This window comes from Actinoplanes sp. NPDC051513 (assembly GCF_044454685.1).
In the GTDB taxonomy this organism is placed as follows: domain Bacteria; phylum Actinomycetota; class Actinomycetes; order Mycobacteriales; family Micromonosporaceae; genus Actinoplanes.
Genome location: NZ_JBITDW010000003.1, coordinates 803913 through 858478, shown reverse-complemented (window position 1 = coordinate 858478; position 54566 = coordinate 803913). Strand labels below are relative to the sequence as shown.

At 70.9% G+C, this 54566-nt stretch carries 58 protein-coding genes, 1 tRNA gene and 1 riboswitch (1 of these 60 only partly in view); of the genes, 35 read left to right on the top strand and 24 right to left on the bottom strand.

The annotated features are described in order from the left end of the window. From ACIA5D_RS14135 to ssb, 6 genes are all read right to left on the bottom strand, one after another. Positions 1 to 1025: the 5' portion of a M48 family metallopeptidase gene (locus ACIA5D_RS14135; protein ID WP_396030283.1), read on the bottom strand. The gene continues 31 nt to the left of window position 1, outside the view; the window shows 1025 of its 1056 coding nt (coding positions 1-1025); the start codon lies at positions 1023 to 1025; its stop codon lies off the left edge, out of view. Further along, positions 1022 to 1630: a uridine kinase gene (locus ACIA5D_RS14130; protein WP_396030282.1), complete on the bottom strand. Its 609-nt coding sequence runs from the start codon at positions 1628 to 1630 to the stop codon at positions 1022 to 1024. Before ACIA5D_RS14130 ends, ACIA5D_RS14135 begins: the two co-directional genes overlap by 4 nt. Next, the gene (locus tag ACIA5D_RS14125; RefSeq protein ID WP_396030281.1) at positions 1627 to 3156 is read right to left on the bottom strand and encodes a cobyric acid synthase; all 1530 of its coding nucleotides are present in this window, start codon (positions 3154 to 3156) and stop codon (positions 1627 to 1629) included. The genes ACIA5D_RS14130 and ACIA5D_RS14125 overlap by 4 nt, the downstream gene beginning before the upstream one ends. A 96-nt stretch (positions 3157 to 3252) precedes the next feature. Continuing rightward, on the bottom strand, positions 3253 to 4194 hold the full coding sequence (locus ACIA5D_RS14120) for a cobalamin biosynthesis protein (RefSeq protein ID WP_396030280.1): 942 nt from the start codon (positions 4192 to 4194) through the stop codon (positions 3253 to 3255). Between the two features lie 31 nt (positions 4195 to 4225). After that, the gene (locus ACIA5D_RS14115; protein WP_396030279.1) at positions 4226 to 4675 is read right to left on the bottom strand and encodes a hypothetical protein; all 450 of its coding nucleotides are present in this window, start codon (positions 4673 to 4675) and stop codon (positions 4226 to 4228) included. Between the two features lie 93 nt (positions 4676 to 4768). Further along, positions 4769 to 5464, bottom strand: coding sequence for a single-stranded DNA-binding protein (gene ssb / locus ACIA5D_RS14110; RefSeq protein WP_396030278.1), 696 nt, complete (start codon positions 5462 to 5464; stop codon positions 4769 to 4771). Between the two features lie 147 nt (positions 5465 to 5611). On the opposite strand from ssb, the gene ACIA5D_RS14105 reads away from it, so the two are divergent. The 3 genes from ACIA5D_RS14105 (at position 5612) to ACIA5D_RS14095 (ending at position 7893) form a co-directional block, all read left to right on the top strand. Beyond that, positions 5612 to 6631 carry an alpha/beta hydrolase gene (locus ACIA5D_RS14105; protein ID WP_396030277.1) on the top strand — a complete coding sequence of 340 codons (1020 nt, stop codon included), beginning with the start codon at positions 5612 to 5614 and terminating at the stop codon, positions 6629 to 6631. 17 nt (positions 6632 to 6648) lie between these two features. After that, a tRNA-Arg gene (locus ACIA5D_RS14100) sits at positions 6649 to 6724 on the top strand. 77 nt (positions 6725 to 6801) lie between these two features. Next, positions 6802 to 7893 (top strand): hypothetical protein, encoded by a 1092-nt coding sequence (locus tag ACIA5D_RS14095; RefSeq protein ID WP_396030276.1) that lies wholly within the window; start codon positions 6802 to 6804, stop codon positions 7891 to 7893. 4 nt (positions 7894 to 7897) lie between these two features. Here the strand turns inward: ACIA5D_RS14095 and ACIA5D_RS14090 are convergent, their stop codons facing one another. Next, positions 7898 to 8734: a PIG-L deacetylase family protein gene (locus ACIA5D_RS14090; RefSeq protein WP_396030275.1), complete on the bottom strand. Its 837-nt coding sequence runs from the start codon at positions 8732 to 8734 to the stop codon at positions 7898 to 7900. 200 nt (positions 8735 to 8934) lie between these two features. Here ACIA5D_RS14090 and ACIA5D_RS14085 point away from each other — a divergent pair, with 200 nt between their 5' ends. The 7 genes from ACIA5D_RS14085 to ACIA5D_RS14055 all read left to right on the top strand — a co-directional run bounded on the left by ACIA5D_RS14085 (position 8935) and on the right by ACIA5D_RS14055 (position 16428). Further along, on the top strand, positions 8935 to 10122 hold the full coding sequence (locus ACIA5D_RS14085) for a glycosyl transferase family 1 (protein WP_396030274.1): 1188 nt from the start codon (positions 8935 to 8937) through the stop codon (positions 10120 to 10122). A gap of 40 nt (positions 10123 to 10162) precedes the next feature. Then, the gene (locus tag ACIA5D_RS14080) at positions 10163 to 11608 is read left to right on the top strand and encodes an O-antigen ligase family protein (RefSeq protein WP_396030273.1); all 1446 of its coding nucleotides are present in this window, start codon (positions 10163 to 10165) and stop codon (positions 11606 to 11608) included. Continuing rightward, positions 11535 to 12605 (top strand): glycosyltransferase, encoded by a 1071-nt coding sequence (locus tag ACIA5D_RS14075; protein ID WP_396030272.1) that lies wholly within the window; start codon positions 11535 to 11537, stop codon positions 12603 to 12605. Before ACIA5D_RS14080 ends, ACIA5D_RS14075 begins: the two co-directional genes overlap by 74 nt. After that, complete coding sequence (gene murJ, locus ACIA5D_RS14070; protein WP_396030271.1) at positions 12598 to 14205, top strand: murein biosynthesis integral membrane protein MurJ; 1608 nt, start codon at positions 12598 to 12600, stop codon at positions 14203 to 14205. Before ACIA5D_RS14075 ends, murJ begins: the two co-directional genes overlap by 8 nt. 69 nt (positions 14206 to 14274) lie before the next feature. Further along, on the top strand, positions 14275 to 15087 hold the full coding sequence (locus tag ACIA5D_RS14065) for a class I SAM-dependent methyltransferase (protein ID WP_396030270.1): 813 nt from the start codon (positions 14275 to 14277) through the stop codon (positions 15085 to 15087). Positions 15088 to 15094: 7 nt separating this feature from the next. Continuing rightward, entirely contained in the window at positions 15095 to 16231 is a 1137-nt protein-coding gene (locus tag ACIA5D_RS14060; RefSeq protein ID WP_396030269.1) for a winged helix DNA-binding domain-containing protein, read from the top strand. 62 nt (positions 16232 to 16293) lie between these two features. Beyond that, positions 16294 to 16428 (top strand): hypothetical protein, encoded by a 135-nt coding sequence (locus ACIA5D_RS14055; RefSeq protein WP_396030268.1) that lies wholly within the window; start codon positions 16294 to 16296, stop codon positions 16426 to 16428. Between the two features lie 86 nt (positions 16429 to 16514). Here ACIA5D_RS14055 and ACIA5D_RS14050 read toward each other — a convergent pair whose 3' ends face one another. Further along, a complete protein-coding gene (locus ACIA5D_RS14050; protein WP_396030267.1) occupies positions 16515 to 17585 on the bottom strand; it encodes an ROK family transcriptional regulator in 1071 nt (356 codons plus the stop codon). Between the two features lie 87 nt (positions 17586 to 17672). On the opposite strand from ACIA5D_RS14050, the gene ACIA5D_RS14045 reads away from it, so the two are divergent. After that, positions 17673 to 18932, top strand: coding sequence for a DUF1479 domain-containing protein (locus ACIA5D_RS14045; protein ID WP_396030266.1), 1260 nt, complete (start codon positions 17673 to 17675; stop codon positions 18930 to 18932). Positions 18933 to 18985: 53 nt separating this feature from the next. Here ACIA5D_RS14045 and ACIA5D_RS14040 read toward each other — a convergent pair whose 3' ends face one another. Both ACIA5D_RS14040 and ACIA5D_RS14035 read right to left on the bottom strand, forming a co-directional pair. Next, positions 18986 to 20116 (bottom strand): sensor histidine kinase, encoded by a 1131-nt coding sequence (locus tag ACIA5D_RS14040; RefSeq protein ID WP_396030265.1) that lies wholly within the window; start codon positions 20114 to 20116, stop codon positions 18986 to 18988. Continuing rightward, a complete protein-coding gene (locus ACIA5D_RS14035) occupies positions 20113 to 20769 on the bottom strand; it encodes a response regulator transcription factor (RefSeq protein WP_396030264.1) in 657 nt (218 codons plus the stop codon). Before ACIA5D_RS14035 ends, ACIA5D_RS14040 begins: the two co-directional genes overlap by 4 nt. A gap of 121 nt (positions 20770 to 20890) precedes the next feature. Here ACIA5D_RS14035 and ACIA5D_RS14030 point away from each other — a divergent pair, with 121 nt between their 5' ends. The 5 genes from ACIA5D_RS14030 to ACIA5D_RS14010 all read left to right on the top strand — a co-directional run bounded on the left by ACIA5D_RS14030 (position 20891) and on the right by ACIA5D_RS14010 (position 24933). Continuing rightward, entirely contained in the window at positions 20891 to 21496 is a 606-nt protein-coding gene (locus tag ACIA5D_RS14030; protein ID WP_396030263.1) for a hypothetical protein, read from the top strand. Then, a complete protein-coding gene (locus ACIA5D_RS14025; protein ID WP_396030262.1) occupies positions 21493 to 22548 on the top strand; it encodes an efflux RND transporter periplasmic adaptor subunit in 1056 nt (351 codons plus the stop codon). The genes ACIA5D_RS14030 and ACIA5D_RS14025 overlap by 4 nt, the downstream gene beginning before the upstream one ends. Continuing rightward, the gene (locus ACIA5D_RS14020; RefSeq protein WP_396030261.1) at positions 22545 to 23255 is read left to right on the top strand and encodes an ABC transporter ATP-binding protein; all 711 of its coding nucleotides are present in this window, start codon (positions 22545 to 22547) and stop codon (positions 23253 to 23255) included. Before ACIA5D_RS14025 ends, ACIA5D_RS14020 begins: the two co-directional genes overlap by 4 nt. Beyond that, positions 23239 to 24426, top strand: coding sequence for an ABC transporter permease (locus ACIA5D_RS14015; protein ID WP_396030260.1), 1188 nt, complete (start codon positions 23239 to 23241; stop codon positions 24424 to 24426). The genes ACIA5D_RS14020 and ACIA5D_RS14015 overlap by 17 nt, the downstream gene beginning before the upstream one ends. 90 nt (positions 24427 to 24516) lie before the next feature. Next, complete coding sequence (locus ACIA5D_RS14010; RefSeq protein ID WP_396030259.1) at positions 24517 to 24933, top strand: DUF3224 domain-containing protein; 417 nt, start codon at positions 24517 to 24519, stop codon at positions 24931 to 24933. On the opposite strand, the gene ACIA5D_RS14005 is transcribed toward ACIA5D_RS14010, so the two are convergent. Then, the gene (locus tag ACIA5D_RS14005) at positions 24930 to 25817 is read right to left on the bottom strand and encodes a DMT family transporter (protein ID WP_396030258.1); all 888 of its coding nucleotides are present in this window, start codon (positions 25815 to 25817) and stop codon (positions 24930 to 24932) included. The two genes, ACIA5D_RS14010 and ACIA5D_RS14005, sit on opposite strands and share 4 nt — an antisense overlap. Before the next feature lie 180 nt (positions 25818 to 25997). Between ACIA5D_RS14005 and ACIA5D_RS14000 the strand changes: the two genes are divergently transcribed. Beyond that, entirely contained in the window at positions 25998 to 26912 is a 915-nt protein-coding gene (locus ACIA5D_RS14000; protein ID WP_396030257.1) for an aminoglycoside phosphotransferase family protein, read from the top strand. A 168-nt stretch (positions 26913 to 27080) separates the two neighbouring features. Then, positions 27081 to 28298 carry a phosphoglycerate dehydrogenase gene (gene serA, locus ACIA5D_RS13995; protein ID WP_396030256.1) on the top strand — a complete coding sequence of 406 codons (1218 nt, stop codon included), beginning with the start codon at positions 27081 to 27083 and terminating at the stop codon, positions 28296 to 28298. A 6-nt stretch (positions 28299 to 28304) separates the two neighbouring features. On the opposite strand, the gene ACIA5D_RS13990 is transcribed toward serA, so the two are convergent. Together ACIA5D_RS13990 and ACIA5D_RS13985 are read right to left on the bottom strand one after the other, a co-directional pair. Further along, on the bottom strand, positions 28305 to 29534 hold the full coding sequence (locus ACIA5D_RS13990) for a hypothetical protein (protein ID WP_396030255.1): 1230 nt from the start codon (positions 29532 to 29534) through the stop codon (positions 28305 to 28307). Positions 29535 to 29630: 96 nt separating this feature from the next. Continuing rightward, positions 29631 to 30287, bottom strand: coding sequence for a response regulator (locus tag ACIA5D_RS13985; protein ID WP_396030254.1), 657 nt, complete (start codon positions 30285 to 30287; stop codon positions 29631 to 29633). 220 nt (positions 30288 to 30507) lie between these two features. Between ACIA5D_RS13985 and ACIA5D_RS13980 the strand changes: the two genes are divergently transcribed. The 5 genes from ACIA5D_RS13980 to ACIA5D_RS13960 all read left to right on the top strand — a co-directional run bounded on the left by ACIA5D_RS13980 (position 30508) and on the right by ACIA5D_RS13960 (position 34290). After that, the gene (locus tag ACIA5D_RS13980) at positions 30508 to 31002 is read left to right on the top strand and encodes a hypothetical protein (RefSeq protein ID WP_396030253.1); all 495 of its coding nucleotides are present in this window, start codon (positions 30508 to 30510) and stop codon (positions 31000 to 31002) included. Positions 31003 to 31038: 36 nt separating this feature from the next. Then, positions 31039 to 31629, top strand: a complete 591-nt coding sequence (locus ACIA5D_RS13975) for a class I SAM-dependent methyltransferase (protein ID WP_396030252.1) — start codon at positions 31039 to 31041, stop codon at positions 31627 to 31629. A 92-nt stretch (positions 31630 to 31721) separates the two neighbouring features. Next, entirely contained in the window at positions 31722 to 32195 is a 474-nt protein-coding gene (locus ACIA5D_RS13970) for a MarR family winged helix-turn-helix transcriptional regulator (protein ID WP_396030251.1), read from the top strand. After that, positions 32192 to 33895 carry an MDR family MFS transporter gene (locus ACIA5D_RS13965; RefSeq protein ID WP_396030250.1) on the top strand — a complete coding sequence of 568 codons (1704 nt, stop codon included), beginning with the start codon at positions 32192 to 32194 and terminating at the stop codon, positions 33893 to 33895. The genes ACIA5D_RS13970 and ACIA5D_RS13965 overlap by 4 nt, the downstream gene beginning before the upstream one ends. A gap of 89 nt (positions 33896 to 33984) precedes the next feature. Next, the gene (locus tag ACIA5D_RS13960; protein ID WP_396030249.1) at positions 33985 to 34290 is read left to right on the top strand and encodes an antibiotic biosynthesis monooxygenase family protein; all 306 of its coding nucleotides are present in this window, start codon (positions 33985 to 33987) and stop codon (positions 34288 to 34290) included. 3 nt (positions 34291 to 34293) lie between these two features. Here the strand turns inward: ACIA5D_RS13960 and ACIA5D_RS13955 are convergent, their stop codons facing one another. The 4 genes from ACIA5D_RS13955 to ACIA5D_RS13940 all read right to left on the bottom strand — a co-directional run bounded on the left by ACIA5D_RS13955 (position 34294) and on the right by ACIA5D_RS13940 (position 36341). After that, positions 34294 to 35016, bottom strand: coding sequence for an ANTAR domain-containing protein (locus ACIA5D_RS13955; protein WP_396030248.1), 723 nt, complete (start codon positions 35014 to 35016; stop codon positions 34294 to 34296). Between the two features lie 99 nt (positions 35017 to 35115). Continuing rightward, positions 35116 to 35301, bottom strand: coding sequence for a hypothetical protein (locus ACIA5D_RS13950; RefSeq protein ID WP_396030247.1), 186 nt, complete (start codon positions 35299 to 35301; stop codon positions 35116 to 35118). Positions 35302 to 35552: 251 nt separating this feature from the next. Beyond that, the gene (locus ACIA5D_RS13945; RefSeq protein ID WP_396030246.1) at positions 35553 to 36077 is read right to left on the bottom strand and encodes a DUF1360 domain-containing protein; all 525 of its coding nucleotides are present in this window, start codon (positions 36075 to 36077) and stop codon (positions 35553 to 35555) included. A 36-nt stretch (positions 36078 to 36113) separates the two neighbouring features. Further along, positions 36114 to 36341: a DUF6158 family protein gene (locus tag ACIA5D_RS13940; RefSeq protein WP_396030245.1), complete on the bottom strand. Its 228-nt coding sequence runs from the start codon at positions 36339 to 36341 to the stop codon at positions 36114 to 36116. A gap of 85 nt (positions 36342 to 36426) precedes the next feature. Between ACIA5D_RS13940 and ACIA5D_RS13935 the strand changes: the two genes are divergently transcribed. The 3 genes from ACIA5D_RS13935 to ACIA5D_RS13925 all read left to right on the top strand — a co-directional run bounded on the left by ACIA5D_RS13935 (position 36427) and on the right by ACIA5D_RS13925 (position 38506). Then, positions 36427 to 36843, top strand: coding sequence for a hypothetical protein (locus tag ACIA5D_RS13935; RefSeq protein ID WP_396030244.1), 417 nt, complete (start codon positions 36427 to 36429; stop codon positions 36841 to 36843). Between the two features lie 10 nt (positions 36844 to 36853). Next, entirely contained in the window at positions 36854 to 37171 is a 318-nt protein-coding gene (locus ACIA5D_RS13930) for a DUF3817 domain-containing protein (RefSeq protein WP_396030243.1), read from the top strand. 214 nt (positions 37172 to 37385) lie between these two features. Beyond that, positions 37386 to 37524: riboswitch (cyclic di-AMP (ydaO/yuaA leader) on the top strand. A 55-nt stretch (positions 37525 to 37579) separates the two neighbouring features. Then, on the top strand, positions 37580 to 38506 hold the full coding sequence (locus ACIA5D_RS13925) for an NlpC/P60 family protein (RefSeq protein WP_396030242.1): 927 nt from the start codon (positions 37580 to 37582) through the stop codon (positions 38504 to 38506). 78 nt (positions 38507 to 38584) lie between these two features. Here the strand turns inward: ACIA5D_RS13925 and ACIA5D_RS13920 are convergent, their stop codons facing one another. Further along, a complete protein-coding gene (locus ACIA5D_RS13920) occupies positions 38585 to 39589 on the bottom strand; it encodes an RNA polymerase sigma factor RpoD/SigA (RefSeq protein ID WP_396030241.1) in 1005 nt (334 codons plus the stop codon). A gap of 573 nt (positions 39590 to 40162) precedes the next feature. On the opposite strand from ACIA5D_RS13920, the gene ACIA5D_RS13915 reads away from it, so the two are divergent. After that, positions 40163 to 40849, top strand: coding sequence for an SDR family NAD(P)-dependent oxidoreductase (locus ACIA5D_RS13915; protein WP_396030240.1), 687 nt, complete (start codon positions 40163 to 40165; stop codon positions 40847 to 40849). 62 nt (positions 40850 to 40911) lie between these two features. On the opposite strand, the gene ACIA5D_RS13910 is transcribed toward ACIA5D_RS13915, so the two are convergent. Then, positions 40912 to 41622 carry a dTMP kinase gene (locus tag ACIA5D_RS13910; protein WP_396030239.1) on the bottom strand — a complete coding sequence of 237 codons (711 nt, stop codon included), beginning with the start codon at positions 41620 to 41622 and terminating at the stop codon, positions 40912 to 40914. Positions 41623 to 41783: 161 nt separating this feature from the next. On the opposite strand from ACIA5D_RS13910, the gene ACIA5D_RS13905 reads away from it, so the two are divergent. From ACIA5D_RS13905 to ACIA5D_RS13875, 7 genes are all read left to right on the top strand, one after another. Continuing rightward, a complete protein-coding gene (locus tag ACIA5D_RS13905; RefSeq protein WP_396030238.1) occupies positions 41784 to 42368 on the top strand; it encodes a nucleotidyltransferase in 585 nt (194 codons plus the stop codon). 1 nt (position 42369) lies between these two features. Continuing rightward, positions 42370 to 42621, top strand: coding sequence for a hypothetical protein (locus tag ACIA5D_RS13900; RefSeq protein WP_396030237.1), 252 nt, complete (start codon positions 42370 to 42372; stop codon positions 42619 to 42621). Then, positions 42618 to 43361 (top strand): metallophosphoesterase, encoded by a 744-nt coding sequence (locus ACIA5D_RS13895; protein WP_396030236.1) that lies wholly within the window; start codon positions 42618 to 42620, stop codon positions 43359 to 43361. Before ACIA5D_RS13900 ends, ACIA5D_RS13895 begins: the two co-directional genes overlap by 4 nt. A gap of 39 nt (positions 43362 to 43400) precedes the next feature. Continuing rightward, entirely contained in the window at positions 43401 to 43544 is a 144-nt protein-coding gene (locus tag ACIA5D_RS13890) for a GPGG-motif small membrane protein (protein WP_396030235.1), read from the top strand. 122 nt (positions 43545 to 43666) lie between these two features. Beyond that, positions 43667 to 44542, top strand: coding sequence for an MHYT domain-containing protein (locus ACIA5D_RS13885; RefSeq protein WP_396030234.1), 876 nt, complete (start codon positions 43667 to 43669; stop codon positions 44540 to 44542). A 16-nt stretch (positions 44543 to 44558) separates the two neighbouring features. Beyond that, entirely contained in the window at positions 44559 to 45275 is a 717-nt protein-coding gene (locus tag ACIA5D_RS13880; RefSeq protein WP_396030233.1) for an HD domain-containing protein, read from the top strand. A gap of 20 nt (positions 45276 to 45295) precedes the next feature. Continuing rightward, positions 45296 to 46915 (top strand): glycoside hydrolase family 13 protein, encoded by a 1620-nt coding sequence (locus tag ACIA5D_RS13875; RefSeq protein ID WP_396030232.1) that lies wholly within the window; start codon positions 45296 to 45298, stop codon positions 46913 to 46915. Here ACIA5D_RS13875 and ACIA5D_RS13870 read toward each other — a convergent pair. The 3 genes from ACIA5D_RS13870 to xylA are packed head-to-tail and all read right to left on the bottom strand — an operon-like array spanning position 46844 to position 50903. Further along, positions 46844 to 48283 carry an MFS transporter gene (locus ACIA5D_RS13870; RefSeq protein WP_396030231.1) on the bottom strand — a complete coding sequence of 480 codons (1440 nt, stop codon included), beginning with the start codon at positions 48281 to 48283 and terminating at the stop codon, positions 46844 to 46846. The two genes, ACIA5D_RS13875 and ACIA5D_RS13870, sit on opposite strands and share 72 nt — an antisense overlap. Positions 48284 to 48293: 10 nt before the next feature. Next, positions 48294 to 49694, bottom strand: a complete 1401-nt coding sequence (xylB, locus tag ACIA5D_RS13865) for a xylulokinase (RefSeq protein ID WP_396030230.1) — start codon at positions 49692 to 49694, stop codon at positions 48294 to 48296. A gap of 21 nt (positions 49695 to 49715) precedes the next feature. Next, positions 49716 to 50903 (bottom strand): xylose isomerase, encoded by a 1188-nt coding sequence (gene xylA / locus ACIA5D_RS13860; RefSeq protein WP_396030229.1) that lies wholly within the window; start codon positions 50901 to 50903, stop codon positions 49716 to 49718. A 74-nt stretch (positions 50904 to 50977) separates the two neighbouring features. Between xylA and ACIA5D_RS13855 the strand changes: the two genes are divergently transcribed. Further along, positions 50978 to 52087: an ROK family protein gene (locus tag ACIA5D_RS13855; protein ID WP_396030228.1), complete on the top strand. Its 1110-nt coding sequence runs from the start codon at positions 50978 to 50980 to the stop codon at positions 52085 to 52087. A gap of 23 nt (positions 52088 to 52110) precedes the next feature. On the opposite strand, the gene ACIA5D_RS13850 is transcribed toward ACIA5D_RS13855, so the two are convergent. Both ACIA5D_RS13850 and ACIA5D_RS13845 read right to left on the bottom strand, forming a co-directional pair. After that, positions 52111 to 52584, bottom strand: a complete 474-nt coding sequence (locus ACIA5D_RS13850) for a MarR family winged helix-turn-helix transcriptional regulator (protein WP_396030227.1) — start codon at positions 52582 to 52584, stop codon at positions 52111 to 52113. Between the two features lie 139 nt (positions 52585 to 52723). After that, positions 52724 to 54430, bottom strand: a complete 1707-nt coding sequence (locus ACIA5D_RS13845) for a VWA domain-containing protein (RefSeq protein ID WP_396030226.1) — start codon at positions 54428 to 54430, stop codon at positions 52724 to 52726. Positions 54431 to 54566 lie beyond the last annotated feature (136 nt).

The window sequence follows — 54566 nt, the reverse complement described above, 5'->3', positions numbered from 1 at the left end:
CGGCCGGAGGCCCAACCGCGGGCGCCGCGCACGGCGGACCCGGTCAGGTCGCCGGCGCCGTCGCCGACCTTGCGCAGCAGGTTGACCAGCGGGTCCTGGGAGGTGGTGAAGGTTTCCCGGTACGACGAGGCGGCGGCCTTCACATCGTCGGCGACCGACGCGTCGCCGTCCGAGTCGCGACGCGGGTAGTCGCCGCCCAGGATCCGCGCGTACTCCCCCGAGTCGATCCACTTGCGCAGCTCGGCGGCGCGCGCGACCGGGACCGGGTGGGTGTTCCAGAGGGTCAGCCCGATCTTGTGGAGGCTGTCGCGGAGGTCGCCGCCGCTCTCGTACTCGGCGGCCTGCTCGAGGAACGCGGCCGTGTCGATCTGGGAGAGGTCGCCGCCGCCGGCCAGCTTCATCAGCAGGCGGGTGGAGGCCGCCGGATCTTGCCCCGCCAGCAGGCCGGCGCGGTCGGCGGAGAGCTCCGCCTTGCGCCACCACTCGAGCATCGCCGCGATGATGCCGCGCAGCGCGATCGCCCCGATCGGCAGCCAGGCCAGCGAGATCGTCCACCGGGTGAGGATCATCATGATCGTGCGGTAGACCGAGTGGCCACTGCGCACATGGCCCAGCTCGTGCCCGAGCACGGCGCGCAGCTCGTCGTCGTCGAGCCTCTCCACCGCACCCGTGGTGATCACGATGAACGGCTTGTCGAGGCCGATTGCCTGGCCGTTGATGATGGGGTCCTGCGTCACGTACAGCTCGGGGAGCTCGGCCACGTCGAGGGTCGTGGCGGCCTCGGTGAAGCGCTGGTAGACGCGCGGGTACTGCCGGTGGTCGACGCGGATCGCGCTGGACAGGAACGCCAGGCGGAAGCCGCGCTCGTTCCACATCCCGAAGAATGCCTTGATCATGTCGTCGAAGCCGCGCAGTTCGCGCAGGGCGGTCAGCGCGCCCCGGTCGGCGGGGTGCTCCCAGGCGCGGGAGCTGATTCCGGTCAGCGTGACCCGCCGGCGTACCGGGCGGTTCTCCTCGTCGGTCATGATCCAACCCCGTCTCCCCGGTCGCGCAGCAGCGCGAACCGGTCGTCGCCGGTCGTCGCTTCGCCGTCGACGATCAGGTCGGCGGCAGCGGCGGTCTCGTCCTGGGCGAAGTGCCGGTCCTCGGCAGCACGCCACCGCTCAAGGTACGCCCGGAAAGCAACGCTGTCGTCGCCGTCGCGGGCCACGGCCCGGCGCCAGCGCAGGTCGGGCGGGGCCACGACGAAAACGGAAAGGCTCAGCTCGGGCCGAATCTCACGCCTCGCGGCGCTCACTCCTTCCAGGAGTACGGCGGGAGCAGGGCCGACGCGGACCGGTGGGCCCGCGAACGCGCCGAGGTGCCACTGGTAGCGCTGGTAGGTGGCGGTCTCGCCGCGCCGCAGCGGGCCGAGCACCTGGCGTTCGAGCCGCCGCCAGAAGGTGAACTGGTCGTTCCAGCCGTCGAGCAGATCGTCGGTGTGCACGACCGGGGCGTCGAGCTGCTTGGCCAGCCGCAGCGCGAAGGTCGTCTTGCCCGCGCCGCTCGGGCCGTCGACCGCGATCAGCCTGGTGCCGCCGAGCTTCGGAGCGATATGCCGGATTTGTTCGGCCAGATCGGCGTATCTCATCGCGGCGCTCCGGGCGGCACGAACGGCAGGTTTCCCGGCGGGCCGTCGAAGATCAACCGCCACAGCGCGGACGTGTCGAGATGCTCCTCGACGAGGTCGCCCAGCACGTCGAGCGCCTTCTCGCGAACCGCCGCGAACCGGGTGTCGGGCGCGACCGTGAAGCCGTGCCGCCCGGCCTGCGACGCCACCGCGGTGAGGAAGCGCCGCCGGAACTCGTCGTTCTCGAAGGCGCCGTGCCAGTGGGTGCCGTAGACGTTCCCCAGCGCCGCGCCCTCCGGCCGCCCGTCGTCGTACCGCAGCAGCGGTGGCGGCGCGCCCCGGGACACGACCCCGTGATGGATCTCGTAGCCGCGCACGGGCGCGCCGAGACCCTCCCCCGCGGGCCGGGCCAGGGTCTTGCGCGCCGCGAAGGTGATGCCGACCGGCAGCAGGCCGAGCCCTTCGACCTCGCCGCGCCCGCTTTCCACCTCGTCATGAATGCTCTCGGCGAGCATCTGGAAACCTCCGCAGATGCCCAGCAGTGGCTTGCCCTGCGCCACGTGCCGCCGGACCGCCTCGTCGAGCCCTGTTTCGCGCAGCCAGTGGAGGTCGCTGACCGTGGCCTTGGAGCCCGGCAGCACGACCAGGTCGGCGTCGGCGATGTCGCCCGGCTCGATGGTCAGCTGTACCCGGACGCCCGGCTCGGTGGCGAGCGCCTCGGCGTCGGTGGCGTTGGAGACGCGCGGCAGCCGGATCACCGCGACCCGCAGCCACTGCTCGCCGCGCGGCGGCCCGGGCCGGCCCAGCGTGCGGCCGTAGGCGAGCGAGTCTTCCGCGTCGAGCCAGACGTCGAGGTGGAACGGGAGGACGCCGTGCACGGGCCGCCCGGTCGCCGACGTGATCATGTCGAGCCCGGGGCGTAGCAGGCCGGGGTCGCCGCGGAACTTGTTGATCACGAAGCCGCTGACCAGCGCCTGGTCTTCCGGGCTGAGCAGCGCGAGCGTGCCGTGGAACGCGGCGAGGACGCCGCCGCGGTCGATGTCGCCGACCACGATCGTGGGCAGGCCGGCGTGCCGGGCCAGGCCCATGTTCACGAAGTCGCCGTCGCGCAGATTGATCTCGGTGGGGCTGCCGGCGCCCTCACAGATCACCGCGTCGTACTCGGCACGCAGCTCGTCGAGGGACGCCCACGCCGTTGCGGCGAGCCGCTCACGCATCGAGCGGTAGCTTCCGCCGGTGACCGTGCCGACCGCCTCGCCGAGCAGCACCACCTGGCTGGACCGGTCGCTGCCGGGCTTGAGCAGCACCGGGTTGAACCGGATGTCGGGCGCCAGTCCGCACGCCGCGGCCTGCATGGCCTGCGCGCGGCCGAGCTCGCCGCCGCGGCCGTCGGGGCCGACCACGACCGCCGAGTTGTTCGACATGTTCTGCGCCTTGAACGGCGCGACCTTGACGCCGCGGCGGTGCAGCCACCGGCAGATGCCGGCGGTGACCACGCTCTTGCCGGCGTCGGAGGTCGTGCCGGCGACGAGCAGGCCGCCGCTCATCGCTCACCCCGGCGCCAGATGGCGCCCGCGGCGGGCAGGCCGCCGCTCATCGCTCACCCCGGCGCCAGGTGGCGCCCGCGGCGGGCAGGCCGCCGCTCATCGCCTGCTCCGCCGGCCCATGGCCAGGCCGGCGGCGATCAGCGTCGCCGCCATTCCCACGGCGCCCGAGATGCGCGCCGCCCGGCGCAGGTGCACGGCCGACGGGCGCGGGCCGTCGCCGAGGAACGGCCGCACCTCGCTGCGTCCGAAATAGACATTGCGGCCGCCGAGCCGCACGCCGAGCGCGCCGGCCATCGCCGACTCGCACTGCCCCGCGTTCGGCGACGGGTGGTCGTCACGGTCGCGCCGCCACACCCGCAGCGTCTCGCGCGGCGAGCCGCCGGCAACCGGCGCGAAAGCGATCGTGAGCAGCCCGGTCAGCCGGGACGGAAGCAGGTTGAGCGCGTCGTCGAGGCGGGCCGCGGCCGTTCCGAACCGCTCGTAGCGCGGCGACCGGTGGCCGACCATGGCGTCCAGCGTGTTGGCCGCGCGGTACGCCAGCAGGCCGGGCAGACCGAGCAGGCCACCCCAGACCAGGGGCGCGACGACCGCGTCCGATGTGTTCTCGGCCACCGACTCGACCGTGGCCCGGGCCAGCTCGGGAGCGTCCAAGGTCGACGGATCGCGCCCGCACAGGTGGTTGAGCCGCCCGCGGGCGGACGGCAGGTCGCCGTTGTCGAGGTGTCCCGCCATGATCCGGGACTCGCGGCGGAGCGTGCGGCCGCCCAGGACCGCCCAGGTGGCCGCGGCCACCAGGGTCGCCCGCGCGACCGGGTGTCGTCGTGTCGCCCGCGCGGCGGCGAGCCCGGCCACCGCGGGCCCGGCCACCGCCAGCGCGGTGAACGCCGCGCCCGACCGGCGGTCGGGCTGGTAGAGGCGGCGCTCGAGCGCGCCGGCCGCCGTGCCGAAGCCGGCGACCGGGTGGAACCGTCGTGGATCGCCGAACACGGCGTCGAGCAGATAGCCGGCCACCAGCCCCGCGGCGTCCGCACCCGCCATGTCGTAAACCCCCCGTTTTACGGAAAGTGCCCTATGGGCACAGATTGCACACCCAGACCGGCCGTTCCGCGCCCATGGACGAGAACGGCACGGGCTGTGCCACGCCCCAGACGAGCACGCCGGGAGCGCGATCTTCCAGGAACTCGGCGACGATGGCGAGCAGGTCGCTCGTCGCGCGGTAGGGCGCTTCGAACGGCAGGTCGTCCTGCCCGCAGGAGCCGGTCGAGCAGCGCAGCTGCCCGGCCTCCCCGTCGTGCCAGACATAGAACGTGGCCGGCCCGTCGTACCGCATGGTGGCCACCTGGTCGCGCAGCAGCTCGGCGGTCTCCTCGAAGGCGGTGACCACCTCATCGGCCGACATGCCCATGCGCTCATGCGGCGGGGCGCCCAACCAGCTGGTGTTGGCGTGCTCGGCGTCCTGGTCGTGCGGCGAAAGCACCAGTGTCTCGCCCGCGATCGCGCGGATCTCCTTCAACAGCACGGGCCCCAGTGTGCCCGGCCCACCCCGGGCCGGGCCAACCGGGCGGGCCACCCCTGTTCGGACGACCTAATCCGAACAGGGGTTGACCAGCGGTCAGGCCGCGACCGGCTCCCGCTTCGTCCGGCGGGTGCGACGGGTCGCCGGCGGCTCCTCGGCGACCAGGCGCTCCACCTCGAGGGCGAGTTCCTCGTCCGTCCCGGATCCGGGCTCGGGAGCGGGTTCGGGCTCGGGAGCGGGCTCCGGCTCGGGCTCGGGCTCCGGCTCCGCGAGGGCCAGCTGCGGCTCCGCGAAGGCCGGCTCGGGCACGTCGGGCACGCCGTCGCCGTACCCGATCGGAGTCTCGTCGGCGGCGAGCGCGAGCGACGCCTCACCCGCGATCAGAGTCTCGCCTTCGGCGTCCTCGAGCTGCGTGGCGCTCATGCCGGTCCGGTTGCGGAAGAAGCGGGCACGGCCGCGGGACAGATCGTGGCCGATCGCGAACGCCTCCATCTCGTACGAGACGCGGTGGTTGCCGTTCTCGTCCTTCCAGTCACGGGTGTAGAGCCGGCCCTGGACCATCACCGGATCGCCCACGGCGACCGACGAGGCGACCCCCTCGGCCAGCCGCCGCCAGGCGACGACACGGATCCGCAGGTTGTGGCCATCGATCCATTGACTGTTCTCCTTGTCGAAGCGGCGGGCGGTCGAGGCGACCTTGAAGTTGGCGACCAGCGCGCCGGTGGTCGGGATGCGACGCCACTCCGGGGTGGCGAGCACGTTGCCCACGAGAGTGATGGTGGTGTCGAACACGGGTGTCCTCCTGAGTCGGGAGCGGGTGAGGCGGCGAGCATGCGCTCCGACCCGTACGCGACGGAGGGCTTGATCTTGATTTTTGGGGACGAGAGCCGACATGTGGATTTCGCCATGAGGGCCTGTTGATCTGATATGCCTGATCGTGTGGAGATCGACCTTCTGGGGCCGCCGTACGAGCGGCACACCATCGACCTGGGCAGCGACGACGAGGGCTCGGTCGTGGCGACTCTGGTGCGCCGCCGCGCCGACCGCCCCACCCGCCGCGCCGTCCTGTACGTGCACGGCTTCGTGGACTACTTCTTCCAGACCCACCTCGCCGACTTCTTCGCCGAGCGCGGCTGGGACTTCTACGCCCTGGACCTGCGCAAGTACGGCCGCAGCCTGCTGCCGCACCAGACGCCGAACTTCGCACGCAGCCTCACCGACTACTACCCCGAGCTCGACGAGGCCGCGCGGATCATCCGCGAGGAGGACGGCCACGACCAGATGCTGGTCAGCGGCCACTCCACCGGCGGTTTGATCACCGCGCTCTGGTCGCACTCCCGGCAGGGCCGCGGCCTCGTCGACGGACTGTTCCTGAACAGCCCGTTCTTCGACTTCAACGTGCCCTGGCTGGTGAAACGGCCGCTGATGGCCGCGGTGGTCGGCGTCAGCGGCCGAACCCCCTACCGCAAGATTCCGACGGCGTCGCTGGGCTTCTACGGCGAGAGCCTGCACACCGATCACCGTGGCGAGTGGACATACGACCTGGCCTGGAAACCGATCCTGGGCTTCCCGGTGACGGCCGGCTGGCTGAACGCCATCCGCCGCGGCCAGCGGCGACTGCGCGCCGGGCTCGCGATCGACGCGCCGATCATGGTGGCGTGCTCGACGCGTACGTACAAGGGCCGCGCCTGGCACGAGGACGTCCGCCTCACCGACGTCGTGCTCGATGTCGATCACATCGTGCGGTGGGCGCCACGGCTCGGCCCGCGCGTGACGATCGCCCGCTTCGACGGCGGCATCCACGACCTCACCCTCTCGGGCCCGGAGGTGCGCGCGGAGGTGTTCCGGGAGCTGGCACGCTGGGTGGACGCCTTCGTGCCGCCGCCGGGGACGCCCGAGATCGACGTGCCGCCGGCGCCCGAGGACAAGGCGGACGACAAGTCCCAGGCGACCGCTTAGTATGTGGCTGCCAGCCAGCGCTCGTAGCTCAGCGGATAGAGCAACGGACTTCTAATCCGTCGGTCGCAGGTTCGAATCCTGCCGGGCGCGCCAAGTCTCGCCGCCGCGTCACTGGCCGTCGGGGTTGGGGGGCTCACCGTAATGACGGCGGTGAGCTAATCTCCGTGCTCGTGAGCAACGACTCGAACGGTCCCGTGCAGGAGCCCGGCGCCGGTCCGTGGGGGAATGGGTCTGCCGAGGTTCCGCCGCAGCCCGCGCCGGGGTGGAACGCGCCGCAGCAGGCCGGCCCGAGCGCGGCGCCGGCCTGGCCGGCCGAGCCGGGGTCGCCCGCGCCGGGGGTGTGGCATGGACAGGCGCCGGTGAGCGGCCAGCCGGCCCAGTACGGCACGCCGCAACCGGGACAATACGGTCCTCCGCAGCAGGGCTGGACGCCCTATCAGCCGGTGAGCGGCCAGCCCGGCCCGAGCTCCCAGCCCATATCGGGATCCGCTTCGTGGTCCGAGTCGGTGGCCCCGCCGACGGAGCCCATCGGCCAGTGGCCGCCGCCGCAAGCGGCCGTCGGTGACGAGGGGCCGTCCTGGCGGCCGCGGATCGAGCCGTCGCCGCCGAGCCGTGGCCGGTTCCTGCCGGGGCTGCTCGTCGGTCTGCTCGTGGGCTTGGTGGTCCTGGCGCCGGCCGGGTACTTCGTCGGCGACCTGCTGTTCGGCGACGAGCCGAAGGCCGGCGGCACGACCGGCGAGCCGGCCCCGGTGAGCACGGCACTGCCGCCCTACGAGGCGAGGCAGGCCGAGCTGAACCGGGCGAAGTTCGATGGCGACCTGGCGGCGATGGCCGAGCCGTGGCTGCCGTATCTGTCGCGGTGCATCAGCAACATCGATCCCGGTGCGCCGAAGGCGCCGAAGAGCGAGATCACTCGCGTCACCTGTCAGCTCGGCAACATGACGGTCTTCTTCGTCGAGTACAAGACTCCGGGGGACCGCAACAAGGAGTACCTCACCCGGCAGCAGCAGAACATCGACACGCAGCAGCTGGCGCCGGGGGCGGTGCCGCCCACCCACAAGGCCGGCGCGTCCGGCAGCAACATCGGCAACTACGTCGAGTTCGCCTTCAAGCCCCAGGCGGCGGGCGCGGAGACCTACGCGGGAATTTGGTGGGATCGCGACGGCGCTCCGCTGGTGGCCGCAAGGATCGAGGTGCCGTGGGCCAAGGGCCTCAATCAGAATTGGGAGCCGCTGCGCGACATCTGGCAACGGCATGGGTGAGCGCCTATTTGTGCAGCATTGACCGCGGGTTGGGTTCGATCACGGCGAACATGTCGTCGACCGAGTGGTAGCCGATCGCGTACGAGTGCGGCGGATGCCACGCCGCGTAGGCACGACAGGCGTTGCGGACGCGGTTCTTGATCTGGCCGTTCGACGGCGTGTCCCAGTACGGGGAAACCTGCTTCAGGCGGCGGTCGGACCAGTACGGCGGCAGGATGTACCAGCTGACGTCCCCGTACACCGCCGGATGCTCGGCGGCCAGCTCACGCAACGCCTGTCCCGCCGCGCGGTGATCCGGGTTGTCGTCGACCAGCCAGCTCGGCGCGTACACACCCGCGTCCCGGCCGATCGACGTGACCAGCGCGACGATCGCGGCCTTCGCCTGGCCCACGGTGACCTCTCCGTCGATCAGCCCGGCCTCGTGCACCTGGCCACCGCCGAGCGCATGGACGGCCGTCGTCAGCTCGCCGTAGCGGGCCTGCCCGAACGTTTCCGGGGTGAGCGGGGCGTAGCCCTCGGCGGCCGGGTTGTGGGTGACACCCCACCAGCGCGACGCGCGTGAGCCGTTGATCTGGAGCCGGGCGACGCTGGACGTGCCGCGGGTCAGCAGCAGGATGTGCACGTCGCGGCCGGCGGCGAAATGCTCGGCGACCAGCACGCCCGCCCCAAGGGTCTCGTCGTCGGGGTGCGGCACGACCAGGATCCATGGCCGGCCGGCCGTACTGGGCACGAACCGGGCCGGCGCTGCCACGCTGCTCCGCGGCGCGCATCCGCCCTGTGTCCCGAGCGCGGACTCGGCGGCGACAGCGGCGGCGGCGAGCACGGCGCGACGACTCGGCATCGATTACCTCCATCGGATCCGGGAGTTGGCTGGCGCCAATGATGGCGCAGGCGCGCAGGCTGGACGATACGGGGGCGCGGGCTCGGGTGTTGGTTCGTGAGAGGCGTTCGCGTAGCATGATGCCGCTCGTCGGCTCGGGGGCCGGCAATTCACTCGGGATGGAACCAATGCCGGACAAGGCCCGCAATGAGCCTGGCTCTGTGACCAACGTGTTGATCCTGGGCACCGCGGAGTGGGATTCGGCAATTGCCACCAACCAGCACTATGTGACCCGCGAGCTCGCCGCGGCGGCGGACGTGACGTTCGTGGAATCCCTCGGCCTGCGGCGACCGACCCTGCGACGCGCCGACGTGGCCCGCATGGCGGCGCGGGGCCGCCGGGCGTTCGCCTCCGCGGCTCCCGCCGCCGGATCGAGCGCCCCGGGACGGGCCCGGCCGGACCACACGCGCATCGTCTCGCCGATCGTCGTGCCCGTGCACCGCGCGCCCACCCGCCTGCTGAACCGCACGCTGCTGCGCCGCTCCACCGCCGAGTGGCTGGAAAGCAGCCGTCCGCGGGTTCTATGGACCTTCACACCCGTGACGTACGGTCTGGAGAACGCCGCCGACGTCGTCATCTACCACTGCGTCGACCTGCTCGCGAAGTTTCCCGGCATCGACGGCGTCGCCGTCGGCCGGGGCGAGCGGAACCTCGCGGCCCGGCCCGGCATGGTCGCCATCGCCACCAGCCAGGCGGTGCACGAGCACCTCGTCGGCACCGGCTTCCCCCGCGTCGAGCTGCTGCAGAACGTCGCGGACGTGTCCGTGTTCGCCGAAGGCAGCCGCCCGGCCGCCGAACGCCGGCCGTCGGTGATCTTCTCGGGCAATCTCACCACCGCGAAGCTCGACATGCCGCTGCTCGTGTCCCTCGCCAAAGCATTGCACGGCCGCGGCGAGCTGCTCCTCGCCGGCCCGCTGGCCGCGGGCGGTGGAAGCTTCACCGCCGAACTGCAGCAGCTGGAGGAGCTGGGCGCTCGCTATCTGGGCCTGCTCACGCCGAAGGAGCTCGCCGCGGCGGCCGGCACCTGCGCGGTCGGGCTCATCCCGTACGCGATCAACGACTACACGACGGGCGTGAGCCCGCTCAAGTGCTTCGAGTACCTGTCGTCCGGCCTGTCGGTGCTCAGCACCCCACTGCCCTCGGTCCGGGCACTCGCGCAGACCAATCCGCACGTCGTCGCGGCCGAGGGCGCCGACGTGCTCGACCACCTCTCCCGGATGCTGGCGCCCGTCACCGACGACGTGATCGCCGACCGGGTGGACAGCGCCGGTCGGCATGGCTGGGGTGAGCGCGGGCAGGTGCTCCGCGACCTTCTGGCGGCCGAGCTCGCGCAACTGCCGGTTCGATGACCAGGGCTTCGGCCGGCGGGACCGTGGAGGCCGCCCGGTCATGAACCGCCTCCTATCCATCGTCGCCGGAGTTCCCCTCCGGGTCGGTGTCCTGGTGGTCTTCGCCCTGGCGGTGCCGCAGATCTATCCGCTGCCCGGTGGCACCATCGACATCGCGCTGTCGACCATCGCCGCCGTCCTGCTCGTGCCCACGGTCCTGGTCCGGACGTGGGGCAACCCGGACGTCCGGCGGCTGCTGCGCACCGCGCTGATGTACAGCGTGCTCGGGCTCCTCGCGACCCGGTTCATCGCGCTGCTCTGGTCTCCCGACACGGGGTACGGCCGGCTGCCGATGGTTCTGCTCGCCCAGTTCATCGTGACGCTGGTGCTGCTGTACGGCGCCGCGAGCGAGGAGCCGGACCTCCTGCGCCAGATCCAGTTCGTCTACTGGCCTCTCGTCATGCTGGAAGCGCTCCTGGTCGCGTTGTTCCGCATCTTCCCCGGGGTGGAGGACGGGTACTTCCATTCGATCGCCGGGCTGTTCGCGGGTCAGAACACGGTCGACGGGCTCTTCGACGTCAACCGGAACAATGTGCTGGATCCCACCAAATCGGGTGGGGTGTTCATCAACGCGAACGTCGCCGGGCTGTTCCTCGGCGTCAGCGCGATGGCCGCCTTCGCCGTCTGGTCGCGCACACGGCAGCGGCTGGTGCTGGTGGCGGGCTTCGTCGCATTGACCGGCGTCTGGTTCACCGGCTCCAAGTCCGGGCGGATGTTCTCGATCGTGCTGCCGCTGGCCGCGCTGGCCGCGTACTTCTGCCGGAGGCTGAAGCCGGCCCTGCGCCGGTACGTGCTGATCGGCGGGGGCGCGGCGGGGGTCGCCGCCGGTGTGCTGCTCGGCGCGGCGGGCGGTGGGTTCGGCGCCGCCGTCCGGGTGGCCTTCGGGCAACGGACCGAGATCTGGGGCTATGCCACCGAGGCGTTCGCCGACAGTCCGGTGCTCGGCCTCGGCTGGGGTGGGTGGCAGAAGGGATTCGCCTCGTACGCCGCCGAGAACGGCATCTACAACCCGAACTTCCCGCCGCACAACATCCTGCTCGCCGCGTGGGCCGCAACCGGCCTGGTGGGACTCGCGCTGACCATCCTGATCTTCGGATTGCTGCTGAGGCACGTCGTCAAGGCGTTCGCGCGGGATTCGCTCTTCGTCGCGTGGGCGGGCGCGGCGTTCGTCTGGGTGATCGTCCAGGCGATGGGGGAGAACACCGACGTGTTCGGGGAGATTCACCTGATCCCCGTGCTCGCGTTGCTCCTCTGCTATTTGATCCAACCGTTGCGACAGGAGCCGGAACGTGTCGAAGACGCCGATATCTGGAATCGTGAGACATCAATTATTCCAGCCGTCCGAGACGTTCATCCCCAACCAGGCCCTGACTATGCGGACTTTCCGACCGCTGTTCTTGGCACGGGACACGATCGTCCGGGCCCCGGCCAGCATCGACAGCGTTAGCATTGCCGACTTCGGCAAGCGTGCCACCACCTCGTACCTGCTGACTCGGCGGTCGGAACCACTGGTCAAGGCGCTTGCCGAGCGCGGCGTGACCATTCTGCACGCCCACTTCGGCGTCGAGGGCGTCTATATCACCCCGACCGCGAAGGCGCTCGGCGTGCCGTTGGTGACGACGCTGCACGGCTTCGACGTGACCATCACGAAAAAGCAGCTGATCGCATCGAAGAAACCGTCGTGGATCAACTACGTCACGTGGCGGAATTCGCTTTTCGAGGCCGGCGCCTCGTTTGTGTGCGTCTCCGAATACATCCGGCGTCGCGCAATCGAATGGGGCTATCCCGCCGAGCGCGCCGTGGTGCTGCCGATCGGCGTCGACACCGACGTCATCAAGCCGGCGCCGTTCGTCGAGACGCCCCGGATCGTGCACGTCGCCCGCCTGGTGGAGGTGAAGGGCACGGCGGATCTGTTGCGGGCGTTCGCGACCGTGCGCCGGGCGCTGGCCTCGGCCGAGCTGGTCATCGTCGGTGACGGCCCGCTGCGGGCGCAGCTCGGCGAGCTGGCGGCGCAGCTGGGCGTGGCCGACGCGGTGCGGTTCCTCGGCGCGCTGCCCCACACCGAGGTGCTGACGCAGATCGGCGCCGCGCAGGTGCTGTGCCTGCCGAGCGCCACGGCGGCCAACGGCGCCCAGGAGGGCCTGGGCCTGGTGCTGCTGGAGGCGGCGGCATCGGGGCGGCCGGTGATCGGCACCGATCACGGCGGCATCCCCGAGGCGGTCGTGGACGGCGTCACCGGTTATCTGGCGCCGGAGCGCGACCCGGCCGCGCTCGCCGAGCGGCTGCTCGCGGTGCTCACCGACCCCGGTCTGGGCGAGCGCCTCGGCGCCGCCGGACGGGCGATGGTGGAAAGCCGTTACGACCTGCGGACGCAGACCGCGAAGCTCGAGGCGTTGTACCGGAGCCTGATCCCGGATCCCGGCGCCGCGGAGCGCCATGTCTAGCACCTTCTTCCGGCTGTTGTTCGGGGGCATCGTCGGGAAGGTGCTCGGCGTCGTCCGCGAGGTCCTGCTCGCGGCGTTGTTCGGCGCCGGACGTGCGATGGGCGCCAACCGGGTGGCGCTCACCGCCACCATGGTCCCGCTCAACTTCTTCACCGCCGACGCGCTGTCGGCCGGCTTCCTGCCGCTGTACGTGCGCTACCGCCAGGAAAACCCGGCGATGGCGCTGGCGCTCTACCGCTCGGTCCGGACGCTGTTCATCGGGCTGTCCGTGGCCCTGCTCATCGTCCTTCAGCTGGCCCGGGGCTTCTGGATCGACGTGCTCGGCCCGGGTCTCGACCAGCCCACCGCGACGCTGGCCGCGTCGATGCTGTCGATCGCGGCCCTGGGCATGCCGTTCCTGTTGCTGTACAGCCTCGACACGCTGGTCGCCCTGGAGAAGGACGACGTGCGCCTGATCAATCTGCGGGCGTCGTTCCAGAGCATCGGGCTCATCGCGGCCACGGTCGCGGCCTACCTGACCGGCCACGCGGTGCTGCTCGCCTGGGGCTTCACCGTGCCGTACTTCCTGCTGTGGTGCTGGGGCACGTACTGGCTCCGGCGCAAGCAGTACCTCAACGTCGGGGAGGCCGGGGCGCAGCACCCTCCGATCGAGCGCGCGCACTACAAGATGGTGCTCGGGATGTTCTGGCGCCGGCTGCGCCCGCTGCTGCTCATCCCGGTGCTGCTGCAGGGTTCCATCAGCATCGAGCGGGCCGTCGGCTCGCTGCTCGGCATCGAGGTCGTCGCCGCGACCGAGTACTCGCGCTTCGTCGTCGACTCGCTGATGGCGCTGATCGCCGCACCGCTCGGCCTCGCCGGGCTCGCCGCGTTCGCCCGGATGCGGACGCACGAGATCCACGACGGCCTCCGGCGCATGATCGCGCCGATTCTGCTGGTCACCGTGCCGCTGTCGATCGTGCTCGGCGTCAACAGCCGGGGCATCATCACGGTCCTGTACGCGCGCGGCGAGTTCGACCAGACCGCCGTCGACGTCACGTCGATCATGCTGCTCGGCTTCTCCCTGGGCATCTGGGCGAACGTGCTCGGCCACACCCTGGTCAAGGTGCTCAACGCGCGCGGCGAGAACAAGCGGGCCGCGGTCGCCAACGGTCTGTCGTTCGGCATCGCCGCCACGGTCAACCTCGTCATGTGGCGATACACGGGACCGTTCACGCTCGGCCTCGCCTCGGCCATCGGTGGCGTGGTGATGTTCGTGGGCGCGGCGCTGTCGCTGAGGATCATGCGGCATTGCCTGGGCCTGCTGGCGAAGCTGGCGCCCGGCATCCTCGGCGCGGTCGCCGCCGGATGGTTCCTGGCCGGCGACGGGCTGCTACGGCTAGTCGCGTCGTGTACGGTCGTCGGCCTGGTCTGGCTGGCCTACGTGATGCTTGTGCCGAGCCTCCGTGCCGCCTTCGTGACCGGCCTCTGGTCGAAGATCGCCAGACGTGGTCAAAAGTCGCCCCCGCCCGAGGACCCGCCGACGCTCGAGCTTGCGCTGCCGCTGGAGACCGCGCTGCCGGCCCGATCCGAGTCCGGCCGGCACCGCCGGGGCACCGCCTAGCACCGAGCATCAGCAATGAACACCCGAGGAGCGCGCACAGCCGCGCGAGGATGAGGACGAGGAACGGCGATGAACTGCCTGGTGTGCGGCAAGACGACCTTCGAGCGGGCCGTTGGCCAAGCCACGTTCGCCCAGTGCGCATGCGGCTTCGCCCGCCTGCAGGCCTCGGGCAAGATCGACAACTACTGGGAGGGGCGTGACGACGACGCGGTCAACCACGTCTGGGCCGACACGCAGGACACCCTCTTCACCACAGTGCTCAACGAGATCGGCGGACGGGTACCGGCCGGCGCGACCATCTACGACGTCGGCGGGGGCATCGGCTACTTCAGCGAACTGGCCCTCGAGGCCGGGTTCGACGCGCACAACGTCGAGCTCTCCGAGGTGGCCTGCGCCAAGGCCCGGGATCGCATCGGGGCGGCACGGGTGCACACCTCGGTGGCGGGGATGGCGCCTGCCGACGTGGTCACCCTGTGGTGCGTGATCGGTCACACCCCCGACCCGGGGGCCTTCCTCGACGAGGTGCGGGCGGCGCTGCGGCCGGGCGGCTGGCTCTTCCTCACCACCCCCAACTGGCGCTTCCAGTCGATGCTGGCCCGGACGCTCTCCCTCGGCGGGCGCACCATCAACTTCGAGCGCCAGGACCACATCTCCATGTTCACGCGCGACTCGCTGACGGCGCTGCTGGGCAGCCGCGGCTTCGCCTCCCCCACCTTCGGGGCCTGGGGCGTGAAGGAGCGCTGCGTGGCGCTGGGCGACTCCAAGTCGACGGCGGCGGTACGGGCGAAGGCGCAGTGGAACCGTGGGTGGAGCCGGGCCGGCGGCCCCTTGCCCGTCGACCTGACGAGCGAGTTCCAGGTCCTGGTCCAGTACCAACCCTGACCGAACGGTGAACGTGGCCTGGAGCGACATCTGCGGCCGGCGTCTGGAGCGGCACGGTCTGACGCCGGACTCGCCGCTGCGCGCTCCGGCCGAGGCGGCGGCGGCGATGTGCGGCGCACACGCCCAGGTGCTGTCGGCCGCCGAGGTCTCGATCGGCCTGCGCGCGCCCGGATCGACCCGGGCAACGGTGCAGGAGGCGCTGTGGTCCGGCCACAGCCTGATCAAGACGTTCGGCCCGCGCGGCACGATCCACCTGCTGCCCGCCGCCGATCTCGCCCTCTGGTGCGGCGCCCTGAGCGCGACACCCCCGCTCAGCCGGCGCCCGCCCGCGATGCGCCTGACGCCCGGACAGACCGATGAGCTCGTGGTGGCGATCGGCGAGATCCTGGCCGGCGCCGAGCTGACCGTCGACGAGCTCACCGAGGCGCTGGCCGACCGGGTCGGGCCGTGGGCGGTCGACCCGGTGATGCCGGCTTTCCAGACGATGTGGCCGCGGTGGCGGCAGATGACCGAGATCGCCGCCCACCGGGGTGTGCTCTGTTTCGGGCCGAACAAGGGTCGCAACGTCACCTACACCAACCCGTCCCGGTGGCTGCCCGGGTTCGCACCCGCGCCGGAGGCGGAGGCGACCGCCTGGCTGCTCGACTCCTATCTGCGTTCCTACGGGCCGGCGACGCCGCAGCACTTCGCCCGCTGGCTGGCCGCGCCGCCCGGCTGGGCGCGAGCCGTGTTCGACGCCCACGACCTGACCGAGGTCTCTCTGCAAGGGACGAAGGCGTGGGTTGCCGGCGGTGACGTCGAACCCGGTGATCCCGCCGCCGGTGTGCTGCTGCTCCCCCACTTCGACGCCTTCGTGGTCGGTTCGCAACCGCGGGAACAGCTCTTCCCCGGCGCGGCCTGGGACCGGGCGCTCGCCCGCGGCCAGGCCGGCAACTTCCCCGTGGTGCTCGTGGACGGTGTCGTCGCCGGCGTCTGGCACCAGAAGAAGTCCGCCGGCAAGGTCGCCATCACCGTCGAGCCGTTGCGGGCCTTGACCGCGCGCGGGCGAAACGAGCTGGACGAGCAGGTGGAAAGGATCGGCGCCATCCTTCAGGCGCGGCCGGCCCTCACCATCGGCTCGATCAGCACCGGCGCCCACGCCTGAATGACCACTGAACAACGAATGCCCCTGATCGGACACGACCGTCCGATGCGAAGCGAGGCGCGGTGGGGCAGCAGCTCGAGCAATGCCTGCGCTTGTCCGACCAGCTGGCCGACCACGTACTCCGCCAGGTGCTCGACGAGCTGCTCGTCCTCGGCCGCGCGGTCTGCGACACCGGGTGGGACGACGGCCTCGGCTAGCGGCCGACGCGGTCGCCGTACGCGTCAAGGTCATTCTGGCGGGAAGCCTGCTGGCGACGGCGATCGTCGTCTTTCTGTTGTTCCGCCTATGAATACGCCTTGATCACCGCGGCCCGCAGCCGGTCGAGCGCCTCGGCCCGCACTCCCGCCAGAACCGGCTCGCCTCCGGCCGCCGCGGCCCGGAGGGGAACCTGCCGCGGCATCCGTCCGGTCGCCGCGCGGATGCCGTCGATCAGCCCCGGCCCCCACGATCCACCGACGACGACCTCCCGCGGGTCGGCGAGCGCGACGACGGCCGCGACGACCCCCGCGACGGCCGCGACGATCGCCTCGCGGGTCGCGCCGTCGCTCGCGAGCACCCGCTCGACGTCGATCGCCGTGGAGCCCTCCCGGCGCAGCCCCAGCTCGCCGAAGATCTCGATGAACGGCGCCGCGCGCCCACCCGGCCCGGCCGTCAGCACGTGCGCGATCTCGCCGGCCAGGCCGCCGTGGCCGCGCCGGACCTCGCCGTCGTTGACGATCGCGCAGCCGAGCCCCTCGCCCAGGTAGAGGTAGGCGAAGTCGCGCGGCCGCGCGGGCTCGGCCAGGGCCGCCCAGTTCACGTCGTTGTCGACGACGACCTCCAGCGGCGCGAGGATCGCGACCGGGTCCAGCTCGCCCACGAGGAACGGCGAGTCGGGCAGATGGACCAGCCGGCCCGTGGCTCGATCGACCGGGTCGGCCGCGCCGACGACGGCCAGGCGGGCAGGCCGTCCCGCCGCGGCGCACACCTCCGCCGCCGCGTCCCGCAGCGCCGCGGCGACCTGGCTCGGCCGGGCGGGCCGATCGATTCGCCGGACCGCACGCGCCGTCGTGTCGCCGTACACGTCAATGGTCTCGGCCGTGACGCCGGCCGGCGCGATCGTCACCGCCAGGGCCACACCGACCTCCGGCGTCAGCGCGTAGTACGAGCCCACCCGGCCGCGCCCCCGGCCGCCCGGCGTGCGCTCCCCCGTGTCGGCGACCAGGCCGCGCTCGGTGAGCCGGCGGACGCTTTCCCCCGCGGTCGGCTTGGAGATGCCGATCTCGGCCGCGAGCTCGGCCCGGGTCAGCCGCGGGCGTCGCATCAGCGCCCGCAGCACGTGCTCGTCGGTCTGCGCCCGCACCAGGGAATCCACGTGCCGATTCTAGTCAGGGCCCTTGCCTTGAACTTCCGGCCCGCCTACAGTCTTTCAAGTAAGGAGAGCTGACTAGAAGGAGACGCCGTGCTGCCGCATTGGGAAGAGACGCCCACCGACCCGAAGGCCGCGACCCGCGAGATCAAGACCGCGCTGCGCGAGCGGATCACCGCCTCCGGCCGCACCGTCGAGGAAGTCTTCGCGGTCGTCGAGCGCCGGGTGGAAGAGGCCGTCGACGAGATCGCCGCAGCCCGCAAGCAAGGGTCGGTGTGGCCCGAGATCGAGTACGCCGACATCGCCGCCGGCACCGTTTCCCCATCGCAGGTCAAGCTGCTGCGACGCCGGGGCTGCCTGGTGGTGCGCGGCCACTTCGACCGTTCCCAGGCCCTGCAGTGGGACGGCGACATCGTCGACTACGTCGAGAGCAACCGCTTCTTCGAGAACTACCGCGGCCCCGGCGACGACTTCTTCGGCAGCGTCGGCTCGAAGCCCGAGATCTACCCGATCTACTGGTCGCCCGCGCAGATGCAGGCCCGGCAGAGCGACCGCATGGCCAAGGTCCAGTCCTTCCTCAACCACCAGTGGAAGTTCGAATCCTCAAACACCCGGTGGTTCGACCCCGACCGCGACTCGCTCTATCCCGACCGCATCCGCCGCCGCCCCGAGGGCGCCGACTCGGCCGGCCTCGACGCCCACCTCGACCCCGGCACCCTCGACCTCTGGATGACCCGCGCCTACCAACAGGCGTTCCGCCACCTCTTCGACGGCGACGTCGAGCGGTACGACCCGTGGGACGCCGCCCACCGCACCGCGGGCCCGCAGTACCCCGGCTCCACCATGTGCTCGGCGTTCCGCACCTTCCAGGGCTGGACCGCACTGTCCGACATGGACCACGACCAGGGCGTGCTGCACACCGTCCCGATCCCCGAGGCGATGGCCTACCTGATGCTGCGCCCGCTGCTGCCCGACGTCCCCGACGACGACATGTGCGGCGTCACGGTCAACCAGGTCTTCCCCGCGGGCCACAAGTGGCACGCCCCGCTGATGGAGGCTCTCTCCGGCATCCCCGACGTCCGGGCCGGCGACTCGGTCTGGTGGCATTGCGACATGATCCACAGCGTGGCCCCGGTCGAGGCGCAGAAGGGTTGGGGCAACGTCATGTACATCCCGGCCGCACCGTGGTGCCCGCGCAACGAGGCGTACGCGGCTTCTGTGCGGGACGCCTTCCGCACGGGCGAGAGCCCCTCCGACTTCCCCGCCGAGCACTACGAGCGGGCGTGGCCGAACCGCTTCCGAGAGGAAGACCTCAACGAGATCGGCCGCCGCGGCCTCGGCCTGACCGCCTAGCTGTTTGGGTGGGGTCTGGTCCACAGGCGGCGGCCGACGACCCCAGATGGTCCCTAGACGGCTCGGGGCAACGTCACGGTCACGATCAGGCCGCCTTCGTCGCGGGCCTCCGCGTGCACGTCGCCGCCGTGGGCGCGGGCGATCGCCCGGACGATCGAGAGCCCGAGCCCCGCGCCGGGCGAGTGAACGCGTTCGGCGTTGTAGCGGCGGAACGGCTCGAACAGGCCGGCCACCTCGTAGCGAGGGATCACCGGGCCCGAGTTGCTCACCTCGAGGACGACCCAGCCGTCGGGGCGGGAGAGGCTGCGGACCCGCACCCAGCCGTTGACCGGCAGGTTGTGGCGTTCGCCGTTCTCCACCAGGTTCTGCACCAGGCGTTCCAGCAGGACCGGATTGCCGGCGACGGGCGCCTCGAGCGGCTCGGCCACCACCTTGACCGTGTCGGAAACCGCCACGTGGTCGACGATGTCGGCCAGGTCGACGAAGGAGCGCTCGCTCACGGGGCGATCCGACTGAGCGAGCAGCAGCAGGCCGTCGATGAGGCGGCCGTGGCGGTCGTTGATCGCCAGCAGGGTGGCGCCCAGTTGGCGTACCTCCTCGGAGGGCGACTCGGCGGCGAGCGCGACCTCCAGCAGCGTGCGGTTGAGCGTCAGCGGGGTGCGCAGCTCGTGCGAGGCGCTCGCGATGAAGCGGCGCTGGCCGTCGAAGGAATGGTCGAGGCGGGTGAGCATGACGTCGAACGTGTCGGCCAGCTCCTTGATCTCGTCCGAAGGGCCGGTCAGGGCGATCCGCTCGTGCAGGCCGCGGTCGGCGTCGGGCGGGGCCTCGGCGATGCGGCGGGCCGTCGCGGTGATCTGGTGCAGGGGCTGGAGCATGCGGCCGGCGATCAGCCAGCCGAGGGCGATCGCGGCGGCGCTGACCACGGCCAGGGCGATCAGGCCCTGGGTGAGCATGGCGTGCAGCGCGCTGGTCTGGGTGCCGTCGATGACCCTCTGGACGAACTTGTTCTCGGGCGAGTTGAGCGGCGCGTCCGCCGGCGGGGCCGAGTAGTAGGACGCCTCGCCGGCCACCATCGGGAGCCGCTGCTGCACCAGGATGTAGGTGACGCCGAGCAACACCATGCCGGCCAGCACGAACAGGCCGCCGTAGATGAGGGTGAGCCGGGTGCGGACGGTGAGTCTCATGGAATGCGATACCCCACTCCGGGCTCGGTGAGCACCACGGGCGGGTCGCCCAGCTTGCGGCGCAACTTCAAAATCGTCATCCGTACGGCGTGCGTGAACGGATCCGCGTTCTCGTCCCACGCCTTCTCGAGCAGCGTCTCGGCCGACACCGCGGTCCCGTCGGCGCGCAGCAACTCGGTCAGCACGGCGAACTCCTTGCGGGACAGCGGCACGTACCGCCCGTCGCGGTGCACCTCGCGACGATGGGGATCGAGGCTGATCCCAGCACGGCGCAGGATCGGGGGCGCGGCGGGCCGGGCGCGCCGGCCGAGGGCGGCGACCCGGGCGGACAGCTCGCGGAAGGCGAACGGCTTCGGCAGGTAGTCGTCGGCGCCGAGGGACAGGCCGTTGACCCGGTCGTCGATGCCGGCCGCGGCGGTCAGCATCAGCACCCGGGTCTCGCCACCGCGGGCGGCCAGGGCGGTGCAGACGTCGTCGCCGTGCACGACCGGCAGGTCGCGGTCGAGCACCACCACGTCGTAGTCGTTGACGTCGATGCGCTCCAGGGCGGCCCCGCCGTCGTACGCGACGTCGACCGCATGGGCCTCGTGGCGCAACCCCTGCGCCACCGCGTCCGCGAGCAGCGGCTCGTCCTCGACCACCAGGATCCGCATGCCCTCCATGGTGCCGTGCCGCGGCGTCACTTCGGCGTCACGTTTTTCCGTGACGGCGGGGAAACCTCCCGATCGCTCTACTTCCTCCCACGGCACGGCAAGAAGGATGAAGGAGACGATCATGCGAACCCGGAACGTCGCGGTGCTCGCGCTGATGCTGGCCCTCGGGCCGGCCGCGTGCGCGCGCACCGGGACGAACGACCCGCAAGTGGCCAGCGCCCAGGGCGGCACCACGACGGCGAGCCCGAGCGCGAGCGCCACCCCCTCGGACGACCCGGACGCCCCGCTGAAGTTCTCGAGGTGCATGCGGGAGCACGGCCTCTCGTGGTTCCCGGACCCGAGCAACGGAAAGATGTCGGTCGCGATCCCCCAGGGCACCGATATGAAGAAGGTCGAGGCCGCCCAGGAGGCCTGCAAGCAGTACATGCCCAACGGCGGCAACGCGCCGAAGCCCAGCGCCGAGGAGCTCCAGCAGGCCCGCGACATGGCCAAGTGCATGCGGGAGAACGGCGTCCCGAACTTCCCCGACCCCAACCCGGACGGCGGGATGATGATCGACTCGGGGAAGCTGGGCACCGGCCCGGGCGACCCGACCTGGGACAAGGCCGAGAAGGCGTGCGCGAAGTACGAGCCCAAGGGCGGCAAGCACACCGAGCAGCACTCGGACGGCGGCGGCTCCGCGAACAAGAACGGCGCCGGCACCACGAACCAGGGACGGGTCGCATGAGCGCGCGACGCACCGCCGGCGTGGTCGCCGGAGTCGTGACGGTCGGGGCGGTCGCCGCGGCGGTCACCGTGTTCAACCTGCCGGACGCGCAGAGCAGCAGCACCACCCCGAAGGACTCGGCGGTGGCCGGCACGGCCGACATCCAGAAGGAGACGCTGGTCGACCGGGAGACCCACGACGGGACGCTCGGGCACGGCGCCACCACCACGCTCGCCGCGCGCGGCAGCGGCACGGTCACCTGGCTGCCCACGGCCGGCGCGACGGTCGGCCGGGGCAAGACGCTCTACAAACTGGACAACAAGGCCGTCGTGCTGCTCTACGGCACGCTTCCCGCCTACCGCACGCTGCGGAGCGGGGTGAAGGGCGCCGACGTCAGGCAGTTCGAGAAGAACCTCTGGGCGCTGGGCTATCGCGGCTTCACGGTCGACGAGAGGTACACCGCGGCCACCGCCGACGCGGTGGAGGAATGGCAGGACGATCTCGGCCTGAGTGAGACGGGCACGGTCGAGACCAGCCAGATCTGGTACGCCCCGACGGCCGTCCGCATCGATTCGCGGAGCGCCGAGAACGGCGCGGTCGTCCAGCCCGGCGCGGAACTGCTCAAATACACCGGCACCGCGCTGGTCGCCACCGTCGACCTGACGATGGACTCTCAGCGGCTCGCCAAGCAGGGCGCCGCCGTGCGGGTCGGCATGCCCGACGGCAAGGACCTGCCCGGCAAGATCGTCAAGGTCGGCACCACCGTGCAGGAGGGTCAGGGCGACCAGGAGGACACCACGCTGATCGAGGTGACGATCAGCTTCTCGGGCGCGCCCAAGGGCATGGACGACGCGGCCGTCTCGGTCGACTTCGTCGCCTCCGAGCGCAAGGACGTGCTCACCGTTCCGGTCGCGGCGCTGCTGGCGCTCGCCGAGGGCGGGTACGGCGTCCAGGTCGTCGACGGCGCCACCACGAAGATCGTTGCCGTGGAGACCGGGCTGTTCGCCGACGGCAAGGTCGAGATCACCGGCGACGGCCTGGCCGCCGGCACGAAGGTCGGGATGCCGGTATGAACCCGGTGATGGAGATCGTCGGCGAGTCCGGGAGCCGGGTCATCGAGCTCACCGGCGTCACCAAGACCTACGCCGGCGGGGTCACCGCCGTCCGCTCGGTCGACCTGGCCGTCGAGTACGGCGAGCTCGTCGCGATCGTCGGCCCGTCGGGGTCGGGCAAGTCCACGATGCTGCACCTCATCGGCACGCTGGACCGCCCTTCCCAGGGCTCCGTCAAGATCGACGGGCACGACATCGCGACGCTCTCCGACCGGCAGCTCTCGGCGCTGCGGGCGCGCCGGATCGGCTTCGTGTTCCAGCAGTTCCACCTGGCGCCGGGGCGGAACGCCGTGGCCAATGTCGCCGACGGGCTGCTTTACGCAGGCGTACCGAAAAAGGAGCGTGAGTGGCGCGCGGAGGCCGCCCTCATCCGTGTCGGCCTGGGTGACCGCCTGACCCACCGCCCGCACGAGCTCTCCGGCGGCGAGCGGCAGCGGGTCGCCATCGCCCGCGCGGTGGCCGGAGATCCCGCCGTGCTGCTGGCCGACGAACCGACCGGAAACCTCGACTCGGTGTCCGGCTCCGGCGTGGTCGAGCTGCTGCGGGAGCTGAACGCGAGCGGCACCACGGTGCTGGTCATCACCCACGACCACGAGATCGCCGACAGTCTGCCGCGGCAGGTCCCGATGCGCGACGGGGCGGTGGTCGTTCATGGCCTCGCCTCTTAGCCCGGCCCGGCTGCGATCGTCGGACCTGCTGCGACTCGGCGGGACCGGCCTGCGGGCGCGTCCGCTGCGCGCGGTGCTGTCGTCGCTCGGGATCGCGATCGGGATTGCGGCGATGACCGCGGTCGTGGGGATCAGCTCGTCCAGCCAGGCGGATCTCGATCGGGCGCTGGCGGCTCTCGGCACCAACATGCTCACGGTCACGCCTGGCGAGACCATGATGGGCAAGTCGGCCACGTTGCCCGACACGTCGGTGTCGATGATCCGGCGGGTCGCGCCGGTGCTGTCGGCCACGGCCACCGGGGCGGTCGACGACGCCCACGTCTACCGGACCGACAAGATCCCGCAGGCGCAGACCGGGGGCCTCGCGGTGATGGCGGCCGAGCTGGGCCTGCTCAAGACCGTGGGCGCGTCGCTGGCCGACGGGACGTGGCTGAACGCGGCCACCGCGCGGTATCCGGCCGTGGTGCTGGGCTGGGACGCGGCCCGGCGGTTGGGCAACGTGCCCGCCGTCTACATGCTCGGGCGGTGGTGGACCGTGGTCGGCGTGCTCAACCACGTGCCGCTCGCGCCGGAGCTCGACTCGGCCGCGCTGGTCGGGTGGCAGGCCGCCGGCGCCTATCTCGGGTTCGACGGGCATCCGACGACCGTCTACGCCCGGGCGGTCGACGCTCAGGTGGAGGCCGTGCGGGCCGTGCTGGGGCCGACGGCGAATCCGCAGAACCCGAACGAGGTCAAGGTGTCCCGGCCGTCCGACGCCCTCGCGGCCCAGCGCGCCACCAATGCGACATTCACCGCACTGCTCCTCGGGCTCGGCGCCGTGGCGCTGCTCGTGGGCGGGATCGGGGTGGCCAACACGATGGTCATCTCGGTGCTGGAGCGACGGGCCGAGATCGGCCTGCGCCGGTCGCTCGGCGCCACGAAGGGGCAGGTCCGAACCCAGTTCGTCGCCGAGTCGCTGCTCCTGTCGCTGCTCGGCGGCGCCGCGGGTGTCCTGCTCGGCTATCTGGTGACCGGCTTCTACTCGGCCACCCAGGACTGGCCCACGGTCGTCCCCCTGTGGGCGCTCGGCGGCGGCGTCGCGGCAACGGTCGTGATCGGCGCGATCGCCGGCCTCTATCCCGCGATCCGGGCGGCGCGCCTGGCCCCCACGGAGGCACTGGCGGCGGCCTGACCGGGCCGGCTCGGGAAGCGCCACGGGGGCTTCCCGAGCCCTCGCCATTCCTGACGGAAGTTGTCAGCCATTGCCGCTAGCGTTCATCCCATGCGAGCCACCGGAACCTTCGAGGTAGCCAACTTCACCCCCGCCCCCGTGCCGCCGTCCGACGTCAAGACGGCCCTCCCGACGGGCGTGGCCACGATGACCAAGACCTTCACCGGCGAGATCTCCGGCCGATCCGCGACCCTGTTCACCGCGGCCTACGACCCCGCCACCGGCACCGGCACCTACGTGGCGATGGAATCCTTCGAGGGCAGCGTCGCCGGCGCCGAGGGCGCCTTCAATTTCGCGCATTCCGCAACCACGCTGGGCGAGGGCCGCGACGCCGAGTTCTTCGTCATCGTCCCCGGCAGCGGAACCGGCGCGCTGGCCGGCATCGAAGGCGCCGGTGGCATGTCCATCGCCGACGACGGCACCCACGCCATCTGGCTCGACTACAACCTGGGTGGAACGCGCCTCTAGCCGTGATCCGAGACCTCTTGCGGGCGCTCGCCGACCGGAAGATCGAGCGATTCGTCCTCGAAAGCCTCCGGCGGCACCGTGGTGCGGCGGGCCAGCCCGATCACGCCCAGCGTCATGACGATCGCCGCGAGCGCGACCACGACCTGCCCCGCCGCGCCGAAGCGGAAGCTCTCGTCGAACAGGACCACCCCGGCGACGGCGGCGACCAGCGGGTTGGAGACGCTCACCGTCGCCAGCGGCGTGGCCAGCCCCGCGCCCTTGTACGAAAGCTGCCCGAGCAGATAGCCGCCCGTGGACAGCACCACCACCATCCCCGTGATGAACATGGACACGGAGCCCGCCCCATGCTCGGTGAAGGACGCCAGCAGGGCCTTCGACAGCACCGAGGCGATGCCGAAGGCCACGCCGGCGGCGGCGGCGAGCAGCACGGCACGCCAGCGGGCCGAATGGGCGATCGCGGCGACCGTGGTGAGGACGCCGACCACGGCCAGTGTCAAAAATGCGACATAGCGACCGGACGTCTCGGTGAGCAGGGCCGGGGCCGACGACTCGACCGAGAGCGACATGATCAGGGACAGGCCGAGGACGGTGAGGGCGGCGTCGATCCACGCGGGGATGCTGATGCGCACCCGATACCGCAGCGCCGAGATCGGCAGGGCGAACAACAGCGTCAGCGTGCCCAGCGCCTGCACCACGGCCACCGTGCCGAAGTTGAGCGCCAGAACGTGCAGGCCAACGCCGCCCCCGGTGAGCAGCAGCGCCACCGCCCAGCGCCGCACGCCGCGGTTGCGGTGCTCGGCCAGCCGCTCCTGAGCGACGGCCGCGCCCGCGTAACTCGCGGCGGACAGGATCGACAGTGCGACAGCCCACGCCAGTGACCCCATGGACACCCCTCTTCGAGCTTGCCTCACCGACCCGGCTGTCAGCCTGGCGAAAACGCAGATTGTTCGCGTCATCCCCGAGGTAAAGATCCCTACGGCAGATGTAGTACCTCACGACGAGGCCACCCGGCCATAGCTAAATTCGGGTCGCCGATCTCCGGGGGCTCTGCCACGATCAGGCGCATGACGCAGGCGGCGAGGGTCCGGATCGGCTGGAGCGACCTGCCCGAGGCCGTGCGCTCCCGGTCCGAGCGCATCATCGGGGGCCGGGTGGTGGCCGCGCATTCCCAGCCGGGCGGGTTCTCGCCCGGCAGCGCCGACCGGGTCGTCACCGACTCCGGCCGCCGTGCCTTCGTCAAGGCCGTCACCCCGGCGGTCAACGAGCGCTCGGCCGAGCTCGCCCGGCAAGAGATGCGAATCACCTCGGCGATGCCCGGCAACGCCCCGGTTCCCCGCATGCTGGGCGGCTTCGACGAGGGCGGGTGGGTCGTGCTGGTCCTCGAGGACATCGACGGCGCCCACCCTCGTACCCCGTGGGTGGAAAGCGAGATCGACGCGGCCATGACCGCTCTCGCCGAGCTCGCCGCGGCCGTCACCCCTTCGCCGGTGCACGGCGTGCCCTCGGCGGCCGACAACCTCGCCGGCGACTTCGCCGCGTGGGCGAAGATCGCCGCCGATCCCCCGGCCGACCTCGACCCCTGGTGCGCCGCGCGCCTGCCCGAGCTGCGGTCCGCGTCCGAGCGGGCGGTCGCCGCCATCGCGACCGGCGAGACGCTCGTGCACTGCGACATCCGCGCCGACAACCTGCTGATCCGGCGCGGCGGGCGAATCATGGTGATCGACTGGCCGTGGGGCTGTGTCGGGCCGGAATGGCTCGACCGGCTGCTGCTGGGGCTCGACGTGCTGACCAACGGCGGCGACCCGTCCCGGGTCTTCGAGGGCATCGACGCCGGCGCGGTCACCGACATCACCGCGTCCATCGCAGGCATGTTCGAGCATGTCTGCCGCCAGCCGCCGCCGCCCGGCATCCCGACCGTGCGGGCCTTCCAGCGCGCCCACGCCGACGCGATCCGCCCGTGGCTGCGCGAGCGTCTCTGATCTGAGCGCGGCGCCCAGCCGTATTCAACGGCGGGTGGTTACTGCCATCGCACCAGATGGGAGGTCCGGCACACCCGGCCGGGCCGGGCCCGGCCGCGCACTAGGCTGGGAGATCTGGGCTTCGGCGTGGCGGCCCGACCGGCCAACAAATGTCTCACGGAACGGAACATGATGATCGACCAGGCCAAGGTACGTGTCCTTCTGTTGGAGAGCATTCACCGCGACGCGGTGTCCCGGCTCGAGGCCGAGGGGTACCACGTCGAGTCCGTCCGCAACGCTCTGGACGAGGCCGAGCTCATCGAGCGCATCCAGGGCGTCCACCTGCTCGGCATCCGGTCCAAGACCAAGGTGACCGCCAAGGTGATCGAGTCGGCCGACAGCCTGGTCGCGGTCGGGGCGTTCTGCATCGGCACCGACCAGATCGACCTCACCGCGGCGACCGCCGCCGGCGTGGCGGTCTTCAACGCGCCGTTCTCCAACACGCGCTCGGTGGTCGAGCTCGCGATCGCCGAGATCATCTCGATGACGCGCCGGCTCACCGAGAAGAACGCGCTGATGCACCAGGGCGTCTGGGACAAATCGGCCGACGGCGCGCACGAGATCCGCGGCCGCCGCCTCGGCATCATCGGCTACGGCAACATCGGCACCCAGCTCTCGGTGCTGGCCGAGAACCTCGGCATGCACGTGTCCTTCTACGACACCGCCGACAAACTGGCGCTGAGCAACGCGCACCGCTGCGCCTCGATCGAGGAACTGCTCGAGACGTCCGACGTGGTGACCCTGCACGTCGACGGCCGGCCCGGCAACGCCGGCTTCTTCGGCGCCGAGCAGTTCAAGCGGATGCGCCCGGGCGCGCTGTTCCTCAACCTGTCGCGCGGCATCGTGGTCGACCACGTGGCGCTGCGGGACGCGCTGACCAGCGGCCACCTGTCCGGCGCCGCGGTCGATGTCTTCCCCACCGAGCCGAAGGGCCGCGGCGACGAGTTCGTCTCCGAGCTGCGCGGGCTGCCCAACGTCATCCTCACCCCGCACATCGGCGGCTCGACCGAGGAGGCGCAGTCCGACATCGGCGACTTCGTCGCCAACAAGCTGACCCACTTCATCAAGGACGGCAACACGACGCTGAGCGTCAACCTGCCGTCGGTGGCGTTGCCCGAGCAGTCCGGGATGAGCCGGATCGTCCACGTCCACGTCAACACGCCCGGGGTCCTCGCCAAGGTCAACAGCATCCTGGCCCAGCACCACGTGAACGTGGAGGGTCAGCTGCTGAGCACCCGCGGCGAGTACGGCTACCTGATCACCGACATCAGCGGCGGGTACAGCGACGAGGTGCTCGACCAGCTGCGCGGCATGGAGCAGACGGTCCGCCTGCGGGTCCTCTCCTGAGGAACCCTAGGCGTTCTCGATCGTCAGCGCGTTGATCCGGGCGCCGGCAGTGACGTCGTAGCGGTCGGTGGTGGCCCATCCCTTCGGGGTGAGGGTCGAGCCGGCCGCCAAGTCTTTGAGGGTCTTCGTCCCGGCCACCACGCTCTGGGCGCCGCCGCCGACCTTGATGCGGACCGGGTTGTCCGCCGGGGACTTGAGGACCAACTTGTCGACGGCGCCATTGATCTTCAGGGGCACGGTGCCGGACGGGCGGGAGAGCGTCACCTCGGCCTGCTTCATGGCCGCGACCATCTCGATCCCGCTGACCTGGCCGCCGCTCACGTCGATGACCTGCTTCTGGGCGTACCCGGAGAAGCGCAGCTGCCAGCGCACCTTCGCAGCCAGCACCACCTCGATCTCGCCGCCCGTGCCGTCACCGTCCTTGCTGACCTGGAGCTTGACGTCGTCGTTGCGGATCGTCGGATCGGGCAGGATGCCCGCATCGTCCGGTGTGGAGATGCGGTAGAGGTCGTCGCCGAGCTCGCCGATGGTCACGCGCACGGAGTTGACGCCGGCCAGCAGCTCGAAGCTCGCCTTGGTGCGGTTGTCGAGGGGGGCGCTCACCGTGCGCCCGGCGGTCGCGTTGCCGTTACCGAGCGGCAGGGAAGTGTCGGAGCCGGTGAAGTACATGACGCCGGCGATCGAGCCGAGCACCAGCACGATCGCGCTGAGCACGACGATGCCCATGGTCACGATGCGCGACTGCCGCGGCTCGGGGGGCAGGGACACGGGAGGCAGCGACGCGGGAGCACGCCGCGCGGCGTGCTCCCCCGACGGCGATCGCAGGGCGCCGGACACCCGCTCGAGCGGCTCGGGGTCGAGCCGGGGCGAAGGCGGCCAGCTGGGCGACACCGGCGCCGGCGCCGGCGAAGCGAACGTCTGCGCGGGCGAAGCGAACGTCTGGGCCGGTGGCGCGAACGTCTGCCCCGACGAGGAGAACGGCGGCGCCGACGTAGGACCGTGCCGCACGGGCGAGATCGGATCGTCGGAGAAGCCGAACGAGGCCCGCGAGTTCACGGCCGACGACGGCGGGACCGGAGCCGAGAAAGGATCGGGGATCTCGGTGCCCTCGGTGAACCAGGAGCCACCGGTGGTGGACTCGGCCGGCGGATGAGCGGGCGGCCGACGATAAAGAGTGTCACCACGCGAGTCGGCCACAGCCACATCGGACGACGCGTCGTCAGCTGGTCGGTCCACGAGTCTCCCCTGTCGCAATGCCGGCCACCCGGCGTCCCCGACAGTGGTACGTATTTGAACTTCTCCCGGATGAGTGCTGGCGACAACTACTTGGAGTTACTGCCGGCCGGGCCGAATGAGCCCCCGCCGGGTGGCGATCGCGACCGCCTCGAGCTGGCTGTGCGCCCCGAGTTTCGCCAGCACAGCCTTCACATAGCCACGGCACGTGTGCAGGCTGATGCCGAGCCGGCGGGCGATCGCACGAGCGTCCAATCCGGCCGCCATCAGATGCAGAACTTCGTCTTCCCGTACGGTCAGGCCGCTGCTACGCGGCGCGACGACCGGCGACTGGCTGCGGAGCAACCGCGCGAGGATGTCGGTCGAGACGGTCATGCCGCCGCCGTGCGCCGTGCGCAACGCGTTCAGCACGTCACCGAGCGCGCCGTTCTTGGAGAGGAATCCGGCGGCGCCGGCCGCGGTGGCCCGCCCGACGAGCGCGCCCTCGTCGCTGGCAGTGAGGATCACCACACGGCTGTCCGGCTGGCGCACCCGGATCAGTTCCGCGATGGCTATACCGTCCGCATCGGACAGTTCCGGGTCGAGCAGAATCACGTCGGGTTGCAGCTGCTGTGCGAGCTGTAGGGCCTCGGCGCCGGTGCGCGCGTGCCCCACGTACTCGAGGTCGGGCTGGCCGGCCAGAGCGTGTCCGAGCAGCTCGGCGAACGTCTGGTGGCCGTCGACGACGAGGACGCTGATCGCTTCGCCGTGTTTCATGCGCCACCTTTCAAACCGAACGGACCTCGGAAGTCTAAGGAGTACCAGCACTCAACTTTGCCCTACCAACAGCCTGCCGCGGCGACGGGCCGGATCCGTTCCGCCGGTACACCCGACAGCAGGATGAGGCCAAGCGGTCGCGATCACCAGTCTTTCGGTTGATGGGACCCCTAGCATTGGGCCTTGCCGGTCAACTTTGCCAGAAGCAAAGTTTCGATTCATGTTCGACATCCAGCTCTTCGGTCGCATCGAGGTCCGTACCCGGGGCGAGCGCCTCTCGGGCGCCGACTTCGGCGGTGACCGGCCACGCCACCTGCTCGCGCTCCTCGCGCTGCGCGGCGAGGCGTCCATCTCGGAGCTGGCCGAGCTGCTGGGCACGGGCAAGAAGTCCGTCGAGGCCGACTTGTCGGTTCTTCGGGCGCACCTGGAGCCGGGGATCAATCCCCGCGAATCGGTCATCGTCGCGCACCGCGGCCGCCTGCGCCTCGACCCCGAGCGGGTCCGGGTCGACGTGGCCCGTTTCGACGAGCTCATCGCGCTGGCGGCCGGCCGCACTCCCGAGCGCGCCGTGAAACCGCTGACCGCGGCCGCCTTCCTCGCCACCCGCCCGCTGCTCGAGGACGAGGACGAGCCGTGGGCCGCCGAGTTGCGCAACGAGTACCGCGCGAAGCTGGTGATGGCCCGGCGGCCACCGGCCGAGGTATCGGTTAAATAGCGCGCGCCGCCCCGGTGGGAGGCGCAGAATCGCCGGGTGCTGACCACGCTGCTCCCGGTGCCTCTCGCGCCGGAGATCTCGCTCCATCTCGCGGGCAGCGATGTCGGCCTCTTCGACCAGGCCGGCGGCGAGTTCCGCAGTGACCAGCCGCTGCCGTTCTGGGCCTTCGTCTGGGCCGGCGGGCAGGCCTTGGCCCGATATGTTCTCGACCACCCCGAGACCGTCCTGAACAAAACGGTCATCGACCTCGCGACCGGCTCCGGCGTGGCCGCGATCGCCGCCGCGAAAGCGCGGGCCGCGCAGGTCGGTATCACCGACATCAACCCCGAGGCGATCGCCGCGGCGCACCGCAACGCCGCCGCCAATCGCGTCACCCTGAGCGACGATGTCGGCGACCCCGATGTGATCTTGGCCGGCGACGTCTTCTACAGTCCCACCGTCGCCGAACAGATGATCAAGCGACTCCGGGCCGAGCGGCGAAAAGACCGGCAGGTCCTGGTTGGCGACCCCGGTCGGGGGTATTTCCCGGAGCGGCTGTTCGAGCCGCTGGCGGAGTACACCGTGCCGGTCCCCGCCGCGCTCGAGGAGACCGAGGCACTCGCGACGACGGTCTGGCGCATGCGATAAGCGTCACGTTCCGCCGGTGCCCGATGAGAATGCTTTCACCACGCAACAAGTTGTACGATGCATGCATCAATCAAGGCTGCAGGGAAACCACCATGCATGAAAGAGCCGAAGCGCGGCTGGCCGACCAGATCATGCGGTTCTTCCGGCTCGGCGCGCGAGCCAAGGGCATGCTCAACAGCGGAGACCTGGGTGCGGAGTTCTCCGCGCTGATGCTGCTCTTCCCGCTGCGGTTCCTCGGCCCGATGCGCGTGACCGACCTTGCCGAGGCCAAGCAGGCCGACCCTTCCACGGTCAGCCGGCAGGCCGCCCAACTGGTGAAGGCGGGCCTGGCCCGCCGCGAGGCCGACCCGGAGGACGGGCGGGTATCGCGCCTGGCCATCACCGAGGCCGGGCTGGACGCCTGCCGGCAGCTGCACGACGCCCGCGAGGCCTTCCTCGCCGAGGTGCTCAGCAGCTGGCCGGCCGAGCGCGTCGAGGCCTTCGTCGAGCTCTTCATCGAATTCAACACCGCGGTCGAAGCCCGTCTGCGCATCTCGGCCGCGCCACCTCAACGGGAGAACGCGTGAGCAACCCCCAGACCACCGCGCCGCCCGCCGCCGGCTCCGCGGACTTCACCCATCGACAGATCCTCACGGTTCTCGCCGGCCTGATGATGGGCATGTTCCTGGCCGCCCTCGACCAGACGATCATGGCCACCGCCACCCGGACGATCGCCGACGACCTGCACGGCTTCAACCTCCAGGCCTGGGCCACGACGGCGTTCCTGATCACGTCGACGATCTCCACGCCGCTGTACGGCAAGCTCTCCGACATCTACGGGCGGCGGCCCTTCTTCCTGTTCGCGATCGGCATCTTCGTGATCGGCTCGATGCTCTGCGGCCTCTCGCAGAACATGTACGAGCTGGCCGCGTTCCGCGCGATCCAGGGCATCGGCGCCGGCGGCCTGATGTCGATGGCGCTGGCGATCATCGGCGACATCGTCCCGCCCCGCGAGCGAGCCCGTTACCAGGGCTTCTTCCTCGCGGTGTTCGGCACCGCCAGCGTCATCGGCCCGCTGCTGGGCGGCTTCTTCGCCGGCCAGGACTCGATCGCCGGCATCACCGGCTGGCGCTGGATCTTCTACCTGAACGTGCCGGTCGGCATCGCCGCGATGGCCGTGGTGGCCCGCGTGCTGCACCTGCCGCACCACCGCACCGACCACCGCATCGACTGGCCCGGCGCGGTCGCCCTGATCGTCGGCCTGGTGCCGCTGCTGACCGTGGCCGAGCAGGGCCGCGACTGGGGCTGGGACTCGCCTCGCGCGTTCGCCTGCTACATCGTCGGCGCGCTCGGCATCGCCGCGTTCATCTTCGCCGAGCGGGCGTACGGCGACGAGGCGCTGCTGCCGCTGCGCCTGTTCCGCAACCGGACGGTCGCGGTCGGCTCGATCTCCAGCACGATCATCGGTATGGCCATGTTCGGCGGCCTGCTGACCGTTCCGCTGTACCTGCAGATCGTCAAGGGCTCCTCGGCCACCGAGGCCGGCCTCCAGATGATCCCGTTCGTGATCGGCATCATGGCCGGCTCGATCGCCGCCGGCCAGCTCATCGCCCGCACCGGCCGCTACCGGATCTTCCCGATCATCGGCAGCATCCTCATGGTCTCGGCCCTGGCGCTGTTCGCGATGATCGGCGCCGACACGCCGCTGTGGAAGACCATGCTGATCATGGTGCTGATGGGCCTCGGCCTCGGCGGCAACATGCAGCCGATGATCACCGCCGTGCAGAACGCGGTCTCACCGCGGGAGATCGGCGTGGCCACCAGCTCGGTAACCTTCTTCCGCTCGATGGGCGGCACGCTCGGCACGGCGATCTTCCTGTCGGTGCTGTTCAACGTCGTCGGCGGCAAGATCGCGTCGGCATACCAGAAGGCGCAGGGCACCGCGGCCTTCCAGCAGTCGGTGGCCGCCGACCCGAGCCAGATGCAGACGCTCCAGCAGGCGCAGGGCAGCAACGCGCTGAACGACACGTCGTTCCTCGAGAAGCTCTCGGCCGTCGTCTCGCACCCGTTCAAGGTCGGCTTCTCGGACGGCATCCAGGTCGTCTTCATCCTGGCCGCCGCGGTCATGGTGATCGGCCTGATCGTGGTCTTCTTCCTGCCCGAGGTCCCGCTCTCCCAGCGCTCGGCCCAGCAGCAGCGCGAGGCCGACATCCTGGCCGCCGAGAACAGCGACGGCGTCCCCGGCGAGGTCGGCGCGGGTCCCCTGCCCGACAAGGTCCCGCACTAACAAGATCAAACCGTCTTCCGGTACGCCGGGAGCACCGTCACCAAAGGGGCCGGGCCGCACACGCGGCCCGGCTCGGTAGCGTTTCCACCATGTCTGTTGTGAAGATCAACGCCATCGAGGTGCCCGAGGGCGCCGGCCCCGAGTTGGAGAAGCGCTTCGCCGCCCGGCAGGGCGCGGTCGAGAACGCGCCCGGCTTCCTCGCCTTCGAGCTGCTGCGCCCGGTCAAGGGCGAGAACCGCTACTTCGTCTATACGCGCTGGGAGTCCGAGGAGGCGTTCCAGGCCTGGTCGTCCGGCTCGGCCCGCGAGGCGCACTCGGGCGAGCGCGCCCGGCCGGTCGCCACCGGCGCCTCCCTGCTGGAGTTCGAAGTCGTCCAACACCTGTCGAAAGACTGAGACCTACGCGTTCCGGGCCGCCGCGGCGATCAGGCGGTCGGCCACCGCCCGGCGGTCGAGACCGAGGCGCTGGGCGGTCTCGCCGAGCAGGTCGTAGGCCTCGCGGACGCCGCAGCCGCGCTGCGCGATGATCACGCCGACCGCGCGGTCGACGGCGGCGTCCGTGCTGGTCTCGTCGCGTCGGCGCAGCTCGCCCAGCAGCACCTCGGCCTGGTTGACCAGGGCCATCGCGGTCAGCAGCAGGTCGGGCCCGAGCGCGCCGGCCCCGTCCAGATAGAGGCTGACCGCGCCCACCTCGGCCCGGGGCACGTCCAGCGGCACGGCGACCACCGCGCGGACCCCCTCGGCGCGGGCCGGCTCGGCCAGCTCGGGCCAGCGCTCGTCGGTGGTCAGGTCGGCGACGGTGACCAGGGCCCGCGTGCGGGCCGCGTGGAGTCCGGGGCCGGTGCTCAACGCGTACTGGAGCTCGTCGACGCCCTCGCCGGACGGCCCGGCGGCGGTGCAGGTGAGCGGGCCGCCCTCGCCGATCAGCGTGACCGAGCAACGCACCGTGCCCGGCACCGCGCCCACCACCCAGGCCGCGAGGCGCTCGAGCGCCGAGGCGAAGCTCTCGGCGCCGAGCAGGCGCACCGACAGCTCGTGCAGCAGCCCGGCCAGTTCGACCGCGTGCGGGCCGCTGAGGGCGGCGGAGCGCGTGCTGCGGGTGCGCGCGGGACGGCTCAGCAAACGAGCGGGGCCACGCGCCGGCGCAGAAATCCGGCGATTCTGGGCAGACACGCGGGGAATATTGCCATGACCATCGACGAACACGGAAGTTCGGTGCCTCTACCGGGTGGTCTCGGCGGAGGTGGCCGCCTCGTCGGAGCGGCGGTTCTCCACCGCTTCCGGGGTATCTTCGCGCTGGTCGGAGTCGTCCAGGATGGCCTCGGCCTGCGCCCGCGGGTCGGCGCTGCCGGCCGCACGCTCCTCGGGAAGCAGCTCGGCGGCCCGTTGCTCGATCCGGTCAGTCATGAATGATCAAGTACCCCGCGGAGCGAGCCCCTGAAACACGTCGCCGCCCCCGGGCGAACCCGGGGGCGGCGTACGAGATGTCGGTGTGCATGTCGCCTCGCGGCGAAAGGCACGATACGGCTCCAGCCGAACGGTATTCCGTAAAGGCAAAGGGTGAGGCCCGGGGACACTGGACACACCGACATCCGTTCACAACTGTCGGTCGCACCCCATGATTCCGTTAGCGGGTGTGACCCGCGCCACAGGAACGCTCAGTCGGCTTCGGCCGCCTTCTTGGCGCGGTCATAGGCCATCTGGAGGAAGTCCGAGACGGCCGTGGCGGTGAGCGCGGTGGCCGCCAGCCGGGTCAGCCGCGGAGCCAGGACCAGGCCGCCGGTGAGCCCGGTGGCGACCCAGAGGGCGAGGCAGAAGGGACACGTGATCAGCTCGCCGATCCCGTGCCGGACCGAGCTGCCCTGATCGCGTACCTCCTCGTTGAGCTCGGCGGCGCCGGCCGGCTCGGCGTACCGGGCGAACGGCGCCCGCAGCGGGCTGGCCACAGCGTCCTTGGCGAGCAGGCGGCTCAGCTTGTGCGTGGCGATTGAGATCAGCGCCACGTCCGCGATCCCGGGTCGCTGCGGCGCCGACCGGCCGGTGAGCTTCGCGGCACCGGCCAACGACGCGGCGAGGGCGCCGAAGGCGCCCATCGCGACCAGGTATCCGTCGAGCGGCCGGTGTTCGTGTGGGGCATAGGCGTCAGCGACGTGCGCCATCCGGTCGCGCAGGGTGTCGGTCATGGGGGTCCTCCTGCAAGCGGGCGGGCGAGCGGGCGGTCAGAAGTCCTGCGTCAGTCGGGCGGGGTCCACCTCGCGGCCCGGGAAGCGGGTCAGGTACTCGGTCTCCAGCTCGGCAGTGCGCCGGAAGTGGTTGTCGAGGGCCGCGCCGGGGCCGTGCCGGAGCGTGGACATCCGCGCGCGATAGAGGCTGGACAACTCCCGGAACAGGTCCTCGTCGTCAAGCGTGGCCGGGTCCACGCCGGTCCCGGTCTCGGCGTCCGCCATCGTGCACCTCCGTCGTGGTCATCACCTGGCAGAACGGTTGCCCGCGCCGACGGCGGGCAAACGTGCCGCCGGTACCCTCGTGTGCATGAAGGGGCTGTGGACGCCGGCGTGGATCGTGCGGCATGTCCTGGCGCTGGTCGCGATCGCGGGCTGCCTCGGGCTGGGGTGGTGGCAGTTCAGCCGGGCCAGTGGCGGCAACACGCTCAGTTGGGGCTACACCTTCGAATGGCCGGTGTTCGCGGCCTTCTTCGCCTTCCTCTGGTACCGCGAGGTCCAGCTGGCCCGCGAGCCTCCCGCCGAGGCGCCGGAGGAAAGGGACGAAGAGCCCGAGAAGCTCCCAGGCTCGCCTGTTACGGTCGGCCGGCCCGTGCGGGTCGCGGTCAGCAGGGCGCCCGCCGAAGACGACCCCGAGCTGGCCGCCTACAACGACTACCTCGCCTGGCTCGCAGCCCATCCCGGCGCCGGACCGGCCGACTACCCCGGTTACACCTCGACGAAATAGGACGTGGAACGTGCAGGGAGCGCTCACCCGCTATCGGATCATCGCGTGGATCGTCGGCGTCTGCCTGCTCACGCTCGTCCTGGTCGGCATGCCGCTGAAGTACCTCGCCGACAACGACACCGTGGTGGCGATCGTCGGCCCCGCGCACGGCTTCCTCTTCATGGTCTATCTGGTGCTGACCTTCGACCTGGCGCGCCGGGCGGGGTGGCCCTTCCTCCGCATGATCCTGGTGATGGCGGCCGGAACCATCCCCTTCCTCTCGTTCTGGGCCGAGCGTAAGGTCAGCCACGCGTGGGTTCCCGTGGAACCGGTGAAAAGTCCCATTTGATCGCGAGAATGACGCGCCGTCTTCGTCGAATGACAATGCGTTATCGGGATCAATCACGCATATCTGGCCTTTTCCTTAAATCCCGCGTAGAGACCTTGATTTTGTTTCGCGCATCGATAAGTTAATGCGGTTGGTTCGGTCCGCAGCCACATCCCTCGGTGGCGCCGGCCAACGCCGCCCAATCGGCGCGGTGTCCTCGCACGCCCTCCCCCGGAGCGAGCGCGGGCCCGAGTTGAGCCGGGGAACCGCGTTTCTGGGCTGAATCTGCGGAGCAGCAGGGCCTTCTTCCCGCCCACTGAACCGCCCGGATTTGGCGTCAGCTAACCCGGTAGGCGGCCGCAGCGGAAGAAAGGTCAGCAACCGGTGCCAACCCCCCGCACCAGGCTTCGGGCACTCATGGTCGCGGCGATGGCGATCGCGATCACCGGATCCGTGGCGACCGCGGCACACGCGGCGCCGTCCGAGACCGAGCTCAAGAAGCAGATCGAGACCGCCTCGAACCAGCTCGAGGACATCACCGAGTCGTACAACAAGCTCAAGATCGACCTGACCAAGACGGCGAACGACCAGAAGACCCTCCAGGCCTCGCTCGCGCCCGCCAAGGCGAAGCTCGTGGTGGCCGAGGCACAGGTCGAGACCATCGCCTCCCAGGCCTACATGCAGGGCCGGGTGGGGCCGATGAGCGCGCTGCTGGGCAACGAGCAGGGCGGCCTGGTCGAGAAGATGAGCCTCCTCGAGATGATCAACCGCGCCAATCAGCGGGACATCAACGACTTCACCGAGACCACGCAGAACTTCGCCGACCGGCAGGCGGCCCTGAAGACCACTCAGGCCAAGCAGGCGGCGCAGCTCAAGGCGATGGACGCCCGGAAGAAGACGATCGAGGCGAACATCAAGAAGCTGCGCGCCATGCGTGTGCAGGCGTACGGCAGCGCGACCGAGACCGGCGTCGCGGGAGCGGCCGGCCCGGCGCCCGCCATCTCCGGCAAGGCGGGCATCGCCGTCGACTTCGCGTACACGCAGGCGAACAAGCCGGCCTACTACGGGTACGGCGACGCGGGCCCCAACACGTTCGACTGCTCGGGCCTGACCATGGCCGCCTGGTCCAAGGCCGGCAAGTCGCTGCCGCACAACGCGGCCGCGCAGTACAGCGCCACCGCCCGGATCAGCAAGTCGCAACTGCAGCCGGGCGACCTGGTGTTCTACCGCAGCCTCGGGCACGTCGGCCTGTACGTCGGCGGCGGCATGATCATCGACGCGTCACGCGAGGGCGAGCCGGTCAAGAAGAGGACGATCAACATCATGACCCCGTACGGCTACGGACGGGTCAAGTAACAACCGCGGAACCAAGAAGGCCGGTACCCAATGGGGTACCGGCCTTTCGCGTAGGGAAATCCGGGGGAAGTGCGAAGATCAGGCGGCCTGCAGGCCCTCGGCCCGGGCCAGCTCGCGCAGCCGGCCGAGCGCCTGGATCTCGAGCTGGCGGATGCGCTCGCGGCTGAGCGAGAAGCGCGAGGCCACCTCGGTCAGCGAGTGCTCCCGGCCGTCCTCGAGGCCGTACCGCGCCCGCATGATGCCGGCCGACCGGTCGTCGAGGTGGTTGAGCAGACCCTCGATGCGCTGGCGCTCCAGGGCAGTCAGCACGATCTCTTCCGGCGAGGGTGCGTCGCTGTCGGCCACCAGGTCGCCGAGGTTGGTGTCGCCGTCGTCGCCGACGGGCGTGTCGAGGGAGACGGTGTCCTGAGCCCAGCGGGTGAGCTCGTTGACCCGCTCGACCGTCACGCCGAGCGCCTTCGCGATCTGGTCGGGCTCGGGGTCGGCGCCGAGCTCGCGGACGAGCTGGCGGGTGACGTTGCGCATCCGGTTGACGTCTTCGACCAGGTGCACGGGGAGGCGCACGGTGCGCTCCTGCTGGGCGATGGCCCGGCTGATCGCCTGGCGCACCCACCACGTCGCGTACGTCGAGAACTTGTAGCCGCGCTCGTAATCGAACTTCTCGACCGCGCGGACCAGGCCGGTGTTGCCCTCCTGGATCAGGTCGAGCATCGGCATGCCGGAGCGCACGTAGCGCCGGGCGATCGACACGACCAGTCGCAGGTTGGCCCGGATGAACAGGTCCTTCGCCCGCTGACCTTCGTGGACGATCCGCTCGAGCTCCTCGCGGCTCACGCCACGCGGCGTCTCGCCCTCGTCGAGCAGGAACTCCGCGTAGAGGCCCGCTTCGATCTGCTTGGAAAGATCGACTTCCTCGGCTGCGCTCAGCAGTGGCGTCCGGGAGATTTCGTGCAGGTAGACGCCGACAAGGTCACGCTCCTCGGCGACCTGGTCGGTCCGCATCACGGTGTTCTTCTCCACGTTGCCCACGGTCCCCTCATTGCGTTCACTACTTACCCCGTTACGGGCAAACCCTGTGTTCATCAGTTCCTCCCCGTAACGTCCGCAGTTCGTACCTTGCGGTTACTGGCATCTACACAACAAATGACTGCTCGCACTGATTCCGGCTGGTGGATCGAAAGTGTCACGAACGCCTGGGTGATTGCTGAGAGCCGCATGCGATGTTCCTGAAGGGGGCTCGTGGCACAGCATTCGCGCGCCGCCGCCGCTGTCGGTCGCGCAGCAGAACGCTTACCCGCGTTGGTCTCAATGACACCATCGGCCCCCCACCTGTCGCAGCGACGGGCATCACCACCGACCTTGGGACGTCCATCACTACCCAGTACGGCCGTCCGGCTTCCTGGGTTCACGTGCAGCATCGACAGCTTCGCGACCGGCTTGAACCAAAAGCCTCATCAAAAAGATCCCGAGGCGCGGTGCCGAACGGGACCACCTGCCACAATGCGGCACGACCCGCCGTAGTTCACTCGCCCGCACGGGTGACGCCCGTGCAGGTGACGGCGTATTTGGTAACTATTGGCGACCACCTGGCCATCCTCCGGTGAGCGTGACGAAAACCACACCGTCCCGGGCGGATGAACGGGCAGCATGATCCCCATGACGAACGGGCGCACGGTCTTCGTTACGGGCGGCGCGGGCGGGCTGGGAACGGCCACGGTGAGTGCCTTCCTGGCGGACGGGTGGCGGGTTGTCGCGCCCGTGCGGCCGGGCCGGAAGGGGCTTCCGGAGGGCGCGATCACGGTCGAGGCCGACCTGACCGATGAGACGGACATCACTGCCGCGATGTCCGTCGCGGCGGGCGATCCGGGGGCGCCGCTGCGGGCGGTGGTCAATCTGGCCGGCGCGTACGGCGGGAGCGGGCTCGTCGCGGACGCCCCCGTCGCCGAGTTCGAGGGGCTGCTGGCGCGCAACCTCCGGCCGACCTATCTGGTCACCCGGGCCGCGCTGCCCTACCTGGTAGCGGCCGGTGGTGGCGGGATCGTGTGCGTGTCGTCGCGGGCCGCGGTGGCGCCGTGGCCGGGCGCGGCCGGCTACATCACCGCGAAGGCGGCGGTGCTGGCGTTCGCGGGGGCGGTCGCCGTCGAGTACAAGAAGCAGAACGTGCGCTGCAACACGATCCTGCCCAGCGTCATCGACACCCCGGCCAACCGGCGTGACATGGCCGGCGCCGACTTCTCGAAGTGGGTCAGGCCCGAGGAGATCGCGCCGACCATCCTCTTCCTGGCCTCGGACGCCTCGGCGCCGACGACGGGCGCGCAGATTCCGGTCTACGGCCAGGCCTGAGTTCTCCGGGCGACTCGGTCCTGCCTTCTCCGGGTGGCTCCGGCCTGCGTTTCCCGGGTGGCTCACAGAGCCTCGACGAGTTGGTAGCCGAGGGCGGTCGCGCCGGCCAGCAGCGGGGCGCCGGCCAGGATCATCGCGCGCGCCCGGGAACCGGCCGGGGTGACCGGGGCGGGCAGCGGCAGGCGGGCGCGGATCGCGGCGGCGACCTGGCCGGGGGTGCCGTTCGCGTCGATGACGACGAAGCTGTCGTACTCGGGGAGCGAGCGGTAGGCGGCCGCGGCGCCCGCGAGGTATTCGGTGCTCTCGTGGTCGTAGCCGCGGGCCTCGATGCGGTCGTGGGCGATCTGCGGGTCGACCACCAGCAGGAAGGTCACGCCGGGCTTCGGGAACAGGCGGTAGGCCCAGCGGGCGCGACGCTCGGCGCGGGGGCCGGCCGCGCGGGCGCGCAGGCTCGCGTACTGGCAGACGGCGTAGCGGTCCATGACCGTGATCTCGCCGGTCAGCGCGCGGCGCAGCAGGGTGCGCAGGATGGCGAGCCACCGCAGGACCGACTCGACGAAAAGCATCCCGCGCCGGCCCAGCAGGTCTTCGGCGTCGTCGCCGCGCCCGAGCCTGGCGGCGAGCCGTCCGAACCAGCGACGGCCACCCGCGTTGCGGCGGTAGGCGGCCTTCAATCCCTCGGCGGCCAGGTCATCGGCGAGCCGGTGCGCCTGCGTCGTCTTGCCACTTCCGTCGATCCCGACGAGGGCAATCGTGCGTGGCTTGAGGGTCATGCCCACCAACGGTAACGGGGGCTGCCCAGAGCGTTTCACAGGAAACGATGCTCAGTCCGTACCAAAATGGGGCCAAGCAGTTGATTTTGCGGTGATTCAAGGCGGGGCGGGTCGGGTACGGGTTACCGGCACGGACCGGAGTCGAACAGGGAGAATGCCCCATGCCGCACCACGTGGACGCCGGCCTGGCCACCACGCTCAAGCGGGTGGCCTCCACACTCAAGACGGCCGACATCCCGTTCGCGCTCGGCGGCAGCTTCGCCGTGTACGCGCACGGTGGCCACTCCAGCGACCACGACGTCGACTTCCTGCTGCGCGAGCAGGACAAGGAACAGGCGCTCAAGGCGCTCGCCGCGGTCGGCTTCCGCACGGAGCAACCACCCGAGGACTGGCTGGTCAAGGTCTACGACGAGGACCGGATGGTGGACCTGATCCATCGACCGGTCGAGACGCCGGTGACCGACGAGACGCTGCGCGACACCGAGGTGATCTCGGTCGAGGCGATCAGCATGCCGGTGATCTCGGCGACCCAACTGATGATCCACAAGCTGCTCAGCTACAGCCAGCACTACTGCGACTTCGCCACCGGCTTCCCGGTGGCGCGCTCGCTGCGCGAGCAGATCGACTGGCCACGCGTACGGCGGGAGACCGCCGATTCGCCGTACGCGGAGGCCTTCCTGATCCTGCTCGACCGGTTGGACGTCGTCCCCGCCGGTAGGGACGCGCCGTTTGGGGAAGGGGGATGAGATGAGCACTCAACTCGATGAATACCTGGAAGCCGAGATCCAGAGCCTGCTCACCGACGGGCGGATCGCCGAGCTCGGCATCACCGTGCAGCGCCGTGAGCAGCTGCTCGTGCTCGGCGGCGAGGTGGAGAGCACGCTGCGGCGGGACGAGATCTGCCGCCAGATCAACGAGCGGTTCCCCGACGTGGAGATCGCCTGCGACATCGGCATCATCCGGGCCCAGGCGCCCAGCGAGGTGGAGGAAATTTCATGATCCGGATCGCCGCCGTGGGTGACGTGCACGTGGACAAGGACGTTCTCGGCCGGTTCCGGCCCGCCCTCGAGGAACTGCCGAAGCAGGCCGACGTGCTGCTCGTGGCCGGCGACCTGACCCGGCACGGCACGGTCGACGAGGCACGCTGCTTCGCCGAGGAGTTCGGCGGCCTGGGAGTGCCGGTCATCGTGGTGCTCGGCAACCACGACCACCAGAGCGACCAGCAGTCCCGGGTCGCCGAGGTGCTCACCGAGGCGGACATCACCGTGCTCGAGGGCGAGGCGACCGTGCTCGAACTGCACGGGCACCGGCTCGGCGTGGCCGGGGTGAAGGGGTTCGGCGGCGGCTTCGCGGGCGCCTGCGCGAGCAACTTCGGCGAGCGGGAGATGAAGGACTTCGTGGGGACCACCGAGGTCGTCTCGCAGCGCCTTCAGGAGGCGCTCCACTCGGTGCAGGTGGACGCCCTAGTGGCGCTCACCCACTACTCCCCCGTGCCGGACACGCTGCTCGGCGAGCCGCTGGAGATCTATCCGTTCCTCGGCTGCTACCAGCTCGGGCGGGCGATCGACTCGGCGCCGACCGCGCTGGCGCTGCACGGGCACGCGCACCACGGCTCCGAGCGTGGGCGCACCCCGGGCGGGGTGCCGGTGCGCAACGTGGCGCACCCGGTCATCAAGCAGGCGTACAACGTCTACCAGTTGCTTTCCGAAGATGTCGATCTTCAATTGGTCGCCACATAAGTGGGTTTTCTTTTCGGGGACGTCGGGTAATCGGACTGCATGGACGTTCTCCTCTGGATCCTCGCAGTCATCCTGGTGGTCGCCGGCATCCTCGCGCTGTTCCGGCGGCAGCTCCTCTGGGGCATCGTGCTGATCATCATTGGCCTGCTCGTAGGCCCGGGTGGCGTCAGCATCTTCACCTGATCCCTCCTCCCCCCGAACCCTGTTTCGACCGGGGCCACCGATTCGGTGGCCCCGGTTCTCTTTGTGATGGGCCCGCACACGCGGTGCGATGGGGGCGCACGGTCGTCCACGACGTTTGCGCAGTGACACAGGTCCATCACTTCACGTACGGGATCTTCAACCCGATCGCCGCCTACCTCCTGGCATTCCTCGGCTCGTTCTTCGGGCTGCTCTGCACGGCCCGGGCCCGCAACGCCCGCACCCGCGGCCGGCGCAACCGGTGGCTCGGGATCGCCGCGTTCTCCATCGGCGGCGGTGCGATCTGGCTGATGCACTTCGCCGCCATGCTCGGCTTCGACGTGCCGGCCAGCCCGGTGCGCTTCGACGGCCCGATGACGCTGATCAGCCTGGTCGTCGCGGTGATCGCGGTCGGGCTCGGCCTGATGATCGTCGGGCACGGCCGGCGCAGCTTCCCCAAGGTGCTGGCCGCCGGCCTGCTGACCGGCGGCGGGGTGCTCGCCATGCACTACACGGGGATGGAGGGCATGCACGTGGCCGGCGCGATGCGCTACAACCTCTCCCTCGTCGTCGCCTCGGCGATCATCGCGGTAGTGGCGTCCACCGTCGCGCACTGGTTCGCCATCTCGGTGCGCGGCTGGGCCCGGGTCAGCATCGCCGCGGGGATCATGGCGGTCGCGGTGTGCGGCATGCATTACACCGGCATGGCGGCCATGTCGGTGCACCTCGACCCACGAATGATCGAGCAGGTGCACGGCATCCGGCCGCTCACGATGATCGTGCCGATCACAGTGATCACCGCGGCCACGATCCTGGGGGTGGCGCTGAGCGCGCTCCAGGCGATGACCGAGGAGGAGTTCACCGACGGGGCCGGCACCCCGAAGCGTGGCGTGCACGCCGAGAACGCCAACCCGTGGTCCCTCAAACAGGCGTCGCTCGCCCCGACCACCCGCCGGCCGTCCCCCCGTCCCGTTCCGATGAGGTCGACAAGCCAAAATTGATCGCTATTGTGACGGCATGGCCGCGCGGATGCTCCTGTCGATGCCACTACATGCGATCACCGAGGTCTACGGTGAGGAGGGGCTGCGGGAACGGTTCCTGCTGGAGGTCGGCACCTTCCCGCCCGACGAGCGAGCCCAGCTCTACGCCGCGCTCGACCTGGCCACCCGCCTGCACGCCGACGACCGGCGGGTCCGCGAGCCCTACCTCAACCACCTGCTGCGCGTCGCCATCCGCATCATCAAGTACTACGGGGTCCGCGACGTCGACGTGCTCACCGCCGCGCTGCTGCACGACGCCGTCGAGGACCACCCGGCCGAGCTGGGCATGCTCGCCACCGGCACCCACCAGGAGCTCACCGACGCGGCCATCGCCGAGCTGGCGCGCCGCTTCAACCCGCGGGTGTCCGAGCTGGTCCGCTCGGTCACCAACCCCGAGTACGACCCCGACCGCGACCGCCACGAGCAGTACCGCGAGCACGTGGCGGCCAGCCTCGACCGCGACCCCTGGGCCCGGGTGATCAAGGTGTCCGACTTCACCGACAACGGGGTGGGCGTCATCCACACCACGGCCGACAAGGCCTTCTCCTCGGCGACCAAGTACCGCCCGCTCGTGCCCAAGCTGCGCGAGCTGGTCGGGCGCCCGGACACCCCGCTGTCGCTGGCGGCAAAGGACCACATCCTCGACCAGCTCGACCTCGCCGAGGAGAGGTTCGCCGCCATCCTGGACGGCTGACATCCGATTAGCCTTGGCGCATGCTCAACCAGTGGTGGCGTGACGCCGTCATCTATCAGGTCTATCCGCGGTCGTTCGCCGACAGCGACGGCGACGGCATGGGTGACTTGCCCGGGATCACCGGGCGCCTGCCCCGCCTCAAGGAACTCGGCGTCGACGCCGTCTGGCTCTCCCCGTTCTACCCCTCGCCGCAGAACGACGCCGGGTACGACGTGGCCGACTACCGGGGGGTCGACACGCGCTTCGGCGACCTCGGCGACGCCGACAAGCTCATCGGCGAGGCGCACAACCTGGGGTTGAAGGTCATCGTCGACCTGGTGCCGAACCACACCTCCAGCGAGCACGAGTGGTTCCGGGCGGCGCTCGCCTCGCCGCCGGGGAGCCCGGAGCGGGCGCGCTACATCTTCCGGGAGGGGCGCGGGCCCGACGGCGCGCTCCCGCCCAATTCGTGGACGAGCATGTTCGGCGGCAGCGCCTGGCAGCGGGTGCCCGACGGGCAGTGGTACCTGCACCTGTTCGACGTCTCGCAGCCCGACCTCGATTGGGGCAACCCGCAGGTGCGCGCCGAGTTCGTGGACATCCTGCGGTTCTGGCTCGACCGCGGCGTGGACGGGTTCCGGGTGGACGTGGCGCACGGGCTGGTCAAGGAGGAGAACCTGAGCGACTGGGACATGCCGGCGGTGATCCTGGGCGGCCTCGAGCCCGTGGGCTCGCCGCCGCCGATGTGGGACCAGGAGGGCGTGCACGAGATCTACCGGGAGTGGCGGCGGGTCCTCGACGAGTACGAGGGCGACCGGATCCTGGTGGCCGAGGCCTGGGTGCAGCCCGCTGAGCGGCTCGCCCGGTACGTGCGGCCCGACGAGATGCACCAGGCGTTCAACTTCATGTACCTGAGCGCGCCGTGGCGCCCGGCCGACCTGCGCGCGGTGATCAACACGTCGCTGGCGGCGAACGACGAGGTCGGCGCGCCCACCACCTGGGTGCTGTCCAACCACGACGTCATCCGGCACGCCACCCGGCTCGGCTTCCCGGCCGGCCCGGTCCGGCTGCACGGCATCGGGCCGGACGACCCGCAGCCCGACACGGCGCTCGGGCTGCGCCGGGCCCGCGCGGCCACGCTGCAGATGCTGGCGCTGCCCGGCTCGGCCTACCTCTACCAGGGCGAGGAGCTGGGACTGCCGGAGCACACCACGATGCCCCACGAGCACCGGCAGGACCCGGCCCGGCCGCGCTCGGGGCACACCGTGGTGGGCCGGGACGGCTGCCGGGTGCCGATCCCGTGGGAGGCCGACGCTCCCTCGTACGGCTTCGGCCCCTCGGACGCCAGCTGGCTGCCGCAGCCGGCCGTCTGGGCCGAGTACGCGCTCGACCGTCAGCAGGGGGTGCCCGGCTCGACGTGGGAGCTCTACCGGGCTGCCCTGGCCGCCCGCAAGGAGCACGGCCTGGGCAGCGGCACGATCGCGTGGCAGCAGGCCCCGGACGAGGCGCTCGCGTTCCGCAACGGCGACGTGCTGGTGCTGACGAACTTCGGCGACGCTCCCCTGCCGCTCCCGGGGAAGGCGACCGTCCTACTCTCGAGCGAGCCGCTCGACGCCGACGGGCGGGTCCCCACCGACGTCACCGTCTGGGCGATTCTCTGAGGCCGCGTCCAGCAGGGCGGCGTGCGTGTCGGCCATGTCCTTCGCCACCGTCCTGCTGGCCAGCCAGAACATGATGCCGGTCGGCACCCAGAACAGCTGGAAGCCGGCCAGCCCGAGCGCGTAGTTCAGCGGCGGCGGGAACGCGCCGGCCAGCCCGCGGAAGGCCACCGCCACCATCGCGTTGCCGCCGGCCCGGCCGAAGCCGTTGACGAGATTGCCGAGGCTGTAGACGGTGCCGCGGTGCTCGGGCGGGTTCACGTCGGCGATCAGCGCGAACCAGTTCGGCGAGTTGGCCGAGGTGAGCATCAGCGCGAAGACCGCCGTGGCCAGGCAGAATCCGACCGTCGGCTCGGTGAAGACGTCGGACAGCACGGCCCGGATGACCGTCCCGGCGCCGGCGCCGTCGGGCACGTCGATGGTCATCGGCACGAAGAACAAGACCAGGTAGAAGGGTACGGCGGCCAGCACGCCGACCGCGGCCACGAGCGCACGGCCCCTCGGCGTACGGCGCTGCAACCTGTCTCCGACCAGGCCGCCGAGGATGCTCAACGCGCCGCCCAGCTGGAACAGCGTGGCGAAGACGCTGCCGACCAGCACCGCCGTGCCCGACGAGTACCCCTGGTCCTCGGCCCGGGACCGGAACAGGATCGGCAGCCAGACCAGCGAGCCCAGCGCGATCTGCGCGGTGAAGCCCTGGAAGATCAGCCAGATGTTGGTGCGCCGGCCGAGGATCACCGGCAGGTCGCTGACGTGGATCCGCTCGTCGTACTCGACGCCGGCCAGCTCGGGCTGGCTCTCGCCTCGGGGCACGTTGTAGGTGAACAGGTACGCCACCGTGGCGACCACGCCGGCGGCCGCGGCGACCAGGAACGGCTCCCGCCAGTTCGCGTGGCCGAGCAGGCCGCCCAGCAGCGTGCCGGCCAGCGTGCCGACGCCCTGGGAGAGGCCCCAGAAGCTCATCACCAGGCCGCGGCGCTTGGGCGTGATGAGGTCGCTGACCACGGCGAAGCTCACCGACGCCACGGCGCCCAGGCCGAACGCGGCGACCACCTGGGCGAGCAGGAACGACCCGTACCCGCCCGAGAGGCCGGACCAGGCGGTGCCGGCGACCCAGATGGCGGTGCCGAGGATCAGCACCGGCTTGCGGTCGGTGCGGTCGCCGGCGTACGCGAACCCGATCGCCGCCACCGCGCTGATCAGGAACATGATCGTGGTGGCCAGCGCGATGTGCCCCTCGCCCACCCCGAAGGTGTCGGCGATGCTGCCGTAGAGGGGCGGCACCAGGCCGATCGCCACGTTGTCCAGCGACGCGAGGATCACGAAGACCACGACGCTGTAGACGCGGTGCGCGCTGCCGCCCTTCTTCACGCGGGAAAGGTTAGCGGGGACGGTCGATGACCGCGTCCTGAGCAGCCGCGTACTGCTCCCGGATGACGGGAACGGGCGTGGCCTCGTACGTCTCGGGGGTGTCGGCCGACCACACGGGCGGCTCCGCGGCACCCAGGGCGACCCACGCGGCCTGGCGCGCGGCGCCGTCCGCGACATACTCGCCCGGCGGCGGAACGATCACCGGCAGGCCGAACAGCTCGGGGGCGATGCGGCGGACGGCCTCGCTGCGGGCACCGCCGCCGACCAGCACGATGCGGTTCGCGGTCGCGCCGTGCCGTTTGAGCGCGTCGAGCCCGTCGGCCAGCGCGCAGAGCATGCCCTCGACCGCGGCCCGGGCCAAGTGTGCCGGGTCGGAGGTCTTGAGGGTGAGGCCATGGATCGCGCCCGTGGCGTCGGGCCGGTTGGGGGTGCGCTCGCCCTCCAGGTAGGGCACCAGGACCAGGCCGTCGGCGCCGGCCGGGGCTGACAGGGCGAGCTTGGAGAGCGTGTCGTGGTCGACGCTCAGCAGCTTGGCCGCGGCGTCGAGCACCCGGGCCGCGTTGAGCGTCACCACGATCGGCAGGAACCGGCCGGTGACGTCGGCAAAGCCGGCCACCGTGCCGCTCGGGTCGTCGGGCGACACGTCGGAGCTCACGAAGACCGTGCCCGAGGTGCCGATCGAGACGACCACGTCGCCGGGGCCCGCGCCGGTCCCGAAGGCCGCCGCCGCGTTGTCGCCCGCGCCCGGGCCGAGCGGGGCGCCGTTGGCGAGATGGCCCGCGATGCCGGTCGGGCCGAGCACCTCGGGCGTCCCGATGATCCGGCCGAAGCCCAGCTCGAGCAGGTCGGGGCGGTACTGATTGGTCTTCGCCGACCAGTACAGCGTGCCGCTGGCGTCGCTGCGGTCGGTCTTGATGGTCGAGATGTCGGTCGACCCGGAGAGCTTCCACGTGAGCCAGTCGTGCGGCAGGCAGACCGCGGCCACCCGAGCCGCGTTCTGCGGCTCGTTGCGGGCCAGCCAGCGCAGCTTGGTGAGCGTGAAGCTGGCGACCGGGACGATGCCCACGGCCTCGGCCCACTTCTCCCCACCGCCGAGCTCGGCGATGAGGTCGGCGGCCGCCCCGGCGCTGCGCGTGTCGTTCCACAGCAGCGCCGGGCGGACCACCTCGCCGTTCTCGTCCAGCACCACCATGCCGTGCTGCTGGCCCGCGACCGAGGCCGCGGCCACGTCGTCCAGGCCACCGGCCTGGTCGATCGCCTCCTGCAGCGCGGCCCACCAGGCGTCCGGATGCACCTCGGTGCCGTCCGGATGACTCGCCCGGCCCTGGCGGACCAGCTTGCCGGTCTCCGCGTCGCGGATGACCACTTTGCAGGACTGGGTGGAGCTGTCGATCCCGGCTACCAGAGTCATGTCGTCAGTTCGCCTTCAGGCTCAGTTGGCTTTGAGAACGTGGTCGATGGCCAGCTGGTGGAGCTTGACGAAACCGTAGCCCCGCTCACCGGCGGCGTCCGGGTTGAAGTCCTCGAAGGCGCTGCGGTCGGCGAGAAGGTCCTGGTAGGTCTCGCCCTCGTTCAGCGTCGGCGTGTTGAGCTCGGCCACGCCGCTGGCGGCGAGCGCCTCCTGCACGGCCGGGTCGGCCCGGAACGCCTGCGCGCGCTCCTTGAGCAGCAGGTACATCCGGATGTTGGCGCGGGCCGACTCCCAGACGCCGTCGTAGTTCTCGGTGCGGGACGGCTTGTAGTCGAAGTGGCGGGGGCCGTCGTACGCCGGGGCGCCGTTCGGTCCGCCGAACTCGAGCAGGTCGACCAGCGCGAACGCGTTGAGCAGGTCGCCGTGGCCGAAGACCAGGTCCTGGTCGAACTTGGGGCCGTGCTGGCCGTTCAGGTCGATGTGGAACAGCTTCTTGTGCCACAGGGCCTGGGCGATGCCCTGGGCGAAGTTGAGGTTGGACATCTGCTCGTGGCCGACCTCGGGGTTGATGCCGAACAGCTCGGGGCGCTCCAGGTCGTTCACGAACGCGATGGCGTGGCCGGCGGTCGGGAGCAGGATGTCGCCGCGGGGCTCGTTGGGCTTGGGCTCGATGGCGAAGCGCAGGCCGTAGCCGCGGTCCTCGGAGTACTGCGCGAGCATGTTGAGACCCTCGGCGTAGCGATCGAGGGCGGCGCGGATGTCCTTGGCCACGTCGTACTCGGCGCCCTCACGGCCGCCCCAGAGCACCAGGGTCTTGGCGCCCAGCTCGGCGCCGAGGTCCATCTGGCGCATGACCTTGCGCAGCGCGTAGCGCCGGACCGAGCGGTCGTTGCTGGTGAAGCCGCCGTCCTTGAACACCGGGTGGGTGAACAGGTTGGTGGTGACCATCGGGACGATCAGGCCGGTCTCGTCGAGCGCCTTCTTGAAGCCGGCGATGATGCCGTCGCGGGTCTGCGCGTCGGCGCCGAACGGGACCAGGTCGTCGTCGTGGAACGTGATGCCGTAGGCGCCGACCTCGGCGAGCTTGTGCACGGCCTCGACCGGGTCGAGGGGGGCCCGGGTCGCGTCACCGAACGGGTCACGGGCCTGCCATCCGACGGTCCAGAGGCCGAAGGAGAACTTGTCTTCGCGAGTGGGTTGGACCGGCACGGTTACCTCCACGAAACGGTTCGGATTTGTTTATTGGTTGAATTATTTGGAGGCGGTGTGGCAATGTCAAGGGCATGACGGCCCGGATCATGACTGCCTCCCACGCTCCCGTGCGGCAATCGAGCGTGCGGGCTCATAATCTCGCGCTGGTGCTGCAAACCGTGGCGAACAGCGCAGATCGGCCATCCCGGGCGGCGATCGCCGCCCTGACCGGGCTGACCCGCGCCACCGTGTCCGCCCTGGTGGACGACCTGATCGCGGGCGGATTGCTGACCGAGCACGACCCGGCGCCGCGCACCGGGGCAGGGCGGCCGGCCGCCGGGCTGGCCCTCTCCTCCGACGGGCCCGCCGGGCTGGGGCTGGAGATCAACGTCGATTATCTGGCCGCTTGCGTGGTCTCGCTCACCGGTGAGGTGCGGCACCGGATCGTCGCGCACAGCGACCAGCGGACGCTCTCTCCGGCGGCGGCGCTGGGCGCCCTCGACGCGCTGGCCGGGCAGGCGCGCGTGGCGGCCGCGGCGGACGGACTGACGCTGGCCGGAGCGGCGCTCGCGGTGCCGGGCCTGGTCGCGGCGGACGGGCTGGTGCGGGTGGCGCCCAACCTCGGCTGGCAGGACGTGGACGTGCCGGCGCTGCTGCCCGGGCTGGCCGGCCTGCCGCTGATCGTCGACAACGAGGCGAACCTCGCGGCGCTGGCCTCGGCCGAGGGAGAGCGGACCTTTCTGTACGTGTCGGGCGAGATCGGCATCGGCGCCGGGATCGTGCTCGACGGCGAGCTCTACCGGGGCGGACGGGGCTGGAGCGGCGAGATCGGGCACGTGACGGTCTACCCCGACGGGCGGCCCTGCCGTTGCGGGGCGAACGGATGCCTCGAGCAGTACGCGGGCCAGGAGCAGGTGGCGGCCGACGCGGCGCTGGCCGCCTCGGCGCTGGGGATCGCGCTGGCCGCGGTCGTCAACCTGCTCGACATCGGGGTGATCGTGCTGGGTGGCGCCTACGCGCCGGAGTTCCCCCAGCTGCGGGCCGGCATCGAGGCCGAGCTGACGCGCCGGGTGCTGACCTCGGGGCTGGCGCCGGTCACGCTGCGGGCGGCCACGCTGGGCCCGGACGCCGCGATGCGCGGCGCCGCCGACGCTGTCCTCCAGTCGGTGCGCGACAACCCCGCAGAGTGGCTGAGCCGCTGACCCCGCCCCGCAGCAAAGGGCGGTCAGGCGGAGCGGGCTGAGGCGGCGTCACCGCTGGCGTCGTCGGCGGCCGCGGCGAACTCGGTGAGGCCGCGCAGCAGGGCCGCCCGCCCGGCCACGGACATCCGCTCCAGCGTCTCGGTCAGCGCGCGCCGGCGTATCCGCCGCAGCTCGGCCAGCAGTGCCCGCGACGACGGCGTCAGGTAGAGCGCGATCTCGCGGCGGTCGGCCCGCCCGGGGACCCGCTCGACCATGCCATTGGCGACCAGCCGGTCGCACAGCCGGCTCGCCGAGGAGAGCAGCATGTTGAGCTCGGCGGCGAGGCCGCCCAGATTGACGCCCTCGGCGCGCTCGACGGCGAGCAGGGCGTTCAGCTGAGGCCAGGAGAGTCGCGGGGTGACCTGCTCGCGCGCCTGGTCCCAGGCGAACAGCAGGGCTTGCGCGGCGTCGTCGATCGCCGCGGTGTGCATCGGGTCCGGCCCATCGTGAACCGCCATGGTGCAGCAGAGACTACCCTGCGGCGCCGGGGCGGTCGGCATTCTGGCACGCCGTGGTCGCGGCCCGGCGGCGCCACGGAGACGGCAACGGCCGCCACCGAGGTTGGTGACGGCCGTTGCCTCGTACGATATGGGGGTTTTAATTCGCCCCGGTGCGGGTCGCGATCGCCTCGAGGAAGATGTCGCCGATCTTCGCGGGGTCGGGCGCGATGAACACGCCGCCCGCGGCCGTCGGCTTCACGATCGTCTCGAGCTCCTGGCGGTTGACGCCGGTGCCGATGCCGACGATGACCACGCGGACCGGGCGCTTGGGGTCGTTGAGCGCCTTGAGCTTGGCGACCAGCGTCTGCTGGCTGATGCCGTCCGGGTTCTCGTTCACGCCGTCGGTGAACAGGATGACCGAATTGATCTTGCCGGGCTGCCACGAGTTCTGCACGTTCTGGTACGCGGCGAGCAGCGTGTCGTAGAGGCCCGTGTCGCCGCTCTTCTTCGGCACGATCTTGCCGATCGAGTCCTGCAGCTTCTGCCGCGCCGAGGAGAGCGGACTGATCGGGACGATCTGCTTGTACGGTTTCTTCCCGTCCATCTCGGTCGAGAACAGCCATACGCCGACGGCCCACTTGTCGTCGAAGAGCGCCAGACCACCTCGCGCCGCGCCCCGGGTGACCGTGGCCCGGTCGACGCCGCCCGCGGTCGGCACCGGCTCCAGCATCGAGCCGGACACGTCGAAGACGGCGAGCACCCGGCCCGGCAGCGTGACCGCCGCCCAGCTGCCCAGCGCCTGGGCGAGCACGCTCGCGTCGAGCCCGGCCGCGGCCGTGCCGCCGGCCGACTTGCCGTCCTTGCTGCTGGCCGAGACGGCCGGGGAGGCGTCCGGAGCGCCGAGCGGGGCCGCGAAGCCCGCGCCCGCCGAGCCGTCCGGGGAACGCAGGCCCGCCGAGGCCAGCGCGTTCTTGAACGACGCGGTCTGCAGCTGCTGGCGCAGCCCGGTCGCCGCGGCCGACTTCTGCAGGTCGACCTCCGGCATGATCGCGTACGGGTAGTCCAGCGGCAGCGGGCTCGGGTCGAGGTAGAGCGCCACGAGCGGCACCGGCGGCTTCTCCGCGTTGTACGCGACCACGTCCTCCTCGGACAGCGGCGCCGCGCTCAGGCTGGTCGCGATGTCGTTGGCGTCGGCCGAGTGCGGGAACTTCTGCAGCAGGTCGTCGCGGAGCGCCGAGGAGCTGTTGGCCAGCGCCTTGATCGCGCCCACCTTCGCCGCCTGGGCCTGCTGACCGGTGCCCGCCGCCTGACCGAGCGCGAGCAGGCCGGAGAGGCCCGCGGCGTCACGGGTCGGGTCGACCATGCCGGTGCGCAACTGGGTGCTGGTGGTCAGCTGCGCAAGCAGGTCTTTCCAGCCGAGCTTCTTGTTGGGCCAGCCGACGGTCTCCGCGACCGGCTGCGGCATGGCCACGACGACCGGGCTCTGCGCGATCGGCTTGCCGTCGGTCGGCACGAAGCCCGGCGCCTCCTGCTTGAGGCGCAGCAGCCAGGTCGACGAGTCGGCGACCCAGACGTCGGGCACCTTCACCGACTCGGGGGCGGAGCCGAGCCCGGCCAGCGACACCTTGTGCTCGCTGGCCACGGCCGCCGCCATGATCGCCGGGTTCACGGCGTTGACGGTGACTGCTACACAGGTTCCGTTGACGTTCGCACCGTCCTGGATCCATTTCTGCGCCGTCTGCTCGATGGCAGGCGCAATCTCCGTCGCAGCAGCGACGGTCAACCGGATCGAGCCGGTGCATTTGGAGTCGGACAGTCGTTGATAGCCCACGTAGGACCCGGCGAACACGACGACAACTGCCATCGCGGCTCCGACGACGCCCGCTCCTCGGAAATTGAAGTTTCGACGATGGCGGCCTGACACGCGCTCTATAGTGCGCATCACAGAAGCCGAATGCCATATACGTTCGGCGGAAAGTTACTCGGATTAGGTCATCTGG

Bases quoted from the DNA above. Each gene is read 5' to 3' on its own strand.
- ACIA5D_RS14130 (WP_396030282.1), bottom strand. From the start codon at position 1,630: ATGAGATACGCCGATCTGGCCGAACAAATCCGGCATATCGCTCCGAAG.
- ACIA5D_RS14125 (WP_396030281.1), bottom strand. From the start codon at position 3,156: ATGAGCGGCGGCCTGCTCGTCGCCGGCACGACCTCCGACGCCGGCAAG.
- ACIA5D_RS14120 (WP_396030280.1), bottom strand. From the start codon at position 4,194: ATGGCGGGTGCGGACGCCGCGGGGCTGGTGGCCGGCTATCTGCTCGAC.
- ACIA5D_RS14090 (WP_396030275.1), bottom strand. From the start codon at position 8,734: ATGCCGAGTCGTCGCGCCGTGCTCGCCGCCGCCGCTGTCGCCGCCGAG.
- ACIA5D_RS14080 (WP_396030273.1), top strand. From the start codon at position 10,163: ATGAACCGCCTCCTATCCATCGTCGCCGGAGTTCCCCTCCGGGTCGGT.
- ACIA5D_RS14075 (WP_396030272.1), top strand. From the start codon at position 11,535: ATGCGGACTTTCCGACCGCTGTTCTTGGCACGGGACACGATCGTCCGG.
- murJ (WP_396030271.1), top strand. From the start codon at position 12,598: ATGTCTAGCACCTTCTTCCGGCTGTTGTTCGGGGGCATCGTCGGGAAG.
- ACIA5D_RS14065 (WP_396030270.1), top strand. From the start codon at position 14,275: ATGAACTGCCTGGTGTGCGGCAAGACGACCTTCGAGCGGGCCGTTGGC.
- ACIA5D_RS14040 (WP_396030265.1), bottom strand. From the start codon at position 20,116: ATGAGACTCACCGTCCGCACCCGGCTCACCCTCATCTACGGCGGCCTG.
- ACIA5D_RS14035 (WP_396030264.1), bottom strand. From the start codon at position 20,769: ATGCGGATCCTGGTGGTCGAGGACGAGCCGCTGCTCGCGGACGCGGTG.
- ACIA5D_RS14030 (WP_396030263.1), top strand. From the start codon at position 20,891: ATGCGAACCCGGAACGTCGCGGTGCTCGCGCTGATGCTGGCCCTCGGG.
- ACIA5D_RS14025 (WP_396030262.1), top strand. From the start codon at position 21,493: ATGAGCGCGCGACGCACCGCCGGCGTGGTCGCCGGAGTCGTGACGGTC.
- ACIA5D_RS14020 (WP_396030261.1), top strand. From the start codon at position 22,545: ATGAACCCGGTGATGGAGATCGTCGGCGAGTCCGGGAGCCGGGTCATC.
- ACIA5D_RS14015 (WP_396030260.1), top strand. From the start codon at position 23,239: ATGGCCTCGCCTCTTAGCCCGGCCCGGCTGCGATCGTCGGACCTGCTG.
- ACIA5D_RS14010 (WP_396030259.1), top strand. From the start codon at position 24,517: ATGCGAGCCACCGGAACCTTCGAGGTAGCCAACTTCACCCCCGCCCCC.
- ACIA5D_RS14005 (WP_396030258.1), bottom strand. From the start codon at position 25,817: ATGGGGTCACTGGCGTGGGCTGTCGCACTGTCGATCCTGTCCGCCGCG.
- ACIA5D_RS14000 (WP_396030257.1), top strand. From the start codon at position 25,998: ATGACGCAGGCGGCGAGGGTCCGGATCGGCTGGAGCGACCTGCCCGAG.
- serA (WP_396030256.1), top strand. From the start codon at position 27,081: ATGATGATCGACCAGGCCAAGGTACGTGTCCTTCTGTTGGAGAGCATT.
- ACIA5D_RS13985 (WP_396030254.1), bottom strand. From the start codon at position 30,287: ATGAAACACGGCGAAGCGATCAGCGTCCTCGTCGTCGACGGCCACCAG.
- ACIA5D_RS13980 (WP_396030253.1), top strand. From the start codon at position 30,508: ATGTTCGACATCCAGCTCTTCGGTCGCATCGAGGTCCGTACCCGGGGC.
- ACIA5D_RS13970 (WP_396030251.1), top strand. From the start codon at position 31,722: ATGCATGAAAGAGCCGAAGCGCGGCTGGCCGACCAGATCATGCGGTTC.
- ACIA5D_RS13960 (WP_396030249.1), top strand. From the start codon at position 33,985: ATGTCTGTTGTGAAGATCAACGCCATCGAGGTGCCCGAGGGCGCCGGC.
- ACIA5D_RS13950 (WP_396030247.1), bottom strand. From the start codon at position 35,301: ATGACTGACCGGATCGAGCAACGGGCCGCCGAGCTGCTTCCCGAGGAG.
- ACIA5D_RS13945 (WP_396030246.1), bottom strand. From the start codon at position 36,077: ATGACCGACACCCTGCGCGACCGGATGGCGCACGTCGCTGACGCCTAT.
- ACIA5D_RS13940 (WP_396030245.1), bottom strand. From the start codon at position 36,341: ATGGCGGACGCCGAGACCGGGACCGGCGTGGACCCGGCCACGCTTGAC.
- ACIA5D_RS13935 (WP_396030244.1), top strand. From the start codon at position 36,427: ATGAAGGGGCTGTGGACGCCGGCGTGGATCGTGCGGCATGTCCTGGCG.
- ACIA5D_RS13925 (WP_396030242.1), top strand. From the start codon at position 37,580: ATGGCGATCGCGATCACCGGATCCGTGGCGACCGCGGCACACGCGGCG.
- ACIA5D_RS13920 (WP_396030241.1), bottom strand. From the start codon at position 39,589: ATGAACACAGGGTTTGCCCGTAACGGGGTAAGTAGTGAACGCAATGAG.
- ACIA5D_RS13915 (WP_396030240.1), top strand. From the start codon at position 40,163: ATGACGAACGGGCGCACGGTCTTCGTTACGGGCGGCGCGGGCGGGCTG.
- ACIA5D_RS13910 (WP_396030239.1), bottom strand. From the start codon at position 41,622: ATGACCCTCAAGCCACGCACGATTGCCCTCGTCGGGATCGACGGAAGT.
- ACIA5D_RS13905 (WP_396030238.1), top strand. From the start codon at position 41,784: ATGCCGCACCACGTGGACGCCGGCCTGGCCACCACGCTCAAGCGGGTG.
- ACIA5D_RS13900 (WP_396030237.1), top strand. From the start codon at position 42,370: ATGAGCACTCAACTCGATGAATACCTGGAAGCCGAGATCCAGAGCCTG.
- ACIA5D_RS13895 (WP_396030236.1), top strand. From the start codon at position 42,618: ATGATCCGGATCGCCGCCGTGGGTGACGTGCACGTGGACAAGGACGTT.
- ACIA5D_RS13890 (WP_396030235.1), top strand. From the start codon at position 43,401: ATGGACGTTCTCCTCTGGATCCTCGCAGTCATCCTGGTGGTCGCCGGC.
- ACIA5D_RS13880 (WP_396030233.1), top strand. From the start codon at position 44,559: ATGGCCGCGCGGATGCTCCTGTCGATGCCACTACATGCGATCACCGAG.
- ACIA5D_RS13875 (WP_396030232.1), top strand. From the start codon at position 45,296: ATGCTCAACCAGTGGTGGCGTGACGCCGTCATCTATCAGGTCTATCCG.
- xylB (WP_396030230.1), bottom strand. From the start codon at position 49,694: ATGACTCTGGTAGCCGGGATCGACAGCTCCACCCAGTCCTGCAAAGTG.
- ACIA5D_RS13855 (WP_396030228.1), top strand. From the start codon at position 50,978: ATGACGGCCCGGATCATGACTGCCTCCCACGCTCCCGTGCGGCAATCG.
- ACIA5D_RS13850 (WP_396030227.1), bottom strand. From the start codon at position 52,584: ATGGCGGTTCACGATGGGCCGGACCCGATGCACACCGCGGCGATCGAC.
- ACIA5D_RS13845 (WP_396030226.1), bottom strand. From the start codon at position 54,430: ATGGCAGTTGTCGTCGTGTTCGCCGGGTCCTACGTGGGCTATCAACGA.